Genomic DNA, 57,671 nt, shown 5'->3' on the forward strand with positions numbered 1-57,671 from the left:
TGAACAATCTAGGTTAGAAGCTTCTATTCCGACTTGGGGTGATGCTATTGTTTGGAGTGATTTGCATAATTATGATCGCCTATTTACCAATCTCTGGGACTAAAATAGCAACACTTTTTGTCCTATAACCCTGATATAATCGCACTTGGAGATAGTATTTTAACTATACTCTAGTCTACTGTTAATTCATGATTTTCAGCGTATGGCATAATATATCAGGTGCTATATTTACAAGTATACGTAGAAAAAATCTTTCAGAATAAATATATAATGGCAATATAATAAACAGCCCCATAAAAATTATAATTAATTTTTGTGGGGCTGTTATATAGTATCATTTTTTATATTCTGTCTCGAACAAGACCAATTACGAGACCTTCAATATGACAATCATCTACAATAATCGGACTAAAATCATCATTCTCAGGTTGTAAACGAATATGACCATTTTCTTTATAAAATCGTTTTACAGTCGCTTCATCATCAATACGAGCAACAACTACATCACCATTATTAGCAGTATTTTGATGACGTACAATAAGCATATCACCTTCATACATACCAATATTAATCATAGATTCGCCTTGAACACGTAACATAAAACAATCAGAATCTCCTGTTAGTTGAACAGGTAGTGTCAATGTTGTCTCTAAATTTTCAACAGCTGTAATCGGTGTACCGGCTTGAACAGTACCAATAAGAGGCACTTGTTTTAAGCCAGTACCCAAAAACTCAAAATTTTCGGAGCTCGTAGTTTCGTGACTATCACTAGATACGGAAACACTAGGTTTAGCATCATCTAAAATAGTAATAGCACGATTTTTATTAGGATCACGTTTAATATAACCAAATTTTTCTAATGTATTTAGATGAGATTGAACAGTGGATGTAGAACTTAAACCTACATAAGCACAAATTTCTCGAACAGTAGGGCAACGATATTCATTATGCAAAGAATCTCTAATAAACTCTAAAATACGACGTTGTTTTGTATTAATATCAGTAGCTGGGCGTCTCACAAAAAACCTCCAAATATATATAATGGTAAAATATATAAACGTATAAATAATATATAATACTCTAATAATTTACTTTCTATGCTTATTATATAGATATTTTATTACATTTGCAAACATTTGTTCTAAAACACTTGACCGAACATCCGTTTGTATGCTATTATTTCATTGTAGACAAACAAATGTTCTGAATTTTATGTTCGATATATAAAAGAGGTAATGTAGTATGAAACATATTATGATTATGCTTAGCATATGTTTTGCAATGGTAATAGGTTATCAACAAACAACTCCAGCAATGGAATCTCATAATGTACAAGAGGTAACTGTAAGAGCAGGTGATACCTTATGGGATATAGCATCCCGAACAACGGGTTCTAATATGGATGTACGTGAAGTAGTTCATACAGTAAAAGAACTAAACAATATTTCTAGTTCTGGAACATTAACACCAGGAACAAAAATAAAAGTTCCTGTATATAAAACTGATAGTCCAACAAGAGCTATGGACTATATGGCTCAAAATTAAATATATAGGAAAATAGCTAGTATAGATTACCTTTAAACTGAAGATAATCAATACTAGCTATTTTCCTATTATAAAGCCTTATTTAAAACGCTTTGCAAAAATTGTAGAAATAGGGTTGTCTACGAATTTATTTGCTTCATTAATATAACGTCGTACCATATTAACACTATGATGACGTGTCTGACGCATTATATTACGTTCTTCTACTCCATATGCTGCTGCTGTTGTGGCAAAACCATGACGTAAACTATGAGCTCCATACATGGTAGGATCCAGTCCTATAAGAGAAATATATTTTTTTACTATTTCTGCAATTGATTTATCAGAAATAGCTGTTTTTCTTAATGACATTGATTTAGTAAATCCTCTAAATACAGGTCCAGAAGTAATACCACTAATAACAAGCCATTTTTTTAAAGCACGTACAGCATCCAATGGTGAGTCTTGTAAGGCAGGAATCGCTACAATAGCACCTTGACCTTCTTGGTCTGCCTTAGATGAGGCAATAAATATTTCAAGACCTTGTGGAGAAAACTTTAAATTTTCCACTGTTAATGCTGCAATTTCACTACGTCGAAAAGCTCCCATAAAACCAATAAGCAAAATAGCTTTGTCTCTGATTTTTTGAATATTAGGAATATCAATAGAATCCATACACTCTAAAATATCTTCTATATCATCAAGCAATATGGGCGTTTTTCCCTGTTGAAAAGTTCCTTTTAAGCGTCGTATACCGCGTAAAGCTTGTTTTACAATGGGAGCCATACATGGATTTTCTCGAGCTCCAGAGGCATTATAATTTTCTGAAATAGCACTGATACGACGAGCAATTGTATTCGCCTTTGCATAATCAGCTAGATCATTTACATAATTAACAATGGTTTCTGGTGTTGCCGGAAAATAAGATATCTTTTGATAATTGCACCAATCAACAAAGTCATCCCAATCTGATTCATAAGCATTTACTGTATTTTCAGCCTTGGAAAGTAAAATACTTTGTTTAGCTTTCATAGATAATTTTTTACTATTCATTAATGCATCATTATGACGCAAATAAAAATGTTTTTTATCTTCTTTAGACTGTGACATATATAATCCTTTTACTAACACTATGCTATTATTGTATCACATAGAAACATGGAATTATGCTATAATTAGATGATTTTGAACAAAATTTCTTGAATTTTATTTGAAAGATATAATGATGAACTTAAAACAATTATTATGTAGTGTATTAATCGGTTCTTGTCTATTTACTAGTGGTTGCACATTAAATCCGACGGATGGCACAATTACATCTGGCCTGTATTATGAAGATCAAGATATCTCTGGATATTCTAGAGATGCTGTTAGCTCCTTAATTCATACAGAGGCTAGTAATAATAAGACAATTACTATAACAATTCCAAATCAAGGTACACAACAAGTAAAAGTAAAAGATTTAGGAATTACGCTTGATACAGATAGCACAGAATCTAGTATTTTTACCTACGGTTATGAAGATGATTTAAAAACACTCATCTTGCATAGGATCACTGCTTTTATTTATAAAGTACATATAAATCCTGTATATAAACTTGATGAGGTAACAGCTAAAGCTTATTTTACAGAATTAGCGAAGCAAATCGATGTATCTGGTCATGATGCGTTATTAACGGTTGAAAATGGTCAAGTCAAGATGACGCCTTCAAAAGAAGGAACACGTGTTGATATCGATGAGACAATTAAACAATTAAAAACTAAACTGGACGAAAATGATTTTGACAATATTTCTATAGAATTTACCTCTAAAGATACAGTGCGTGTTACAAACGATGATGTAAAACCATTAACAGCCGTTCTTGGTAGTTATACTACCAATTTTGATGCATCTAACACCAATAGAACACATAATATTGAACTAGCCTCAACTAAAATTAGCGGTACATTAGTGAAACCAGGCGCGGTTTTTTCCTTTAATGACGTTGTCGGTGAACGCACTGCAGAAGCTGGCTATGATGATGCACCGGTTATTGTTGATGGTAAACTAGTGCCAGGTATTGGTGGTGGTATTTGCCAGGTTAGCTCTACATTATTTAATGCTGCATTACTATCTGGCATGAATATTATCGAACGGACGCCTCATTTTGAACCGGTCAGCTATATTCCTGCCGGACGTGATGCAACCGTTGCTTACGGCTATTTAGACTTTCAATTTAAAAATCCTTATGCACATGATATTTATGTATTAAGCATTATGAATAATGGTCAATTAACTATATATATTATAGGAGTTCCAGAAGATATGCCAAAATCTGTATCCATCAGTGTTGGCGATCGCACCGACATTCCAAATCAAACAATTACTAAATTTGACAATTCCTTAAATGAAGAGGTTATTGAATACGGACATATTGGATTTAGAATTAACACATACCGCACAATTACCTACAGTAATTGGGTAACTACCACGGATATATACGAATCTACATATGATCCTGTCGATACAGTTATTATAAAAAATACTCAGGCATCATCAGAGTCTAATACTAAAAATTCATCGAAAAGTAAACCTAAAAGATAGACTTTAAATATTAACATTCTATTAAATATAGCCTAATCTATTGACCTAATGCATAGATTAGGCTATTATTTTAATTTGTAGTAAGGTGTTTATACCTAAAAACGCTAAAATTACACATTTCATTCTCAATAATTATCAATTAAAATCATAAGTTGAGGTTCACTATGGATACAATTTTACAATTCGACCATACAGTCATATTTTATATACAACAACATTTTATCAGTTCCTATTTAACACCAATCATGTACTGGTTATCCAAAATAACAAGTGCAGGTGCTTTATGGATCTTAATTTCTATTATATTAATGATTCAAAAGAAATATCGCGTTATCGGCCTTGGAATGTTCATTTCCTTAGTATTGGTATTTATCATAGGCGACCAAGGTTTAAAACCTCATGTAGCGCGTTTAAGACCATTTGTAGATTTCCCTAATGTACCATTAGTAGCACCGCCACCAGCAGCAACAACATATTCATTTCCATCAGGGCATAGTTTTGGCTCATTTGCGGCTGCAACAGCATTATACTTAGGATTGAGTAATATCTATCCAACAAAGAGATTCTGGGGCGTTATAGCGTTAATTGGTGCATGTGTAGTAGCATTTGCACGAGTATACTTATTTGTACATTATCCAACAGATGTATTAACTGGATTAGTATTAGGTATCATCGTAGGTTGCATTGCATGGAAAATTGCAAAAGCGTTATGGTCTTGGTGGATTGGTCGTAAAAACGAAGTGGAATATGAACCATATACATTTAAACGTAAAAACTAAAAACCTTGAAAGTATTGACTGGGCCTAGCTTAGGCCCAGTTTTTATACCTTTAATTACTTCCGATAAATTATCGTTATCGGAAGTAATATAAATTATTATATCACTTATTTAAATATATATATTGAAATAAATCAAATAAAGATGTAAAATAGTCATATAAGTTATGTAAATTTATCATATTATCTCTCAAGGGAGGACATCATATGTGCTGGTGTGATATTGTAAGTAAAGCTAAAATTGGCAGTTTAAAAAACCTTGGAAATGGCATGGAACATTCACTAGGATTTCTTGCAGAAATGGTTGTTGGTTTGAGTTGTTTACGTGTTATTATTAACTGGGTTTTTGGCATCTAACAATTATATAATACGAATATACTAAAGGCGCCTAGCATATTGCTAGGTGCCTTATTTTATATTTATAGAATCATATTCTTATTAAATCCGTTTTAATCATTTGGGCTACAGCTGATATATTCTATAATAATTTGGCATATATCACCTACTTCGTCAAACGCCCAATATACAGGATATAATCCATCACCAAATCCAGATTGTATCATCGGTACATATAAATCGGTATTTGGTATTTTAAAGTTAATCCAATCGCCACCAGGTCGTTGAAATTTAGGATAAGCTATAGCATTCAATTTAAATAACTCATCAAAATAGTCATCGTATATATTGCCATTTGGGTATTGTTCATACCATTGACGATCAAATTCTTTATATACATGTATTGTAGATTCATCAACAATAGTAGCTAATCCTGAATCTACAGGAAAACCAATATAGCTTTCCCCATCTTCTAATTCACTCAAATCCTCATGACCTTTAAGGGCTAATTCATACTGTACAGGAATTGTATTCTTAAATAAAACTCTCGTTAACACATAACGATAATAATCTGTATCTAGTTCAGCAACCTTTGTTTCAATTGGATATGTACCTGGTTCTACAGTACGTATATACATTTTATTATCAACAGCAGATAAATGTGTTAAAGGATCACAAACAACAATATGTCCTGTAGGCAATGTTATATGTCCCATTGGTAAAGTATATATTTTTTTGCCAAATAACTCATTCATATTAAATATGTCATGATAATTTACAGGAGCATTTAGTTTACCTTCACTACCTAAATGATTAAATGTATCTATCCATTCTTTGGATATATCCTGAGTATTCATTAGAAAAACTCCTATCTATGTAATTCTGCCTCATGTTTGTTACGTATATATTGTTGTTCCAACGCTTCATAAGCAGCTGTTTTCTGGATTATTTGTTTAACTACAGTATCTAAATCAGATCCATCTGTATAATCAGCCGCTGCGTAATAACGAATACGATGATGTTGCATCATTTTATAAACTTTGTCTTTATTCTTATTATCTGGATCGTAGACACCGATTGAATGGCCCCCATTAACATTAACAAGACTCATACAAGGAATATCTGTATCACTATCACCTATATAAATCATGTTGCGAAATGGCACTCGTTGTTCCTCAGGTCGGATATAATCGTTTACACCGGCATCATTTATATCTAATACGCCTTTTTGTATGCGGAACAAGAACTGAGTTTTATTTGTATAATTAATCGCTTGTGCAGGCCAAACAGCTACACCCTTATCATCAAACATAAATGCACTGGCATAGATTTTTTTGAAAGCTCCATTTTTTGCCATTTCAGTGCCTTCAATCATCTCTTTTAAGCCAGAAGATATGATGTAATGTTCAATGCGTACACCGTGTTCTAAACCATATTCACGAATACGTTCAAACCAAGTGCGAACACCTTCATATAGTTCCACTTGATTGCCATATTCCATAAGCTTTTCTCGAGTTACATAAAAACGGCCTATTGCTTCTTGAATCATCTTGTACATATAAGCCAAGTTATTATCCATATCATTTTTCTTAGCCAGTTGATTAGATTCTTGCCAGAACTGTTTGATTTGCTCTTCATCATAGCCAACAGATTGGATAAAGCCTTGTGCCTGCATATCATCAGGTGTTAAGGTCTTATCGAAATCATAACAAATTGCTAATACGGGTAAATCAGATTCTGCAGATGATTGGTTTTTATAGGTAATTATAAGACACCTCCTTTTACTAAACAGTTCTCTACTTATATACATTCTAGAAAAGCTTCGTTAACAAGAAAATTTGATAGCAACAATATAATAATATGTTTACCACTGTTATACATCAAAAAGACTGTTTTGGACAGGAATATTATATTTAGAAGCAGTACTAATTTTTATAGTATCTTTAGGATGTATATGTCCAATCAATAATGAAGATTGAGGATCGTGATTTATTCTATTTCTGCGAACTGCGCTCTGATTAGTATTCGCATAACAATAACGACAAAAATGACTGCATGTATCATACGCACCTATATCGCCATGTAAATAACAATTACATTCAGTTCGCGCAGGTCTTTTTTTAGGTACCTTTAATTTTACATTCCATGCCCGTTCATAGCAATTTACTGTGAGGCAGCCGCTCGTATCAGCACCAATATGTTTGAAAGTATTCCCTTCACCACATGTTTTTAAGGTCATTCCAAATTGATTAGCAATATCCACCAAGGTCTTCATTAAACTTATTTGCCTATCTTTAGGTGGTCGTTTTCCTTCTGGAAAATTTCGTAAAACCTTATCATATATATCTAAAAAGCTTGCTACTACAGTATCCGTATACCCTTCTAGTGATTTGGACATTTTATAAAAACTTTCACAATGAAAATCAATAGAATACTTGTGATTGATAATAATTGGATCGTAACGCCATACCATTGATTGAGGGTTAAGGCTGTTACTAATCATTGTAAACCCTTTTATAACCTGTTCATAATTTGGCACATAAGGCTCTATATCAGTACCATAAGGCGTAATAGTCATATGCCAATATTGATGGTAGTCAGCAATATACGACAAATACTGTATAAATGGTAGAGGATTTTTAGTACAAAAAGCAATACCATCAACTGTATTATGATTAATCATATATCGTGTAATCTGATTAGGATGATAAGGATTACGTACATCTACAAAACCAGCTTTTATACGATTGATAAACCACTGTCCATAAAAGGCAGGGATATCAGTTCTTTGCCCTGTCTGTAAAATCATAGCAATTCCCTTTCTCTGTATAATTTTATTCTATTATATCTAAAACTGCCAATTTGTTAAATATTTCATAGGAATAGCACTATGGATATGATACTATTCAAATAGTAAAAAATAAGGAGCTATTATGAACGATTCATTTAATCATATTATTCATCCTAAAGAAGATGATAAAACATTTATTACATCCTATTGGACTGAGCGTGCAGCGGATTTCCGCAAATTGCGTGAAAAAGAATTGCAAAGCCCTAAGCTTTTATTATGGCGTGATGAACTATTAAATCATATAAAGGTGTCTGATTCATTAAATATATTAGATATAGGTTGTGGTGCTGGTTTTTTCAGCATTATTCTATCTCAACTAGAACATACAGTGACAGGTATTGATATAACGCCTAACATGATCGAAGAATCTAAACTATTAGCTCAATCTGTTGGTAGTACAGCCCAATTTGCTGTTATGGATGCCGAAAATCTAGATTTTGATGACAATACCTTTGATATTATTGTGGCTCGCAATGTAACATGGAATTTACCACATCCAGATATGGCGTATAAGGAATGGTTACGTGTTCTTAAATCTGGTGGCATGATTCTAAATTACGATGCAGAACACGCTAAAAATCATCACCATCTACCCCAATCTGTTCACAATGCGCATGAACATATCAAATCTGAATTATTAGAAAAATGTCACACCATTTATCATATGTTATCTATCAGCGGTACAGATCGTCCTGAATGGGATAAACAGCTTCTAGAATCTTATGAGGCTACTGTAACGATAGATTCAACTGTAGGACCTCGCATCTATGCAGAAGAGGATGAATTTTATATCCCAGTGCCTATGTTTTTGGTGAAAGCTATTAAATAGAATTCGTATTACGCTAGACAACACAAAACCCACTCTATGAAATATATCATGAGTGGGTTTTCATTATATGAGGTATATAATCTTAGTTTTTAAAATACTCTTGAGCCTTACCGATTTCGTTACGCAGTTTTTCTTCATCAATAGTCAATAGTTCTTTATTTTTCATAAGAACCTTACCGGCTACAATAACTGTATTCGCATCAGAGCTATTAGCTGAATATACAAGTGCAGCTACATCGTTGTAACGAGGCATCCAATGCATACCTGATACATCATATAATACGATATCTGCACGTTGACCAACAGCAATCTTGCCGAGATCATTATAGCCAAGAGCTTTGGCCCCTTCTACAGTCCCCATGTTCCAAGCCGCTTGTGCAGGAATAGACTTAGGATCATATAGACGAGCCTTATGTAATGTTGCTGCTAGACGTACCTCTTCAAGCATATCCGCATTATTGTTAGATGCCGAACCATCTGTACCAAGACCTACAGTAATGCCTTTTTCTATCATTTCAGGAATAGGCGCAATACCACTAGCTAATTTCAAATTAGATTGTGGATTATGAGCTACGGCTACATTATTTTCAGCCATAATAGCCATATCTTCTTCTGTTACATGTACGCAGTGAGCTGCCAATGTAGTATTCCAGAATAAACCTAAGTCATGCATATGAGCAATTGGTGTCTTACTAGTCGCTTTCATAACATTCTCTACTTCCCCTTTAGTTTCGGATAAGTGCATATGAATCCCACAATTAAGCTCATGAGATAAAGCAATGACCTTTTCCATGTACGCATCTGGACAAGTATATGGCGCATGAGGTCCTAATAGAACCTTGATGCGATCGTTATCATAACCATGATAGGTACGGAACAAATCTGCATTTTCCACAAGTGCTTGATCAGCTGTAGGAGAAACACCTGCAAGACCACGGGACAATACAGCACGAATACCGGTTTCTTTCACTACATCAGCTGTTGTATTCATAAAGAAATACATGTCACTAAAAGTGGTTGTACCAGAACGTAGCATTTCTGCAATGCCTAGTTGTGTGCCCCATTTAACCAAATCATCATTTAACTTAGCTTCTGTTGGCCAAATGGCAGTTTCAAGCCAATCCATAAGCTCTAAATCATCCGCATAATTACGGAATAAACCCATTGCAATATGCGTATGTGTATTAACAAGTCCTGGTGCAGCCAACTGCCCTTTTCCATCTAATGTTTCTTTTGATTCTACAGATTTTGCTTCTTCTGCAGTTAATATAGCAGTAATATAACCATTTTCAATTTCAACGGCATGATTTTTTAATGTTCCGTTGTCGGTAAGAACATCTACATTGGTAATTAATAAATCTGACATAATGCCTCCTTGCATAGGTAAAACCGAGTCAAAATAGACTCGGTTAAATTCACGTTCAAGCTAACGATTATATTAGTTTACCTTTGTTAAATAATCAATTTGATCTTGTGTTAATGCATCTAAATCATATCCCATGGAGTGTAACTTAATTTTTGCCACTTCTTCATCAAGTTCATGAGGCAATACATATACTTTAGGCTCCATGTTTTTACCATTATGTAATACATGTTCTGCAGCCAATGCTTGCATAGCAAAAGATAAGTCCATAATTTCAGCTGGATGACCATCACCTGCTGCTAAGTTTACAAGACGACCTTCTGCCAATACATAAATTTTACGACCATCAGACATTGTATAGCCTTCGATATTTTGACGAACACGTTCATGACTTACGGCTACTTTTTCTAAATCATGTACATTTACTTCACAGTCAAAATGGCCAGCATTACAAAGAACGGCTTTGTCCTTCATTACTTCATAATGTTCTTTTACAATAACATCTTTACAACCTGTTACAGTACAGAAAATGTCGCCGATTTTAGCAGCTTCTATCATAGGCAATACAGTAAAGCCATCGAAAACTGCTTCAATAGCTTTAATAGGATCAACTTCTGTAACAAATACGTGAGCGCCTAAACCTTTCGCACGCATAGCAACGCCTTTACCACACCAGCCATAACCAGCAACAACAACATTTTTACCTGCTACTGTAAGGTTTGTAGTACGCATAATACCATCCCATACAGATTGGCCTGTACCATAGCGATTATCGAATAAGTATTTGCAGTTAGAATCATTTACAGCAATCATAGGGAATGTCAATTGTTTAGCATGTTCCAATGCATATAATCGATGAACACCAGTTGTCGTTTCTTCACTACCACCTAACAAACGTTCTTTTGCATCAGTACGTGTAGTATGTAATAGGTTAACAAGGTCCCCACCATCATCAATGATAATATGAGGTTTATGATCCAACGCTTTGTTAAGGAACATAAAATATTCTTCATCAGTACAATTATACCAAGCATATACAGTAAGGCCCATATCTACAAGACCAGCCGCTACATCATCTTGTGTAGAAAGAGGGTTTGAGCCTGTAACAATAACATCAGCGCCACCGCGTTTTAAAACAGTTGCAAGGTATGCAGTTTTAGCTTCCAAGTGAACAGAAACAACAATCGTTTGACCTTTGAAAGTTTGTTCTTTTTCAAAACGATCGCCTAATGTATTTAGTGTAGGCATAAAATTAGAAACCCAGTCGATTTTTTTACGGCCTTCAGCTGCGAGATTAATATCTTTAATTAATGATTGCATATATACTCCTTCATTCTTTAGTTAATAAATTATATACATGTTGTTGAAAAAACTTACTTTTAATAATTATACTATATATTTAAACCCATCATGAAAACTATTTCGTTCTCACAATCGATTGTAAACGAGTAATGGACTCTTGATAATCAGGTGTTAATACACCTTCCTCAGTAATAATGGCAGTAACCAAATCATGAGGAGTTACATCAAAAGCAGGATTTAATACATGAATACCTGTAGGCGCAGATGGCACCCCTTGAAAGTTTAACACTTCATCATCAGCACGCATTTCAATAGGAATATCCTTACCATCTTTGAGTGTAAAATCAAATGTACTATATGGAGCTGCCACATAAAATGGAATATTATGGAATTTTGCAAGTACTGCTAATCCGTAGGTACCAATTTTATTGGCTACATCACCTTCCGTTGTAATCCGATCGGCACCGACGATAATAGCGTCGATTAGTCCTTGTTGCATTGCATAGGCCGCCATATTGTCTGTCTCTAATGTAACAGGAATGCCATCTTCATGGAGTTCAAAAGCCGTTAAACGGGCTCCTTGCAATAATGGACGTGTTTCATCGGCGTACACCATTTTCAATTGGCCCTGTTCATGTAGTTTACGAATCACACCAAGTGCAGTACCTAAACCACCTGTCGCTAAAGCACCAGCATTACAATGCGTTAAGATTCGTAAATTCTGTTTTTCTTTAAATAAGGTGGCCCCATTAATAGCCATATGTGTGTTGAGTTTTACATCCTCTTCATGGATAACAATAGCCTCTTTTATGATGCGGTCTATAATTTCATGCATAGACGCAAAGGGACCGGCTTTTACAATCGCTATAACACGATTAACCGCCCACGCTAAATTAATCGCTGTCGGTCGAGTTTCCTTTAATTCTTCACTCCACTCATAAAAAGTTGATAGTTGTTCAGAAAAAGGAACCTCTAAACGATTCGCCTCCACAGCTGCTAAAATAAGACCATAACCAGCAGCGACGCCGATAGCAGGAGCTCCACGGACACGAAGCATCTTTATTGCCTCTGCCACTTGTCGCCAGTCGGTACAATGTATATATTCCACATGAGTTGGCAATTTTGTTTGATCTAATAAAATGAGCGTACCATCACGCCATTCAATATTTTTCATGAGACCTCCCTCCACATTGTCATATCAAAATGGATACAATCTCTTATAATTTAAATCCGCCATATTCGGCCATACGATGATGAGCTGCATAGTCTGCATTTATATCAATAACCTCAATCGTTCCTAAAATAAGGGCTTTCAATTGAGATGCCATTTCCCCCATCATTTCAACTACTTCACTGTGAGTTAGAGCATTTTCAGAAATACCAGCTGCGTAGTTCGTAATCATAGAAATTGTAGTATACGCCATTTCCGCTTCGTTTGCTAAATTAACCTCTGGTACATTCGTCATGCCTACGGTATCGCCACCAAGCATGTGGAACATCTTAATCTCCGCAGGTGTTTCAAAACGTGGCCCTTCTGTACATACATAAGTTCCACCATTATGAATAGATAGATTTTGATCTTTACCTACGGTTTCAATAATTTGACGAAGTTCAGGGCAATATGGATTGGTTACATCCAAATGTGCTACTGGACGATCGCCACCTTCATAAAATGTGGTAACACGATTTTTTGTAAAATCAAGAAATTGATCTGTTAATACAAAATGGCCAGGTTCAAAATTTTTATTTAATGACCCTACAGCTGTTGTGGAAATAATAAATTTAACGCCTAGCTTTTTTAACCCCCAAATATTAGCGCGATAATTAATTTTATGTGGAGGAATCGTATGGTCTTTACCATGACGGGCCACAAAAATTACAATTTTTCCTTTATATGTACCTTGTACATAATCAATTTCACCATAAGGAGTCATCAAAGATTCTTCATGAATATTTTCAAATATAGACGGATCATAAACACCTGTTCCGCCAATAACACCGATTGCACTCATAGTTGCCTCCTATTAAAAATACTCTATTAATCTATTTTCGCACATAATAATAAAACAGGCTATAGAAAAATACTATAACCTGTATATTTTATGAATAATTTACTAATTATAGTCAGTTCAATACTAATCATTTATACGACTATACCAATTATTGAATAGGTCCTTTAGGTGTAAACATATCTTCCAATTCTTTTCGAGGGAAATGATACTTTTCATTACAATAATGACAGACTAACTCTGTAATTTCATCTTCTAACAATGAATTTTTATCATTTTCTCTCAAAGTCATAAGAACACTCGCAAAACGATCACGACTACAACGACACTTAAAAGATACTGGCTGATTATAAACTTCATTAACAGTGAGACCATCTAGTACTTTTTCTACAAGGCCTTGACCATCTGGATGCTCTTTTAAATATTCTGTTACAGGTCCTAATTCATTGATATTTTTTTCTACCATTGCTAATGCGGCATCAGTAGCATCTGGTAACGCTTGTACAATAAAACCACCAGCTACAATCGTGTGATAATCTGGATCTACTAAAACTCCCAAACTGATAGTGGATGGGACCTGTTCAGATGTATATAAATAATATGCTAAATCCTCTGCAATTTCACCACTTTGAATAGGACTCGTAGAAGTATAATCCTGAGCTAGTTTCGTAAATCTTGTAACTTGTACCTCTCCATGATGACCAACAGCAGCACCTACATCTAACTTTCCAGCATGTTTTAATGGTACATCTACATGTGGTTCATCCACATATCCACGAACTGTATTATCAGAAAATGCATCTACATGTACAACCCCTAACGGACCATCACCTTTAATTCTAAGACTAACATTTTCATGATTTTTAAAATCACCTGCCAGTAAGATGGCTCCCGTCATAGTACGTCCTAAAGCAGCCGTTGCTACAGGCCACAAATCGTGACGTACACGAGCAGTTTCTACCGTATCCGTAGTAACTGCTAATGACATACGTACCCCTTCACGGGTAGTAAAACGTTTAATATAATCCATTCTATTTTTCCTTATACTAGATTTGATTGATAAGATTAACCATTTCGATAGCACCCATAGCGCAATCGTAACCTTTATTACCCGCTTTTGTACCAGCACGTTCAATAGCTTGTTCAATATTTTCAGTTGTTACGACACCGAACATAACAGGGATACCTGTTTCTAAAGAAACGTGAGCAATACCTTTTGCAACTTCATTACAAACATAGTCATAATGTGTAGTGGCTCCACGAATAACGGCACCTACACAAATAATAGCATCATAACGACCAGATACAGCTGCTTTTTTTGCAATCAACGGAATTTCATAAGCACCAGGAACCCAAATGACTGTAATATCTTCTTGTTTAACATCATGACGCAATAAACAGTCTTCAGCACCACCAATTAATTTAGATGTAATAAACTCATTAAAACGAGAACCGATAATAGCAAATTTCTTACCAGTACCAACCAAATTACCTTCTTGAACCATCATGTTATAGCCTCCTATAAATTTAGCTTAAATGTCTATATAACGAAAGAAATATTAGTCTTCTAACATATGTCCCATTTTTTCTTCTTTTGTTTTTAAATAGCCTGCATTAAATTTGTTTGCAGGAATAATGAGAGGTACACGTTTGTGTACATCGATTCCCCAATGTTCTAATCCATGGCGTTTTTCAGGGTTATTCGTCAATAAACGGATACTCTTAATACCTAGGAATCGAATAATTTGAGCCGCTAAGGAATATTCACGCATATCTGCAGGAAAACCTAATTGTTCATTCGCTTCTACCGTATCAAAGCCTTGTTCTTGTAATGCATAAGCCTTAATTTTATTTGTTAAGCCAATACCACGGCCTTCTTGACGCATATACACGACAACGCCTTTTCCTTCTTTTTCGATAGAGCGTAATGCATTTTCTAATTGTTCACCACAGTCGCAGCGTTTAGAACCAAACACATCACCTGTTAAACATTCAGAGTGAATACGTACTAGCACATCTTCACAATCTTGTACATCGCCCTTAACGATTGCAAGATGTTCTTTATGATCCAAATCATTTTTAAATACAAAAATATTAAAATCACCAAATTTTGTTGGCAATTGGGAGCAAGCGCCCAATTCAATCATATCTTCATGTTGTTTACGATATTCAATGAGTTCTGCTACGGATGCAATTTTTAAATCATGTTCCTTAGCAAATTCTATTAAATCTGGCAAACGTGCCATATCTCCATCATCTTTAGTGATTTCACAGATAACAGCAGCCTCTTGTAAACCAGCAAGACGGCAAAGATCTACAGATGCTTCTGTATGACCTTGGCGTACGAGAACACCACCTTCTTTATATACCAATGGAAATACGTGGCCAGGTCGACGGAAATCAGCAGGTTTTGCATTTGGATCTAATAATTTTTGAATCGTATATGCCCGTTCTGCTGGTGATACACCCGTTGTCGTATCTACATGATCTACGGTAACAGTAAAGGCTGTTTCATGATTATCCGTATTTTTCGTAACCATAGCCGAAATACCGAGACGTTCTAACGCTTCTCGTCTCATTGGTGTACATACGATGCCACGTGCATATTTAACAAAGAAGTTTATGTTTTCTTGAGTAGCAAACTCGGCAGCGATGATTAAATCTCCTTCATTTTCCCTACTTTCATCATCAACGATAATAACAGGTTTACCAACTTTCATATCTTGAAGAACTTCTTCAATTGTATTCAATGTATAATTCATGGAGACAACTCCTCCTTTTACATAAATCCATTCTCTACTAATAAAGATTCTATGGATTTTTGTGACTTACTTGTATGTATAGGCTCATCTAATGTCATAAAATGACGAATATAACGGCCTGTAATATCTGTTTCTAAATTTACCTCTGTACCAATTGACGCATGTCCTAGTACAGTTTCGCTTAATGTATGGGGAATAATAGATACAGAAAAGGTTGATTCTGTTCTCTCCATAATCGTTAAGCTAATGCCATCGATTGTAATGGATCCTTTATAAATAACGTAATCCATAATCGATTTTGGTGCTGAAATTGTAAAAATAACAGCGTTATCTGTGCGTTTCATATTAACAATACGACCTGTACCATCCACATGACCAGCCACAATATGACCACCAAATCTTCCATTAGCCGCCATCGCTCGTTCAAGATTTACGGGTTGGTTTACCTTTAAATTGGTAAACGTCGTCATACTAATCGACTCAGGCATTACATCTGCTGTAAACTGATGATTACTAATTGATGTAGCAGTTAAACATACGCCATTAACCGCTACAGAATCGCCGATTTTTAAATCATCAAAAATTATCTTGCCACCAATCGTCAATAATAAGGATTGGGCACCTTTTTTAACGCTTACTATTTTACCAACCTCTTCAACGATGCCTGTAAACATAGGAGCCCTCCCTTCCTAAACGATAGGATTCTATACGAATATTATTATCTAGTACTCGAGAACTAGCAAATTCAAGTGTAGGTGCATCATGTAATGTAGGAAAACCAGTGCCACCAACTGCTGAGGTGCTATTCGTTCCGCCAATGACAAGATTGCCTATATAGGTAACAATTTTATCAAAGGCCAACAATTCGACAAAAGAACTGATAATGGTGGAACCACCTTCAACAAGCACTGATGTGTATCCTTGTTTCCCAAGATGTTCCAAACACGCTTGAATATCTATCTTCTTAATATCGATAGCTACATCAGTGGTACGTCCTTGACGCGCAGATTTTGTTGGGAGTTCCTCTACAATCGCTCCAGCATTAGTTAAATCAATCCTACGCTGTTTTGAACACCCCTTCGCTACATAAACGATAACCTTTCGATTGGGTATCGTAAATACCTTTGCATCCGTTGGCGTACGCCCTTGACTATCCAAAATAATAATATCTGGCTGATGCACCTCTAATGTATTATCTAAGGGCTCATCATACATGTCGATAATCGATTTATATAATTCATCTTTAGTTAGTCTACAATTTAGCAATGGATCATCAGATAATATAGTGCCAATACCAACAAGCATTGCATCATGAGATGCGCGTAGCACATGACCATCCTTACGGGAACTTTCATTCGTTATCCATTGAGACTCACCTGTGAATGTAGCTATTTTACCATCAAGAGACATCGCACTTTTAAGAGTAACAAATGGTTTATGAGTTTGAATAAACGTAAAAAAATGTTCATTCATCTTAATACATTCATCCGCACATATACCTGTAGTTACAGAAATACCAGCCGCTTCAAGTATTTGAATTCCCTTACCAGCTACTAAAGGATTAGGATCAGTACTACCAATCACGACACGAGTAATACCTGATTCTACAACACGTTTTGCACAAGGCGGTGTCTTTCCATAGTGCGCACAGGGCTCAAGAGTTACATATAAGGTAGCCCCTTTAGCTTGTTCACCGGCTACATCTAGGGCATGTACTTCGGCATGGGCTTCGCCGGCCTTATGATGATATCCTTCACCAACTATTGTATTATCTTTTACTACGACGGCACCAACCAAAGGATTTGGCGATGTATGTCCTGTTGCCATTTTTGCAAGACGAATGGCACGTTTCATATATAATTCGTCGTTCATCATAATACCTCAATAAAAAAAGGACTATACACATAGTCCTTGGAGCATCAAACATACACATGAAATCATGTAGTATCGTCTTTTCTCATCCAGACTTTACTGTCGGTATCGGAATTACACCGATTCATGCCAAAAGGCTCGCGGACTATAACCGCCGGTAAGGAATTTCACCTATCCCCAAAGACTTATCATATTAATTTATGTACTAATAGTATCACTTTTATAATATTTTCGCAAGATTATACAGTAATTAATGAGAAGAATTATTAAAACTTATGATAATAAATTAAATTGTTTGATATAATATTATTTTAAGTGATTCATATATAAATTTGTGATATTTATCACATAATAAGAAATTATGAAGTACTAGAATTTATTTGTAAGTTAAAAATAAATATTAATTAATTTTCATTATTACTAAGGAGTGATAGTATGTCAAAAAAACGTATTTCAGACGTTATAATAGAAATATTAGCCAACGCAGGTATTGATAAAATTTATGGTATCACTGGTGATAGTCTAAACTCGGTAAATGATAGTTTAAGACGTAATGGAAAAATTAAATTTGAACATGTGCGCCATGAGGAGTCTGCTGCTTTTGCAGCTGGTGCCGAAGCTTTACTAACAGGTAAGTTAACCGTTTGTGCTGGTAGCTCAGGACCTGGTAACCTCCATTTAATCAACGGCTTATTTGATTGTCATAGAAACCGTGTACCAGTACTTGCTATTGCCTCTCATATCCCACAGTCAGAAGTAGGTCTCAACTATTTTCAGGAAACTCATCCAGAAAATCTATTTAAAGAATGCTCTTGTTTCTGTGAACTCGTTTCTAATCCAAAACAAATGCCTGAAATTTTATTCCGAGCAATGAATGCTGCTGTTGGCAATCGAGATGTAGCTGTAATTGTTCTACCAGGTGATGTAGCCGTTATGGAAACAGAGGTTGATGAACTACCTACCTGGCATGCACCTAAACTACCACGCGTAATTCCTCAAGCAGAAGATATTTTAGAGATGGTTCAACACATTAACAATGGCAAACGTATTACACTTTTCTGCGGAGCTGGTTGTGCCGGTGCACATGACGAAGTAGTTGAACTTGCATCTAAATTACATGCCCCTGTAGTGCATGCTTTCAGAGGCAAAGAATGGGTTGAATGGGATAATCCTTATGATGTAGGCATGACAGGATTACTCGGTTATACATCTGGATATCGTGCTATCGAACAATGTGATACACTCATTATGCTAGGCACCGATTTCCCATACCGTCCGTTCTACCCTGAAAAGGCTAACGTAATTCAAGTAGACATCAATCCATCAGCACTTGGTGCACGTGTTCCATTAACTCAAGGCATTTTTGGTTCTGTGAAAGATACATTACAGGAATTACTACCTCACCTTACGCAACGAAATGATACAGAATTTATCGATACGATTCGCAAGGCCTATACTAAATTTCGCAATGATTTAGATGGCTATGCCGTTGCCGAACAAGATGGCGTAGCAATTCACCCTCAATATTTTGTAAATCGCCTTAATAAATTAGCTGCTGATGATGCTATCTTTACCTTCGATGTAGGCACTCCAGTTATCTGGACAGCACGCCATATCCAAACAAATGGCAAACGTCGTATCATCGGTTCATACAACCATGGTTCTATGGCTAATGCAATGATGCATGCAATAGGTGCTCAAAATGCATGTCCTAACCGCCAAGTTATTTCCCTTTCCGGTGACGGTGGATTTACAATGATGATGGGCGAAATGCTTTCATTGAAACAATTAAATCTTCCTGTAAAAGTATTCGTATTCAACAATGAAGAACTTAGCTTCATTGCCATGGAAATGAAAGCATCTGGTTACCTAGATTATGCTACGGACTTTGTAAACCCTGACTTTGGTAAACTTGCTAAAGCAGCTGGCATCAAAGGCATTAGCATTACAAATTCTAGTGAAGTTGATGAAAAAATCAAAGAAGCTTTAAATTATAATGAAGGCCCTGTCATTATCAATGTCCGTGTAGATAAGCAAGAACTTGCTATGCCTCCTAAAATTGCCTACCAACAAGCAAAAGGTTTTAGTAAATACTTGATTAATGCAATTCTTGATGGCCGTGGTACAGAACTCAAGGAAATGGCAAAGACGAATTGGATGAAATATAAATCCTTATACTAAAAGTTACCAAAACTACAAAAATAAGTAACAAAATATTCAAAAAAGAGGTGTCATCAAATGATGACACCTTTTTTCTACGCATATGTAATCACTTATAGTTATAACTATTACAATTTAACCAAACAAAGACATCTGTTCATCTTCTGGTAAATCACCACAGCATTTAAGCTCTTTCATCGTTTCGATGATGGTAGCAGAAACCTTACAACGACGCTGCAAATCTTTTAAGGATGTAAACGGTTTTGTCTCCCGTTCTTCTACAATTGCATCAGCAACGGTTTCACCAAGCGAATCGATAGCCAAGAATGGTGGTAATAGAGCTCCATCTTTAATGCTAAAGCGACGAGCACCAGAATGTTGAATATCTACATTGATAAATCGATAGCCTCGTTGATACATTTCCATAGATACCTCTAAAGCGGACATCAAATCCTTTTCCTTAGGACTGGCACTACGGTCGAGAGCTTTGATACGATTAAATTCTTTCAATTGTGTATTTAAATCACCTGTCATGATCCGTAAATCAAAGGCTTTTGCACGTATGGAAAAATACGCAGCATAGAAAGCCAACGGATGATATACCTTAAACCACGCAATACGGAAAGCCATCATAACATAAGCAACCGCATGGGCACGCGGGAATAGATAAGAAATCTTTTTACAAGACTCAATAAACCATTCAGGAATATTATTTTCTCGCATTTCTTTTTCAAATTCCGTAGTTGCTTGCCCTTGTTTATTTCTCTTTTCAATGCCCTTCCCTTTACGAACATTTTCCATGACAAAGAAACTATTTTTCTTATTCATACCACGATGAATTAAAAAATTCATTACGTCATCACGGGTAGAAATAGCTTCATTCAATTTACAAGTGCCATTTTTAATAAGTTCCTGTGCATTGTCGAGCCATACATTCGTACCATGGGAGAACCCAGAAATACGAACAAGGTCAGAGAAGGTTTGCGGCCGTGAATCTTCCAGCATGCCCCGTACAAATTTTGTACCACATTCCGGTACGGCAAGACTAGCCACTTGGTCCCCTTGTAACTGTTCTGGGGTCAATCCAATCCCCTCTGTAGAAGAGAATAGGCTTAGCGTTCTAGGATCATCAAAAGGAATCGTTTTTGCATCAATACCGGTCAAATCCTCTAACATACGAATAATCGTCGGATCATCATGCCCCAGAATATCGAGTTTTGTCATACGACCTTCTATAGAGTGATAATCAAAGTGAGTCGTTAATACGCCACTCTCTTTTTTATTTGCCGGATGTTGAATCGGTGTAAAATGATGCACATCCATATCACGAGGACAAACCATAATACCACCTGGATGTTGTCCTGTCGTATTTTTTACATTTGTAAAGCCTTTTGCGAGGTGTTCAAGGAATCCACTACGAGCCTGAATATTTCTAAGTTCCGCATATTTCTTTACATACCCAAATGCAGTCTTATCTGCAATAGTACCAATAGTCCCCGCCTTAAATACATTATCACGACCGAACAATTCTTCCGTGTATTTATGAGCCTTCGCTTGGTAATCACCAGAGAAGTTCAAATCAATATCTGGAACTTTATCACCTTCGAAACCAAGGAAAATGGCAAATGGAATGTCATGGCCATTCGTTTGTAATGGATGACCGCAATTAGGGCAATCACGGCGTGGTAAATCGAATCCACCGGCGTATTCACCATTTTCATAAAATTCCGACCACTTACATTCAGGGCAAATATAATGAGGTGGCAATGGATTTACTTCCGTAATTTCCGACATTGTCGCTGCAAAGGACGAACCTACAGAACCACGAGAACCTACGAGATATCCATCATCTAGCGATTTTTTTACCAGCTTATGTGCGATATAGTATAGAACACCATAACCATTGCTGATGATACAATCGAGTTCATAATCTAGTCGTTCCTGTACAACACGAGGTAATGGATCACCATAAATCTTCTTCGCATTTACATAACACATTTCTGTGAAAGCTTCATCAGCCCCTTCGATTTTAGGGGAATATGTACCATCTGGCACTGGTTTAATATCTTCAATACTATCGTTGATAGCCCGTGTATTTGCAACAACGACCTCATACGCCTTTTCTTCACTCAAATATGGAAATGAAGCTAACATTTCATCAGTAGTACGTAAATGTAAATCAGGTTGCTCATCCGCATCGGGGAACCCACAAGCTGTTAACATAATCTCACGATATATTTTTTCCTCTGGCGTTAAATAATGAACGTCACACGTAGCACATACACGCTTATTAAGAGCATCTCCTAATTCAATAACAGTCTTATTCATATCAATAAGAGCTTGTTCATCTGGTACAATACCCTTACGAATCAAGAATGTATTATTTGTATGTGGTTGAATTTCAAGATAATCATAGAATGACGCAATTGTTAATAGCTCTTCTTTAGAGGCCCCTTTAACGATAGCCTGCATTAATTCACCAGCTTCACAGGCAGACCCTATGAGAATACCTTCACGATGCTCTTCAATGATAGAACGAGGTAAACGAGGTCTCCGTTTATAATATTCCAAATGGGATATGGAAATCATTTTATACAGATTACGTAAGCCTACCATATTTTGAGCTAACAAAATAATATGATAACGAGGCGCCTCATCTTTTCGTTTTACAACATCTAAGGATAATTCCTTTTCTAAATCCGCATCATCTACAAGATAACCTTCAACGCCATAAATAACCTTAACCCCTAACTCTTTCCCCAGTGCTTGTGCCTCTGGAAAGGCTTGTACAACACCATGGTCCGTAATGGCAACCGCAGGATGTCCCCATTTTTTGACGGTTTTAAATAAATCCTTAATCGATACGAGTGCATCCTTATCACTCATCTTCGTATGTAAATGGAGTTCAACACGAGAATCTGGCCTATTTTCTGTCCGTTCATTTGTATTGTCTTCTTCAATAGCTTCGATACTACGTATAGATAAAATGTAGTCCTTATCAAATCGATCATCAAAGTTGACACTACCTTGAACACGCACCTTTTGCAATTTCTTTAATTGCTTTAATAAGGCATCCCCTTCTTCCGGACTATTTGTAAATTTGATAAACTTCATACTGTTCGTATCATCTACAATACTGCCATTGACGATACTTTTACCAGTCCTAGTATCGCGTTTATCAAGACCAACGAACACACCTTCAAAGATGACACTTTGTGTTTCTACGGTTCCCATAATACTAGAAGCTGTGCCTTCAATACGTGGACCTAAAATCATACCCTCATCAGTAGGCGCATCCTTAGGAGCACGTTGAGGATATTTCTTACCACCTTTGTGTTGTGATTTTCCATTAGATAAAGACGTAGATGATGAGCTGCTAGATATAGATGGATTTCTTGTAGTTACAGACTCATACGATGTGGAATCTGGATTAAAATAGTCCAATTCCACCGCATCCATAAATGGCACAAACTCATCTGCATAATCAATTTCATCATCATTATTACCAGCGAAGGACTTGCCTCTCTCTGGCATGTTTTCTTCCTCTAATTTTTGTCGATGCGCTTCAACGTCTTCAATAAATTCACCTACACCACAACCACCTGCATAGTAGTACGGTGCAAATTCTTCATCCTCGTCATCTACCTTCCACGCAAAGCAGCAAGACGTAGTTGCATTGGTAGGAATTGTATCAAAGGAAATATTTTTTTCTTTGTACCAAGCAGCTAATCGTTCTTGTAATGACACCAATGTTTTAAACGCTGAATCTGCTGCTTGAATGGTTACCTGTTTATCATCACAATTCACATAGAAAGCAGGTTTACTATTCTGTTTTGGTACTACTCGATAACGTACTTTCATTTTTATCCCTTATACCCACAATAGGTCAAACATAAATCCCTAAATCGCCACATATCCCCTTTACTTGTGCGACTATCTAATATCACCTCATATAATCCTTTTAAGAGTGCTTTTAAAGCCTTTATAGAAATACGAGAACTTGCTTCATAGGCTAGTTTTATGGGGTACGGTTTATAAGAGGCCCCATTTTCTTTACAAAAATTTTCTACCTGTTTAGCTGTCATACCTGCGGCACGACATTCGCTTACTAATAATTGAAGCCGCAACTGTCCTTCAATATAGCCCATAGCTCGATCAATTTCTTTATAGCTAAACATAAACGGAAATAATTCTAATAAAGTATTCACATCTTGTTTTAATAATGCCTCTTTAAAGGTAAAAATATTTTTAGCCCCATAATTACTACTATGTTCCATTAAAAAGGACCTATCGATTTTCTTGTGATTACCTAATAACAAAAAATATCTATCAAACTCAGTACGCATAAACGCAACTGGCACATCTTGCCATAATTCCAATAGATGAGATACATAATCGTATCCATCAGGCGTCAGCGTATATCCATTAGATGTGCAATACTGACGAATCCACATCAATAAATCATCGCCTTCTAATCGTTTACATTCCTTATTAGGAATAGATTCTAATATCTTTTTATTTTGTTTTAATCGTTTGTCCACCATATCGTGATAGATAATAAGTACTGGATTATCACCGGTATAATTCATCAGTAACTCGGCCAGTGCATCCCATTCTTGACTCTCTTTTTGGCCTGCTTTTTTCAAGATAGGTAGATTGATAAGACAAAATACCTTGGCATCGCCAAATAAAGAATCCTCCATCAATTGTTCTGATATTTTGGAAGGACCTGCTTCATCATACAATACGCGCACATCTAGATTTTTATGAGATAAGAAAAACTTTTGTTTCTCTTCTTCTATGAGTTGTGGTTCATTACCATAGATTAGATATACTTGATTCATCGCTAGTCCTCCTTTCATAATCGATAATCTGGAATATATTCATAGCCCCACAAATGAACATATTCTGCATCTGGATCAATATCTCGCAACGCTCCTCTAGGCATACTCACAAGCACAGGGCGATTCGAATGTAACGCTAACATTTGATTTACCATATACGACTGAGAGGTAATCAAAATAGCGTTCCTCATATTATTTAATTGTAGTTTTTTTTCACCATTTTGTCTATTATAGACCATCACAGACGATATATCATTTTTGTATAAAGTAGTATTTTTGCCAGTGGATTGAAATCGCTGAACATGCGCATTTTTTAATGGAATACCAAAACTTTGAAGTCCATTTCTTATGCGAATTTCACTCGCTTTCATCGGTATATTATCAGGTGTATCAATATATACAGTTGCTACCTTTTCATAAGGCCTCACAATGAGCATTGTATTGGATTGTTTCATGGGTATAATATGCATAATCGTTTCATTTTTATATAAGATGCCACTATAAGCTATAGCAATTATGCCGATTCCCATAAGTACAATTCCTGTTGTTAAAGCTCTAAACCTAAGCTTTAACGATACTAGATTAATATATAGTAATTCTATACATCCATAATATAACATCCCTAATGTGGTAGAAATGGTACCTATCCACCATAAACAAATAGAACTATTAGCGAGATGCGCATTTACATATAAACTGATAGTTAATACCCAGTCGATTACTTTCCACACCATACCTATTGGTATAAGTAAAGATATTACGGTACAGACAAATAACATAACAATGGCTATATCGAGTAAAGGTGTAATAATAATAGCTGCAAAGAGACTTGCTAAACTCAGATAGTGAAAATAATAAAGCTGAAATGGTATCAATAAAAGCTGTGCACTGATACATAGTACTAGTGGCGCTTTCACAATCGGTGGCAATACTGTCATCCAGCGATATAAAGGCATACCAAACAATAAGAGTCCATAGGTAGCACCAAATGATAGTTGGAAACTTACATCCAAAATTAGTAATGGATCATAGAGTAAAAATAGGATGGCTGTTACTGCTAATCCTTGTTTTGCAGTATATATACGCCCTTTTAGATAAGCTAAGGCTAGCCATACTCCCATAATAGTGGAACGCACAACAGGAGCACTGAAACCAACTACCATACAATAAAAGATTGATAAAATAATACCACCTATCATGGCATATCGTTTCTTGATACGACATAATCTACATATGCCATATACAATAGAGAATAATAAGGCAATATGAGAACCCGATATAGATAAAATATGAATAATGCCAGTATAGCCAAATTGACGTAGCACATCTTGGCCTAATTCACCATAATGACCACCTAAAACTAGAGAGATTCCTAACCATTTCGTTGTATCAGATAAATATTGCTGCATCAATGCTTCAATAACATTACGCATAGAACCAATTATATAAAGCCAACGTTGGTAGTAACCAATATATGGGTCTAACTTGTACTGCTTAAGTGAATCTAAATCTACTATGGTATAGGTACCACCAAATATGATCCCTCTATCATCATTACGAATGGCTTTATTCCTTTTATCGATAGTTCCTCTTTCCTCTGTAAGATATAGCGATTTAGGTGTGCCATGAACGATAATTGAATCTCCTAAGCGAAGATGTGTTGAATTTTCTTGTATTGTTACCTTTATATGACCATCAGCCTTTATATGTACACCTTTAGCAGTGTCTTTATACGGTTCTAAGCCCAGCAATACAGCATTAAACGTTTTATACACTTTGTTATCGATGACGGTCATATCTACAGGAGTATCAATTAGTAAAGCATAATCTCCTTCTTGTGATACAAAAAATTTTGTATGACCTACATACTGGTTGATTTGATGATTAACATGTACATATGATAGAGTACCTAACACAAGGGAGATGATAATAGTGACTATCATATATTTATAAGACAAAGAAGGGTTTACTTTATATCGAACCATAGATTTGCATAATGTATATAATACGTAAACTATAGCTCCCCCAATACAATACCAAGATGTATCAAGCAATATATAATGATTACTATATGCATATAAACTACCCAATATGATGCCACAAAGTATATAATGGGCCATTTCCGAATAAGTAATAAGCATATTCATCGTCAGGTAAGTTGCAATATTAGATCGTAATTTTATCACGTAATTTTTTAAATACCCCATCACTGATACCCTTTACATGTTTAATATCTTCTATGGATGTAAAAGCTCCCTTGCTTTGACGATACTCATCAATTCGTTTTGCCATAGTAGGACCAATACCTGGTAGTGAATCAAGTTCTTTGATGGTAGCCGTATTAATATTAACTTTTTGATTTCGTAATAGTGATTCAGGATTTCCATGAAAATTAAATCTAATATGAATATGTTGGCCACTTTGAACATTTTCTGCTAAATTAATAGATTCAACATCTCCATAAGGTAATGCACCACCAGCCTCTTTTATGACATCTCCAATAGTAGACCTTGATGGCACCTTATAAAGACCTGGAGATTGAATAGCACCTGTCACATATACAATAACTGTATTTTCCTCATCATTCGGTACTGCATCATTATTAGTGGAAATAGAATTACTATCTTGATTAGCTGTACTATTCACTTTTGATGTATCGGCTGCTAACACAGATGAATCTGGCATGATGGTGCTTCCTTCTGTTATAATAGGCCATAGGAAATAAATTCCTACTAAAATACACAGGATTATTACAATCCACTTATGTGACAAAATTATTTGTTTCATATGGTCACCTCCTATTGTAAAGGTTTCCATATATAACAAATAACTCCTACCTGTGATTCTATTAGTCACACAAGCAGGAGTTATATAAATCATGTCGAATTAAAGGAATATACTTTCACAGTATAGCCCATTACTATGTAAAGGAGCCTATAATGAATCAAGAATTATTACGTAAATACGCTCGTACCTTATTACAATCTGGCATTAATTTACAACAAAAACAAACACTCATCGTATCAGTTGATGTAGACAATAAAGATTTTGCAGTCATCGTTACAGAAGAAGCCTATCAATTGGGTGCCAAAGAGGTTATTATCAATTGGCGCCATACCCCAATTACACGCCAACGCTTATTACATGCTGATGCTTCAGTCCTTGAGTCACCGGCTAAATGGATTCCTGTATATTACCAACAATATGTAGAGGAAAAAGCTGCCTTTTTATCACTTATCAGTGCCAATCCAAAGGCATTAGCAGGCATTCCTACAGAGCGCATTAGCCTAAACTCACGCAATCTTAACAAAGTTCTGTCATTCTACCATACAGCCATCATGAACTCGTCTGTAACATGGTGTGTAGCCTCTGTGCCAACAGTACTCTGGGCAGAACTTCTTGGATACGAAGGTTCTGATGAAGAAAAAATTGACCAACTATGGCATACATTACTAAAATTATGCCGTCTCAATGACGTGGAACCAAAAGAAACTTATGCGCATCACATGGCTAAGCTACGTCATCGTCGTGAAGCATTAAACGCTCTTGATTTAAAAGCATTGCGATACACATGTAAAAATGGCACAGATTTACTTCTTGAATTACCGGAAGACCATATTTGGCAAGGTGGCGAAGAGCTCTCCAAAGAGGGGATTACATTCAATGCTAATATTCCTACAGAAGAAGTATTCTGTGCCCCTCAATGGAATGGTGTAAATGGTACAGTAGTTAGTACAAAACCACTGATTTACCAAGGTAATCCAATTTCTAACTTCTCCTTTATCTTTGAAAACGGTAAAATTATTGATTACACAGCTGAAGAAGGGTTAGATATTCTTAAAGAACTCATCGAAACAGACGAAGGATCTCACTATCTAGGTGAAGTAGCCCTTGTGGATCACTATAGTCCTATTAGTCAGTCCAATAGAATTTACTATGAAACATTATTTGATGAAAATGCATCCTGCCATTTAGCAATCGGTGCGGCCTATCCAACTTGTCTAAAAAATAGCGACGGTTTATCTGAAGATGAACTCAAAGAACGTGGTCTGAACCACTCTCTTGCTCATGTTGATTTTATGATTGGTCACGAAAACATGAATATTAAAGGCATTACAAAAGACGGCCAACAAGTAGATATCATGATCGACGGCCGCTTATTGGTATAACAAACATCATATAAAAGGGATGGTACATCCTCCGTAAGCTCCACCGGCCAGGCCTGACTCCGGCCTTCGGCCTCCGCAGGGCCAAAGTCGCTTTCGAAGGATACACCATCCCTTTTTACTCTATTATAATGTTATTTCCAATATGCGACCCGTCGATTGATATTCAATAATATCTACGCCGGCCGTCTTTAGCATACGTTTTGAAGCCTTCACCTCTTTAGTATCCTTGTATAAATCATCACGATAGATAACGGCCTTTATACCGCTTTGAATGATAGCCTTTGCACATTCATTACAAGGAAACAATGTTACATAAATCTTAGACCCTTCTAAAGAACCACCGCGATAGTTTAGAATCGCATTTAATTCACTATGAACGGTATAGAAATATTTATTATCATCCGCCGTATCCCGTTCCCACGTAAAATCATCATCACTACAATTTAAGGGCATGCCATTATAACCGATGGATAAGATCTTATTATCATTGCTGACGATACAGGCCCCCACTTGTGTATTAGGATCTTTGGATCGTTGCGCAGCCAAAATAGCAACGCCCATAAAGTATTCATCCCAAGAAATATAATCGCTACGTTTTGCCATAATAACCTCTCTAGATAATAAAGCCCCCTTCTACCTATGTAGTTGGGGGCTTTCATTATATTAACAAATCATATATAGAAATATTATTTTACAACGATATTCACAAGTTTACCTGGTACGTAGATAACCTTAACGATTTGTTTACCTTCTGTAAATTCTTGAACACGGCTAGATTCTTTAGCCAATGCTTCCAATTCTTCTTTCGTAATATTCACAGAAACAGTTAATTTATCGCGAACCTTACCATTAACTTGAAGAACCACTTCTACTTCGTCTACTTTAAGAGCAGATTCTTCGTATGTTGGCCAGTTCATCATATGAACAGATTCAGTTTCGCCAAGTTCATGCCACAATTCTTCTGTAATATGTGGCACGAATGGAGCTAATAACAACACGAGATTATGTGTTAACTCATTAGCAAGATCAGCATTTACGGATTCTGCTTTGTCCTTGTGTGCATACATAGCATTAACAAGTTCCATAATCGCACTAATTGCCGTATTAAAGTTGAAGTTATTATCTAAATCTTCTGTAACCTTTTTGATAACACGGTGTAATTCGCGGCGTAATGCCACTTCGTCTTTTGTAAGGTCACCCGTATGATTTTCTTTTGCTGCTTGGTCATACGCATCAACAATACGCCATACACGACCTAAGAAACGATAAGAACCTTCAACACCTTGGTCACTCCAATCAAGATCGCGGTCAACTGGTGCTGCAAACAAGATGAATAAGCGCGCTGTATCAGCACCGTACTTATTGATAATTTCTTCTGGAGAAACCACATTGCCTTTAGATTTAGACATCTTACTGCCTTCTTTAAGTACCATACCTTGTGTCAAAAGACCACGGAATGGTTCGTTAGCTTCAATGAGGCCTAAATCATGGATAACTTTCACAAAGAAACGAGAGTATAACAAGTGCAAGATAGCATGTTCAATACCACCAATGTATTGGTCAACGTTCATCCAGTAATTAGCAATTTTGGAATCGAATGGTGCTTTATCGTTCAATGCGTCAGTGTAACGCAAGAAGTACCAAGATGAATCGATGAATGTATCCATAGTATCTGTTTCACGACGCGCAGGACCACCACATTTAGGACATTTAGCGTTCATGAAAGCTTCGGATGTTGCCAATGGGGATACAGCACCGGATTCAAATTTAACATCTTCAGGAAGACGTACAGGCAAGTCTTCTTCTGGTACAAGTTGTTCACCACATTTGTCGCAATATACAACAGGGATTGGCACGCCCCAGTAACGTTGACGAGAGATAAGCCAATCGCGAAGTCTGAAATTTGTCTTGCCTTCACCGATACCACGTTCATGAAGTGCAGCCGTAATATTTTTACGAGCCTCTTCAGATGTTTGACCATCAAAATCACCAGAATTAATCAACACACCATCTTCGTGGTCAGATTCTTCCCATGTATCGAAATTGTAGTTTTCACCATTGTGAGAAACAACAGGTTTAATAGGCAAATCGTATTTATGAGCAAATTCCCAGTCGCGTTCGTCATGAGCAGGAGAACCCATAACGGCACCAGTACCATAATCTACGAGAACATAGTTAGCAATCCAAATAGGCACTTGTTCACCAGACATAGGATTTACCGCATAGGAACCGGTAAACATACCTTCCTTAGGTGCTTCTGTAGATGTACGATCGATGTCGCTCATGTTGCGCATACGCGTGATAAAAACATCTAAATCAGCTTTGTTAGGTGCTTTTTCAATTAAACGTTCTACATATGGATGTTCAGGAGCCAATACAACGTAACTTACACCGTAGATTGTATCTACACGAGTCGTATATACGGAAATACGTTCCTTAATGGATGGCACATCAAAAGAAAATTCTGTACCTTCAGAGCGACCAATCCAGTTCTTTTGCATCAATTTAACGCGTTGAGGCCAACCATCAAGTGTATCGAGATCATCTAACAAGCGATCTGCATATTCAGTGATACGGAGGAACCATTGAGATAAATCTTTTTTCTCTACAGGATTATCACAACGCCAGCAAAGACCATCAATAACTTGTTCGTTAGCTAATACAGTGTGGCATGTTTCACACCAGTTAACTTTTGCTTCTTTTTTATAAGCTAAGCCTTTTTTATAGAATTGTTCAAAGAACCATTGTGTCCATTTATAGTAATCTTCTTTACATGTAGCAACTTCACGATCCCAATCATAAGAAAGGCCCAATGCTTTTTGTTGCTTTTTCATGTTCTCAATATTATCAAGAGTCCATGTTTTAGGTGCAATACCATGTTTAATAGCTGCATTTTCTGCAGGCATACCAAAGGAATCCCATCCCATTGGATGCAATACGTTAAAGCCATTCATTTTCTTAAAACGCGCTACTACGTCACCGATGGAATAGTTGCGCACATGGCCCATATGCAAATTACCAGATGGATATGGAAACATTTCTAATGCATAGTACTTCTCTTTAGTTTCGTCATATTCAGTTTTAAAAGTATGGTTCTCATCCCAATACTTTTGCCACTTTTTCTCAATATCTTGGGCTACATATTTTTCGTTCATGTAGGTGCCTCCTCAAATCTGTGTATGATTCTAATCAATAGTATTATTGTACTACTTCGCACTATAAACCGTCAATTTATCTACTTTTTTACTACTTGAACAGCAGGAACAATGGATGCTATATCATTATCAGCTTTTTGCTTTTCATTCACCGCCTTTGCATCTGCTTTTTCATGTTCTTTAGATGCTTTAGCTTCGGCTTTCGCCTTTTCTTTTGCAGCTTTAGCTTCTGCTTTTGCTTTTTCCTTAGCCGCTTTAGCTTCTGCTTTTGCTTTTTCTTTCGCTGCTTTTTCAAGAGCCTTACGTTCTGCCTTAGTTAATGGTTTTTCTACAACAGGTTTAGGTATTTCTACAACTGGCGTTGCATTTGGTACCCCTTTACCTAAATCTACACCTTGTATCATTGTAATAGTATTATCGTCTTCAAAGCCCTTACGCCATGCCGCAAAACCGGCTAATTGCATTTCTTTCACAAGATTCAATTTATAACCTAAAGATTTATTATCTTCAAACCAAATTTTATCAACACCATTTGATGTCGGAATTGCTGCATAGTATGATTTTAATGTATCATTCCAAGTGATATTTGATGCATAATTAGAAAAATAAATTGCTTCATTTTTTATCGCTAGTGTTTCACCATGTGCAACTCCGCCAGATTCATGCCATATACGAGTATAGAATGGTATCCCCAATACAAGTTTTTGACTTGGCACCTCTTGTATCATTTTTTCAGTATGGTTTCTAACCCAAGGATAACTTGCTACAGGTCCTGCATTACTACTTTTTGCCCATGTTTCATCATAGGCCATCAAAACAACATAATCTACACTATTAGCAAAAGATTTACGGTCATAAACAAGAGACCAATTCGGGCTATTAGAATACCCCGTTACATCTATGGAAGACTGAATATTATACTTATGTAATTCATCAGCTAAATAAGCTACAAACTTAGTTAATTTGTCACGATCTGAATAGTCTATATTTTCAAAATCAAAATTATAACCATCAAAACCATAAATATATGCGTATTGAACAAGATTTTGAGCATATTTTTTCCATACTGCTTCATCTGCTAAAATGCCACTTGTAAAATCTGGGTCAAAACGATTTGTAATCAGAGGCCATACATGATATCCATTAGATTTGTAAGATTTCACATAATCAATATTAATATTAGGACTAGATTCCAAACCTAAACTGTGTAATTTAAACCAACTAGGGGAAATAATATTATCACCACTACTATTTAGTTTTTTTGCATAAGGAGCACCTTGATTAGGCCATGGATCAAAAGCCCAGGACAATGGGCCTTGGACAGGCTTATTTTGTAGAACCTGCATTGTTTCTGGAGCAGCCATAAGTTGAATATGATCCCCATCCTTCGTGTAGGTGACCCCAATCAATGGCGTTGTACCTTCTATATCAACATACTCAGCACCATCACGTTTTGTAATTGGTAATTTCACAGGTTCCCCAACAGCTTTAGGATTCATTGTAATAGTCGAACCATTAAGCTCTAGTTGTGGTACATAAATAGTATAAGATGTTTTATACTGGTTAGCCTCATAATTACGATTAGTAGTATTTAGGTATTGTTGTAATGGCACCAAAACCTCAGCTTGCACTGTATTACCAGAAATACTAGTTAATACAGCAGCTGCTAATGTAGTGATCATAGTAATTTTACGTAACATATATATCTCCTGTTATTGACTCTTAATAGTTCCTGTTTACATAACAATTCTTATATTATATCATACATATATTGACACTTATAATTTCTATACTTGTAAAAGCATGAACGATTATTCATAAAGGAGTTTTTATGCATCAATATTTATTTTTTATAGGAGGTTTTCCTATAAGAGCATATGGTACCATGTTAGCACTTGCTATCATTTGTGGTGGTTCTGTTGCCTATTTCTTACTAAAAAAAGATGGTCGTGGCTGGCACCAACACATTATTGACTTTTCTATTACAGTTGCTATTGCAGGACTTATTGGTGCCCGATTATGGGACGTCTTTTTTTTCGATTGGCAATATTATGGCAATCATTTACTAGAGATTCCATTTGTATGGCAAGGTGGCATGGCCATTCAAGGCGGTGTTGTTCTTGGTACCTTAGCAGGTTATTGGTACCTTCGAAAACATAACATCGATTTTTGGGCTTTTGCTGATATATTTGCACCGGCTCTCATTTTGGCACAATCAGTCGGGCGTATGGCAAATCTATTTAATGGCGATGCCTTTGGACATCCTACAGGTGGAAATTTCGGTATTCTCTACCCTGAAAGCACACTCGCTTATCACACATATGGTAATCAACCATTATGGCCAGCTGAAATTTGGGAAGGACAAATTGACATACTAATCTTTGTCGCTTTAATACTATTTAGCTCCTTCAAACATGCTAAAGGTCAAGTCTTTGTACTATACGCTATTTTATACTCAGCAGCGCGATTCTGTCTAGAGTTCTTACGCGGTGATTATGTAAATCTTACAATGGGACTTAAATCCGCACAGATGACGAGCCTCATTGTTATGATTGTAGGTATCTGTTTATTTATCTACTTTGGTTATCTAGATAAAAAGCAACAAACCGTAGCAGAATCAGCACCAGAAGCACCACAAAAACAAAAGAAACGTAAATAATAAAATCCTTCATTCACGGATACACAACATTCATGAATGAAGGATTTTTTATATCTATTCAATTCTTCTAAATGATTGACCATAAGCGACAAGCATCATTTACAGTTGTTCTTGTGCCTTTAATGCGTCAAGTTCTTCTAACGCACGATTGGCAATGAGAGCATTTTTTTCTTTTTTCTTCCGAATTCGTTGAGGCCATGATTCCATAATGCCAAAGTTAACATTCATAGGCTGAAAATTAGATCCTTCGTACGAAGATATATAATGGCTTAATGACCCAATAGCCGTTGTCTTAGGGAAGTTAATAAATGCTTTATCATCTAGGTAGCGTTTCACCTGTAATCCTACCATAAGCCCTGATGCGGCCGATTCAAGATACCCTTCTACACCAGTCATTTGACCAGCAAAAAATAGTCGATGATCAGACTTTAATTGGAAGGCATGATTGAGTAATTCTGGCGAATTTATATATGTATTGCGATGCATCACACCGTACCGTATAAATTCCGCATTTTCAAGACCAGGAATTAAACCAAATACACGCTTTTGCTCCCCCCATTTTAAATGTGTTTGAAAACCTACGAGATTAAACATGGTCCCTTCTTTGTTTTCTTTACGCAGTTGAACAACTGCATAAGATTCTTCATTAGTGCGTTTATCTACTAACCCTACTGGTTTTAATGGACCATAGCGCAAAGTATCCTCACCGCGAGATGCCATAATTTCTACAGGCATACAGCCCTCAAAATAGATTTCCTTTTCAAAATCCTTTGGCTGTACAGCCTCAGCATGAGTCAATTCATGCAAAAAGTGTTTATACTCATCTTCATTCATAGGGCAATTAAGATAGTCTGCATCACCTTTATCGTAGCGGGACGCAGCGAATACCTTATCATAGTTAAGAGACTCCGACGTCACAATAGGAGCCGCTGCATCATAGAAATAAAATCCCGTATTACCTGTTAATTCTCTAATTGCAGAACCGAGTATTTCAGATGTTAATGGTCCAGAAGCAAAGATAACTGTTCCTTCTGTAGGGATTGATGTTACCTCTTCATGATGCACAGTAATATTAGGATGACTTTTAATTTTATCTGTTACCATAGCACTGAATAGATGCCGGTCAACTGCTAAGGCACCACCAGCAGGTACAGCCGTAGCATCCGCACACTCCATAATAAGAGAACCCAATCGACGCATCTCTTCTTTTAGTAATCCTACAGCATTTTCTATATTACCAGCACGCAAGGAATTACTACAAACCAATTCAGCAAATTGATCTGTTTGATGGGCAGGAGAACTCTTTACAGGGCGCATTTCATATAGATCAACAATAACACCTTGATTAGCAAGTTGCCATGCCGCTTCCGATCCAGCTAATCCAGCTCCAATAACAATAACTTTATTTTCACTCACTCTTGGTATCCTCTTCTTTCTTCACTGAATCATCAGTTTTTTTCTTTCTCGTTTTCTTCGGCGGTCTAGTTGGACATGTTTCATTTGAGCAAAATTTTTTCGTCGTACCATTTTTATACGTTTTTTCAACGATAATACTGCCACATGTATTGCAGAACTCATGAGTTGGCTTATCCCATAACGTAAAATCACATTGTGGATATCGATTACAACCATAGAACACACGGCCTCGTTTAGATTTTCGTTCTACAATTTCTCCTTCACCACATTTAGGGCAAACAACATCGGTACCAACAGTAATAGGTTTCGTGTTCTTGCACTCTGGGAAGTTAGAGCAAGCTAAAAATTTACCATAACGACCAAATTTATAGACCATTGGATGCCCACATAGTTCACAAGTTTCATCACTTTCCATAGAAGCAATTTGAATCTTGTCTACATCACTAGCATCGTCTAATTCTTGTTTGAATATATCATAGAAATTAGATAATACTTTCACATACGTATCTTTACCATTAGCGATAGCATCCAATTCCTCTTCTAATTCAGCAGTAAATCCAGTATTAATGATTTTTTCGAAATAGTTTACTAAAAAGTCCACCACTACAAAACCTAACTCTGTAGGGATAAATTGCTTATTATTCGTCTCTACATAGTTACGACTCACTATAGTATCTAAAATTGGCGCATACGTACTTGGCCGTCCAATACCTAATTCTTCCAATGTTTTGATAAGACTGGCCTCAGAATACCTTGCTGGTGGTTGTGTGAAGTGTTGTTCTGGGTCAATGAGCACAGTTTCCACTTCATCAGATTTCTTCAATGCCGGTAATTGTGGTGTATCTTCTTTTTTACTATCTTCGTAGACTGCACTAAATCCAGGGAATAATACACGTGAACCAGTCGCCTTAAATGTATAGATACCATCAATATCAAGTTCAATGGTGGTAGACTCATTTTGTTGAGGGGCCATTTGACTAGCCATAAAACGATTCCAAATCAAAGTATATAACTTTAGTTCGTCACGATTTACAAATGGTTCTACCATTTTAGGTGTCAATTCAAGAGATGTAGGGCGAATGGCTTCATGTGCATCTTGAGCAGATTCTTTTTTGCCATATACATTAGGCTTGGATGGACAATAGTCATCACCATAAGTTCTCTTAATATAATTACGAGCCTGTTCCTGCATATCCTTAGAGATACGTGTAGAATCAGTACGCATATAAGTGATTAAACCTACATGTCCATATGAACCAATCTCTAAACCTTCATACAAATGTTGGGCAATCATCATGGTTCGTTTAGCTCCAAAATTGAGTTTACGAACACCATCTTGTTGCAATGTAGATGTAGTAAAAGGAGGTGCTGGTTTCCGGCTTCGTTTACTTTTCTTAACCGATGTAACTGTAGCTGTATGATCTGCAATAGACTTCTGAATAGCTAATGCATCAGCTTCACAATGAATATCCAGTTTATCACCATTGATATGAGTCAGTTCAGCGATAAACTTTTCATTTGATTTAGTTTTAAATTGTCCTTCAATTGACCAATATTCTTGAGGAACAAAGGCTTGTATTTCACGTTCTCGTTCACAGATAAGACGCACAGCTACCGATTGAACACGACCAGCGCTTAAACCTTTACATACCTTCTTCCATAATAATGGGCTTAATTTATACCCTACAATACGGTCTAACACACGGCGAGCTTGTTGTGCGTCGACCATATTCATATCTACAGTACGTGGGTGTTCTAAAGCCTCTGCAACAGCGGTTTTCGTGATTTCATTAAATGTAATCCGACAGTTAGTCTTAGTATCTACATTGAGGATATAGGCTAAATGCCAAGAAATAGCTTCTCCTTCGCGGTCCGGGTCAGTTGCGAGCAACACAGCGCTACTTTCATCAGCATGAGCTACCAACTCATCAATCACCTTTTTACGTGCTACAAGATTGCTATATCGTGGGGTAAATTCATGATCAATATCGATACCCATTTGAGACTTTGGCAAATCCCGAAGATGCCCCATACTTGCTTTTACAATATAATTAGGCCCTAAAAATTTTTCTATTGTTTTAGATTTAGCCGGTGATTCCACTATAACAAGTACTTTACCATCAGGATTATATACCCGCGGTTGCCTTTGTTCTGGCGGCATCGATGTAGCCATGATAGATTTATCATGTACAATACCAACTGGGGTTAATGCCTCTTTAGGCCCTTTTTTCTTAGCCGTAGCCTTTTTCTTTTTTGTTTCTTCTTTTGAATCTTTGGGTTCCCCAATAACGATAGATCGTTTAATGGACAAGTATATCACTCCCGATTATATTAATATAGCCCTTAGAATGAACCTTTTCAATCATACGTTTCATTTCTAAGTCTAATAGAATGCTTTGTAGTCGTTGTAATGGAATATGTGTATATTTGATTAAATCCGCTACACTAATACAATGATCTGTAGGAATATGATTCAATACCACCTTCCATTCCATATTAAAGCTTAACATATCGGACCCTTGCGTATCAACTACACGAGGTGTTAGGTCATAATCATCAATCAAATCTTGTGCTTTAGTCAATACATTGGCACCTTGACGTATAAGCCAATGATTTCCTTCCGCGACATTACTCAAAATACTTCCAGGGACAACATAAATTTCTCTGCCCTCATTGGCGGCCATATCTGCCGTTATTAAAGATCCACTACTAGCTTTCGCTTCTATCACGATAATAACTGATGAAAGACCACTAATGATACGGTTTCTTGCAGGAAAATGTACGCTTGAAGGTGGTGTACCCGGCGGATACTCTGATAACAACAAACCATTATTTGCAAGTACTCTATCAAATAGCCTTTTATTTTCCGGAGGATATACAATATCTAACCCACAGCCCATGACAACAATTACTTGCCCTTTACCAGCTAAAGTACCTTCGTGGCTGTGACTATCAATACCTCTTGCGCCTCCACTGACTATTGCCACATTATAAGCCGCTAATTCTTTACCTAAACGCAATGCTACATTACGTCCATAATCTGAACATTTACGAGCCCCTACCATGGCAATTTTCATTGTCTCGTCCTCTAATAGAGATATATTACCTCGTACAAATATAACCGCTGGAGGATTATATATTTCTTGCAATCGTCCTGGGAATAAAACATCAAGGTATGTAATATATTGTATATGACAATTTTGAAGAGCTTTATAAAGATTTTGTAACCGCTCATTTGTTGCTTCTTTTTCAATCTGCTTATATTTAGTAGAAGGAATTCCCAGTATAGATTTTAAATTTTTTCGTGTTTGTAATGCACACCAAGCCTCATAGGGACCTCCAAAATTATCTACTAAATCACGTATAGTAGCTGCGCCTAGTGAGGTAATACTTTGCATAGCCGCTATATAAAAATTACTTTCATACTGTTGCTCCATCATAATCTCCTATTCTCGACATATGAAATGGCGTATATCGATATAACATAGCTTCTGAAATATGTTCTTTTTCTACATAAAATGAACCCTCCATATCTGCTATGGTTCTACTAACCTTAAGCAATCTATCAAAGGTACGGCCTGTAAAATAAAATCTTTCATATACATCACTCAGTAAACTCCAACATTCATCACGTATATTACAAAGCTCACGAATAGCACGATGTGGCATAGCTCCATTTGTTTTAAATGAACATTCTTTAAAACGTTCTAATTGCACAGTGCGCCCCAATTCAACTAATACTTTCATATCAGCACTACTTAAAGACTCCGAATGTATGTATAACATATCATCAAAACTAGGCCGCTCCACAGAAATGAATAAATCAATACGATCTAATATGGGGCCAGATATTTTATTCTGGTATTTCATTAATTCTGTCGATGAGCACACACACTCTTTATTCATATCACCATAATAACCACATGGACATGGATTAGCAGCCAATACACATATAAAATTAGCAGGATACTCGTAACTATTTTGCAATCGATTTACAGTTATCATATGAGATTCTAAAGGTTGTCTTAAGGCATCCAGTACGAAACGTGGAAATTCAGGGGCTTCATCCATGAATAGTACACCATTGTGAGCTAATGTAATTTCTCCAGGTTTTGCATTACTTCCACCACCAATTATGCTAGATAAAGTAGCCGTATGATGCGGACATCTAACAGGTCGTTGATGAATAAGCGTATTTTTCTCTAATAGACCAGCTACATCATGAATACGTGTCGTCTCAAGCTGTTCTTCCCAACTCATGTCAGGCAAAATAGTAGGTAATCGCTCTGCTAACATAGTTTTACCTGCTCCCGGAGAACCTGTCATCATTACATGATGGACACCAGTTGCAGCTATAATCATAGCTCTCTTAGCTAATTCTTGACCTTGTACATCTTTATAATCCATACTAGGATATATTTGATTATCTTTTTGACATTCATTTGTAGAATTAGTACCTTCTTCAGGCTGTATCACTGTTCTAACAATTTCCGTTAACGTTTTAGCTCCATGAGATGTAATATTTCTCATATGATGAAGTAACGATGTATTATCTAAACTAGTAAAAATAGTTTGAATCTTTTCATCACAAGCTTTTATTGCCATACTAAGAATGCCTTGCGTTTTTTTTAGATTACCATCTAAAGATAATTCACCTATAAATAAAGATGATTGTAATACTGTGGCTAGTTTTGCTTTTCGTAACTTGATTTGACCAGATGCGGCTAAGACACCTATTGCTATGGGTAAATCTAAACCAGAGCTACTTTTTCGTACCTCTGCAGGCCCCAAATTAACAACAATACGTCGCATAGGAAAATCGAAACCGCTATTTTTTATAGCCGCTCGTACACGCTCACGAGATTCTTTAACCGCTTGATTTGGCAATCCAACAATATCAAAAACAGGTAATCCCTGTGAGATATCTACTTCTACAGTTACTACGACGCCATCTAAACCATCTATAGTAGCACCAAACACTTTTGCATACATAATCGTGCCTCCTACATAAAGCATTGGGGCATATAGTGTATTGTAGCTTTAAGATCTTCATGCACATATACCTCCACTACATCAAAAGACAATTCTCTCCATTTACGATTCTGGGAACGTAAATCACGAATAAAATACATAGCAGCTTGTTTAATATGCTTTTGTTTACGTTTTGATACAGCTTCACGAGGTAATCCATGGGTGATACCACGACGTGCCTTTATTTCAATAAAATGATAGGTCAGCCCATGTTTGGCAATAATATCTATTTCACCTACCTTTGTTTTATAATTAGTGGTAATAATCTTTAAACCTTGTTGCTCAATGTAATGGCGAGCAATATTTTCTCCCCAATCTCCTAAGGCTTTTGCATCTAATAGATTACACGGATGTGTTTGATTACTTGTATTCATAGTGACCTCCTTATGTATATAGATACTTTCGAATACTTATATATACAACATAAGACGGTCACACCTTTACTGTAAATAGAAAAGAGGTTCCTAATAGTCACCTAGGTGACCAATAGGAACCTCTTTTCCTTTAATTTTTCATCTTTATTTCACAGTATAAAAACCCATGTATTTACTTGTCTTCTCGATGCCATCCAACAATTGACTTAACGGGTTCAAAACTCTTTCTGTGCAAAGGTGTAACACCTTGCTGCTCAACAGCCTCTTTGTGGAGTTCTGTATAATATCCCTTATGTATGCCAAAACCATAACCAGGATATTCTTCATCCAGGCTTTTCATATATCGATCCCGTGTAACTTTCGCAATAATAGATGCCGCTGCAATATTAGCACTTTTACTATCACCTTTGATAATAGATTCAACAGGTATCGTTAAATCAGGTAATTTCATGGCATCAACTACAACCGCCTCTGCAGGTACATCCAGAGTGCGAATAGCCTCATACATCGCTTGTCGTGTAGCCTCATAAATATTAAGCTCATCGATTTTTTCCGGACCATAGGAGATACAGCTGACCGCTACTGCTTCATCCATGATGATATCATACAATGCTTCACGTTTCTCTTCAGTTAACTTTTTAGAATCATTAAGGCCTGGAATTAATGTCATAGGCGGTAAAATAACGGCAGCCACCGTAACTGGACCTGCAATAGGACCTCGCCCTACCTCATCGACACCAGCCACATGATATAGCCCTTCATCGTAGAATATACCTTCATAATCGTACATGCTCATCAAGCGTTGTTGTTCTTTTAGCTCTTTTTCTTGACGTTTAATATAAGAAGCCGCTAATTTCTGAACGGAACTACGAGTATCATCTTGTGCTAATGGTAGAATTTCCAAAGCTTGTTCTGTTTCAAAAAGTGCCTTAATATCGGCTACCTTTAACTTAGTGAATGTTTCCTTATCCATTATGTGCATCCTCACCATCTTCAGGATAATAAGGCTCTTCATTAACTTGGTCTAGCGTAATTGTACCAAGCTTTGTATTGCGATAGTCTTGCAAAATAATGCGACGTGCCTTATCAAGATCGACAACACCACCGCTGACAAGACAGCCACGACGACGACCAATGCTTTCAAGAATTGTATCCACATCGGCCATCTCTTCTTCTTTTAATTTGTAGCGTTCAATCAAGATATTAGGTGTATTCGTCAATAGATGGTTTAACAATTGCTTAATTACGTGCTCTAAATCATATACATCATCAGAAATGGCACCTGTCATAGCAAGACGTGCAGCAGCCCGTTGGTCCTCTAATTTAGGCCATAATACGCCTGGCGTATCAAGCAATTCCATATTCTTACCAATTTTAACCCATTGCTGACCACGGGTGTGACCTGCCTTGTTAGCCGTACGGGTTGCTGCAGAACCAGCCAATGAATTAATCAATGTAGATTTCCCTACATTAGGAATACCTAAGATGATGGTACGTATGGATCGGCTACGAATCCCCTTTGCTACCCAACGGTCAATGATAGGTTTGCTGAGACGTTCTACGGTAGATACTAATTTTTTATTACCCTTCCCAGATTTGGAATCGATGGCTAATACGGTAATCCCTTGTTGCGTAAAGAATTCAGTCCATTCCTTCGTTGCTTTTGAATCTGCTAAATCAACCTTATTTAACAATACAATATGCGGTTTTTGACCAACTAACTCAAGGATAACCGGATTCGCACTCGAACGGGGAATACGTGCATCTAATAACTCGATAACAACGTCTACCTTTTTGATATACTCCGTTATCATGCGCGTAGCTTTCGCCATATGCCCAGGGAACCAATGTACAATAGGTGAATCTGCCATATAATATCCTTTCCACATACGTTCTATCCTTTCAGATAGCAATGTATGTATCTATATTTCATTCGATTATTTATTTGCCTATCTATATTGTAACAAAAATAAAAGGCTGCCAACGGCAGCCTTTTATGAACATTAGCGTTTTTCGCGAATACGAGCAGCTTTACCTGTAAGGTTACGTAAGTAGTACAATTTAGCACGACGAACAACACCATGACGCATAACTTCAATTTTAGCTAAGCGTGGGCTGTGAAGTGGGAATGTACGTTCTACACCTACACCAGATGCAATACGACGAACTGTGAAAGTTTCACGTACGCCACCGTTTTGACGTTTAATTACCAAGCCTTCGAATACTTGGATACGTTCACGGCTACCTTCCACTACTTTTACGTGTACACGTACTGTGTCACCAGCGCGGAATGTAGGGATGTCTGTACGAAGTTGTTCTTGTTCGAGTACGTTAATAATGTTCATTGTTTCCTCCTGTTTGCAGACATTCAATACCTACACCTTATAGGCAGCGGACTGTCTCAAATTAACAGTAATATATTATCATAAGTCAATGTACAATGCAAGAACTTAAACACTATGTTTATATAGATTTATATATTTAATGTACTGTAACTCTATACACAAAATATGTCTTAATCAATGCGACAAATTAAATCATAAAGATCTTGTCTATCTTCAACAGATAAATGTCTAAAACGATGAGCCAATTGCTTATCTCTATTCTCCACTAATTTCTGTGCCTCAGCTTTTCCAATATCAGTTAATGTCACAACGGTGGTCCGCTTATCCATTGTATCTATAGTTTTTTTTACAAATCCCAAATGTATAAGTACATCAAGCTGTTCCGATACAGTAGCAGGTCGAATCTGTAAACTATCCACTAATACACGTTGACTCGTTCCCGTACCAATCGTATATAATTCCATAAGTAATCTATATCGTGAACCTTCACGTTTAGCCGTCACATTACGGATGGCATTAAACAATTCAACATCTGTAATCATAATGACATCTCCTTACAACTTTGTATACTTTTATGTATTCGACATGGATGTCAAAAATCCTGCATAAAGAAAAGGCAACCGTAGTTGCCCTTCCTCAGTTTCACATAATTAAGACAAATATAACTTCCTAATTATATAAAATATATATTATTTTAATGCACTAATATCGCCAATAATAGCCATTACGCTATATGCCAACCGAACAAGTTGTAAACGGTTAGCTTTAATAGCTTCGTCTTTGTCCATGACCATAACATCTTCAAAGAATTTGTTGATTACAGGCACCAATGTAGCAGGTACTGCTACAACAGCGTCATAGTCGTTGTTATCCCATGCATCGATACTTGCTTCGGATGCTTTCGTAGCCGCTTCATACAAGGCGCGTTCTGCATCTTCTTTTAATAGACTTTCATCAACACCGGTATATGTTACATCTTTCACAAGATTATACATACGTGTGAAAGCTTGCACTAATTCAACATTTTCATCAATGCGGTTAGCCAAGAGAGCTTTCACAAGGCCTTCAGCATCAGCAACGGACAATTCATTGTTAGATAACAATAAATCGATTACATGATGAGGCACTTCACGGTCAAGGAAGATATTTTTTAAACGCAATGTAATGAACTCTTCTACTTGGCCAAGCAATTCATCTTGTTTATCTGCAGGCACATTAAGAAGATTCATGGATTCCACGATGATTGGGCGCAAGGAAATATTCCATTCGCTGTTGAGCAAGATGTTCAAGATACCAATTGTTTGGCGACGCAATGCATATGGATCTTGAGAACCTGTCGGAATCAAGCCACGGCTAAATGTAGCAACAATGTTATCGATTTTGTCGATAATGGACAACACCTTACCAGCTTCTGTTTGAGGCAATACATCACCTGCAAAACGTGGCAAGTATTGTTCAAAAATAGCTTCCGCCACTTCTGGGGATTCACCGTCAAGTAATGCGTATTCTTTACCCATTACACCTTGTAATTCGGTAAATTCTGTAACCATACCTGTAGTGAGGTCAGTTTTGGCAAGTTCAGTAGCACGTTCCAATACGAAGCGCGCATCTTCGTGTAATTCACATTCTTCACTAAATACACGGCCTAATGTTAACAAACGTTCTGTTTTGTCAGCCAAGTTGCCAAGACCTTCTTGGAACACGATTTTTGTCAAACCATCTTGACGGTCGATAAGAGCTTTCTTACGGTCTTCATTAAAGAAGAATTTAGCATCATCAAGACGAGCACGCAATACGCGTTCATTACCAGCTTGCACTACTTCGATGGAATGGTCGGAGCCGTTACGAACTGTCAAGAACATTGGCAACAATTTACCGTCTTGATTAACCAATGGGAAATAACGTTGATGGTCTTTCATAGGTGTAATGATAGCAGCATCTGAAAGTGCCAAGTAAGATTCTTCAAAGCCACCACACAATGCTGTAGGCCATTCAACAAGATAGTTGATTTCTTCTAACAAATCATCATCCCAAACGATGGATGCCTTTTTAGAAGCTGCAATATCATGTAATTGTTTAGAAATCAATTCACGACGTGCGTCTTGATCAACCATAACAAAGTTTTCTTTTAATGTGTCTACATAGGATGCTGAATTTTTGATAGTAATTTCATCAGCACCTAAGAAACGATGACCACGTGTTACATTACCAGATTTAACGGTAGCAAATTCTACAGGAATGACTTCTTCATCAAGTAATGCTACAAGCCAACGTACAGGACGTACGAACTTAGCATCTAAATTGCCCCAATGCATGGATTTAGGGAAGTTAAGACCTGTAATCAATTGTGGCAACATATCAGTTACAATATCTTTTGCAGGTACGCCTGCCGTTTTAGTTTCAGCGTAAATATAGCCGTCTTCTACAACGAGATCAGCTACATCTAGACCTTTACCACGAGCAAAACCGATAGCTGCTTTTGTAGGATTGCCATCAGCATCATATGCAATAGACGCGGAAGGACCTTTGTGACGTTCGCTGATTTCAGCAGATGTGTCAGCAAGACCTTTCACGATAAGAGCCAACCGACGTGGTGTGCCGTATGTTGCGATGCTTTCAAAAGGAAGATGGGCATCATTTAATTTTGTTTCAGCCAATTGTTTCAATTGACCTAAGATATTTGGCATAAAGCCGGCAGGAATTTCTTCTGCACCGATTTCAAATAATAAATCCTTTGCCATCTTATTTATCTCCTTTCAAAAGTGGGAATCCTAATTCTTCACGTTTAGCGAGGTATTGTTGTGCACAAATACGAGCTAGTGCACGTACGCGGCCGATGAAAGCAGTACGTTCGCTAATGGAAATAGCGCCACGGGAATCAAGCAAGTTGAATGTGTGGGAACATTTCAAAACATAGTCATAGGCTGGTAGTACATAACCGGCACCGCAAACGCGTTTTGCTTCTGCTTCGTACATATCAAACAATTTGAAAAGCATATCTGTATCAGCTAATTCAAAATTGTAAACGGATTGTTCAACTTCATTAGCATGCCAAACGTCACCATATGTAACGTTTTCATTCCATTTAAGGTCATATACGTTTTCTACGCCTTGAATGTACATAGCCAAACGTTCTAAACCGTATGTAATTTCTACGGAAACTGGTTTACAGTCGATGGAGCCAACTTGTTGGAAATATGTGAACTGCGTTACTTCCATACCGTCGAGCCATACTTCCCAGCCAAGGCCCCAAGCGCCCAATGTTGGAGATTCCCAGTTATCCTCTACGAAACGGATATCGTGATCTTCAGCGTGAATACCAAGTGTTGCCAAGGATTGTAAGTATAATTCTTGAATGTTATCTGGTGATGGTTTTACGATAACTTGGAATTGATGATGTTGGAACAAACGGTTAGGATTATCACCATAACGACCATCTGCTGGACGACGAGAAGGTTCTACATAACATACAGCCCATGGTTCAGGACCAATTGCATGCAAGAATGTAGCAGGATTCATTGTACCTGCACCCTTTTCGATGTCATATGGATTTTGAACGATACAACCTTGTTCACTCCAAAACTTTTGTAGATTTAGTATAATCTCTTGAAATGTCATTGCTGCCTCCACTTTACACAACCGACATAAAATCAACCATTTCGTTACAAACAAAAAAAGTCCCTGTAACGAAAAACGTTACAGGGACGAGTATACCCGCGGTTCCACCCTATTTGGCTTGCGCCCTCTTTTTTCTATGTTGGCCTTTACTAACAGATTTCTGCGTTCCTGCCAATGCTCTACAGCGCCTTCAACCAAATGTGAGCTTACACCATCCTCACTCGCTAGAGAGGTTTACTACTCTGCTTCATCGCATATATTATACACAATATTGTAGCAATACAGAGGGATGAATGTCAATATAGATATAAATTAATGGGTACCAGTAATGCGGTTACTTTACATATAAGGATTTAAGAATCCAAAGAATTATAGAGCCTCCAGCAATCAATCGTTCCCAATTATTCATATCAGCATATAATACAACCCAGAGGAGTAATATAATATAGATAGCCAACCAAATGTAATCATAAAATGTATAAGAATTAAAAGAAAATCTGAATAAAGTATATTTCCTATTATCTATTTTTATAATTCTGTCAATCCATCCAATCACAAACCATATCCAAAAGGAAATTAGAGAGTTTCCTTCACGTATATACCTTCGATAAATAAGTTTAAGAAGTTTTCTGCGACGAATAATTGGCCATCCAATAATCAAATTAGTAATAGATGAGACTACAAATCCGCCCCATAAAGCATATAATCCATCCACCGGCAATGCTTTTAGTACACTTGAACCCCAACATAATGTGGATATTATAATACCCAACAATCGAAATCTAACTAATCTTAAAAGATTATACTTTATTTTATATACATTCATTTATTTATCCTATCCGTAATAGGTATTTCTTTTCTATAAAAGTATCTTAAATCTAAATCTTTATTTATCCAAAATTTAGATATCTGACTTCTAATAAGCCAAAAATCTTCCTTACAAATTATACCTTTATCAATCAAGCTTAAATTGCCTTGAATGGCATCCCAAGCAATAATATAGTAATCATGACCAGAAATATTAATTCTTATTGCTATATCAATACTATTTATTTCATCTGAATAAAATGTAGTAAATTCATCATTAACAATACTAATCTGTTCTATGGTTCCATTAATATCATTTGGTACTATTTGATGGTAATCTGTATCTTCATTCATTTTAATACAACGTTTTATTTCAAAATTAGGATATTCATCATACTCTTCAGTTTCTATATAATCATTAACAATCTCAATGTATGAATCCTTAATTTGTAAATATATCACTACATCATTATTTTCATCTAATTTTTTTTGCCTCCTATCTGGAGAAAATCCAAATAATTTTTGAGAAAAAATATTATCTACATGTTGATTCATTATACCTGCAAGTATATCTAAACTCTTTTTATTTATATGATTGATCATAATTTCTACTCTACTTCTTGATGATATTTGACTCTTTAATATCGTTTTTTTAATCAACTTTCCTTATGATTCTGCGTCCTGAACATTTTATTTAACCTATTATTTACTATTCCTTATTCGCTTATGTCACATTTAACCATATAATACAATCAAAATTGTACATTTCTATATCATCATTTTGTACATTCTTTGAGCATCATTTCCATATTCATAAGATACCAACATATATGAATGATCTTATCTCCCAATTTTATTAATATGAAATTACACATAGTATAAGATTGCCATTAAAAATAACAATATAGTAAACAGAGAAAATAGGTAATAAATCCATTTATTATCACTATTTTTAAATATTAGTGAAAACAGGTAATTACTAGCTGAATATCTTTATGCTTTACTCTTAGCAAATATCATATAAAGATGAGCACCAATAATTAGATACGATACATCATCAATATAGTTAGAAACTATTCCCACAACAATAAGAAAAATTGGATAACTCCATGCCGGTAAAGTTGAAATAGATTGGATGCGCCTCATCCCTGCTAAAAAATACCAGGATATACAAAGCATACCTAGTAAACATATCAAAATATAATATATCAAATAAGATCCATAACTGATGTTCTCTATAGTATCAAGTCTACTAAATAAGAAGATATCAAAATAAAGTCCTATTATAGACATAAAACTATACGCAAAAAAATTTCCACCACTCAATCGAATTGAATAGTCAAATCCTTTTATATGAAACTTACATCCTAATATAATACCAAAAAAAGAAAATACTGGTATAATCCACCAAGTATAACTTACTAAAAAATCATGCACCACTATCTTCCTCCTTTTTATATTGCTCATGCCTAATATAGAGTGTAACAAATAGGCTAATAATGAGTACAGGAAAAATAACAAGACTCATTGTTTTTGTATGATGATCTGTTAGAATTAAAATAATTTTTAATAATGAGGATACTATAAGTAGAATTGGGCTCAACACAAATAAGAATTTATTTCGAATTATTTGTCTTCCTAATAATGTTTGTACTGCGACCACACAAAAGAAACCTAGATAAATTAATTTGCTCATTTTCCTCACACATATAATATTAATTAGACTTACAAACAAATTTAGCTTATATTCCTTAAACTATTTATATCCCAACTACTTTTCATAAATATCCTATATATAATAAAAATATTTAAATACGGAACCAATAATAATATGACCCAAAGCCCACTATATAAACTATCGTGTAATCTACGAATACATAATGTCAAAATTGATAAAATAGTATAAAAATATAAGACATAAAATATACCTATTGATATAGGTGTAAGTATTTCTATTCCTGTCTCGTCTTTAATCATAAAAAGTATTGAGATAAAATTTACGATTAAGCTAATAATCATACCAAATGATCCTATACCAAAAAGAGCCTCTACTCTTTTAGCTCTGCCTTTAAGAGAGAATGACTGATGTATATAAATATCCCTCATATACTCTAGTAATCCATTTTTATTCTCTAAAGTTATCTTGTTATTTAAATAACCAACAGATTTTGTTGGTGAAATCAATTGAACACTACTATTTCCATATTGATTATTGCCATGATTACATGGGAGTAGGCATAAAAATATTGTTGGTATAAAAATAACACCTAATTCGATGAGCAAAATTTTCTCAAAAAATGCTATATTTAATCCATTAACTACAAATAGATCATACATATAATATCCATATATACTACAACTTGTTATTAACCATGAATATATCCATTTTCCTGATAATCCAAAATCATGTAATCTACGTCTGCTTAACTCTATAACTAAACATACACCCATTAGTTTAAAGATATAACGTAAATAATACATCTCTATTAATTGGATAGACAAAGTGTTTATAATTGCATTACTAACAAAATAGGTAAAGAATAAACCTATTGATATAAATAGATATGCCTTCTTATTTAGCCTCGTATTATTGAGCAAATCATATATATTTTGTTTTAGAAGTTGAATCTCTTCACGTATCATCTAATTTATCTTACGTTCCTCTCATGCACATAGTAGTTATTCTCCTTCATATTCTCATTAGAAAATCTTAGTACAAAATACACTTAATATATCTTTATAATGCGATCATATTACAAATTATTTAATCGATCGTGTATAGAGATTTCTTTTCTATAAAAATACTTAAAGTCAGGAGATTTACCAATCCAAAAATTACTAATTCTATCACGAAGTTTGTAATAATTTTCGGAAGTTATATTACTACCATCAATCCAACTTATTGTATCAGGAATTGAATCCCACAAAATTAGATAATAAATAGCACCAGAAATATTAAACTTCAAAGCTATATCTACACAAATAATATCATTATCCCACCACGACGAAAATTCATCATTTACAATCTTAATATCATTTATAATTCCAGTTATATTTAACGCATATAATGAAAATTCACTCAACAAATAATTATCATTTAAATTCTCATATTCCTCAAAACCTAAATTAGGATAATCATCTAAATCAGGGCCTAAAATTGACTTATTTATAAATTTAATAATTTGATTCTCAAATTGTAAATATATACAGCCATCCGATATATATTCTATTTCACTTTCATCAAAAGAATTATCTCTAAGTACAAATACATTATTTACATTTTTACCTATACAATTATATATATTCTTTAGATATTCGACATTAATCAAACTCTTCATAAACTAATATCTCCTATATTTACATTCCTCTTTTTAATTCATCTCAACACCTATAATTGATGGCTTAAAAAGAATTAAATATAAAACATATATGTTTATATAAGGAATCCATAATCCCAATATCCATAACGCACTTGCTCCAGAGTCATGTAATCTTCTAATGATCATACATACGTTAGCCAATAGTAACCAATAATAAAAAATATATGCTATATAATCGTGCCACATATGAGATATAAATTGACTTTGAATCATAGAACTTATAATTTGATTTAATAGAGCAATAGTTATAATAAATATAATATTACACCATATAATCTGTGCTCTACTTTGTCTACCTTTGATATTCAACATATCGATAATAAATGTTTTTTTCATCACCTTTAAAATGTGATTTAATCCGATGTATTCAACGATTGATTCATCTGATTTTCTATATTCAATAAGATCATGATATATAATCTTATGATTGCCTACTAAAGCACTATAACTAGCTGAACCATATTTTAAGTCCCTTGGAATATGCTTAAGTAAAATAAACAAAAAAGCAAGTAACATGATTCGTATTGACATCCAAAAATAAAGAGAAAATTCAAATGTAACCGAATTTAAACCTGTACAAAAAACACGATGAATATATATTCCACCAAAGAATATTAAAGCAAAAGCAAAGCAATAACTAACAAGTTTCCCGCCTGTATGTAAATCACTATCATTAAAACGATACTGTATTAGTCTTAACATTCCTATAGAACAAATAAGCAACTGTAAAATTGCTAATATAATATAGTCAGATTCAGTAATCCTTAAATCACTTATTATAAACAAATCAAAACTTTGAAACTCTAATCTAATTATTCCTTCGCTTAAGGCCGCTAATAGATAGCCCATTATATATAATGTATAAAATATTAATAATAATAAAGCCATAGTATATTCAATTTTATTTAAACGAATATTATGCTTAAGCATTATCAAATTTTGCTTTAAAATATAATACTCATCCTGTATATAGCTCATATTCCCTCGCTCTTAAGCTAGTAAAATTGTAATATATTAATCTTATATTTATATCACATTATATAAGAATATTAATAAATTTTAAACCACCTATCAAAGATTACCAGTCATCTTTAATAGGTGGTTCATTAAATTACCCTGAGAAATACGATCTAAGAGTTCAATATGTTATTGTAAATTACGCTTTCACCACAACAGATACGCCATCAGGAATAACTGTAATGCTTGCATCTTTACCTTTTAATTCCAAGGCTTTGTTCAATGCTTCATCAAATGTGCTAGCATGTTGTAAATGCATGTCGGTAAGCATCTTAGGGTCGCATTGATCTGTTACAATGATAACTGTAAATTGATCTAAAATACGAGCCAAGATTTGCATTTCCCATTGGTCTGGAATTGTTTCATTACGAGTCACCTTAGCAATGCGATCTAATAATTCACGAGGTGTTTTGGCATTTTTAAGGTTTTCGTATAGTGATTCCCCACCATGACCATCATTACAAGCGGCAATCATGATGATAACGCCATCTTTTTTACAAGATGCTTCGGCAGCGGTCATACCTTTTACAGCTTGATATACGTTTTGGTCTAATGGATACCCACCATTTGTAGTGATAACGATGTCTGCTGGTACAGCTTTCACACTGGCTAGTTCAGACACAAAAGCACAGCCTGTTTCATGAGCTTGTTCCATATCACCCGCAAAAGCATTGATAATATGTTTTTCCGCATCGATAACAACATTTAAAATAAATGCTAATTTCGCAGTACGACCCGCATATACCATATCCTTATGAATTGGATTGTTCTCGATAATACCTGTACGAGCATATGGGCTATTGATAAATTCAGCACAGTGATTTGCCATTACAGTTACTTCAGAAGCAATGCCTGGCAATACGCTTTTTCTACCTCCAGAGAAACCAGCAAAGAAATGTGGTTCAATAAATCCTTCAGAAATTAATAGCTCAGTTTCCACAGCTAGTTTATTGATAATGCAGTCCCCACCGGATGGCAACACGCCGATTTTAGTCATTTGGCTAGCATCACCAGAGATATGGTTTACAATCTTTTCATTGGCTACAATTTCAGGACCGAATTTATCTACCATTTCTTCATGCGTAGTAGGACGATGGAAACCAGTTGCTAATAAAATGGTAATATCGATGGATGGATTAGCTTCACGAATACGGCGAAGTAAAATTGGCATCGTAATTTTACTAGGTACTGGACGCGTATGGTCACTTGTGATGATGACCATGTTGGATTTACCCTTTACCAATTCTTCCAAGCGTTGGCTACCGATAGGATTATCTAACGCATGTTCTACCAATGCTTCTTGTGAAAGCTCTGCCTTATAAGAATGGGCTTTAGATTCTAATACACCTGCCACATTTTGATCAGGAATATTGATATCTACAAATCCTTTTGCATAGGGTACATTAAATGTTTTCATAGGAATCACTCCTTAACTTAACACTAACAAACTATAAATAACCCGCTACGACAAATCAATCCTCCTTCTTACGCAATTGTCGTTTAAGGTCTAACAAACTCATATCATTTTGCTTAGCAATGGCAGCTAGTGAATCATATTCATATTTATGTCTCTTTACACCAAATCCACTACTTGTTTTGAAAGCAATTCTGTTACCTTCCCAGTCTATGTCTCCTGCAGACCGGTTCAAAATATATCGTTCACAACGATGGTAACGAACACCAAGGCTTGTAGTGTGTTTGAATATTAAATCTCGCAGATTCTCGATATCGTCTACCTTACAAAGAACTGTCAACATCGTACCAGGTCGTTGTTTTTTCATCATAATCGGTGTGGTAAATACATCTAAGGCTGGTGAAAGTAATAACTGTTCTACTGCATAGCCGATTTCTTCTGGTGTCATATCGTCGAGATTACAGGACATTTCAATGATTATATCTTCTAAATCATTGTTTATTTCAAGAAAGGCGCGAATACAATTCGGTCTTTCAAATTGTTTCGTGCCAAAGCCATAAGATACCTTTGTTGGTGTCATAACTGGCATATGGCTAAAAGCTGTACCAAAATATTGGGCTAACGCTGCACCGGTAGGCGTACATAGCTCACCATTAATTTGATAGTCTGCGTACATTGGTATACCGGCTAATAATTCCATCGTTGCTGGTGCTGGTACAGGTAGTTCTCCATGAGCGCAGTGAACAGTGCCAGTTCCTACATGTATAGGTGAGATAATAATCTCATCAAACTTCAATGCCTCTAAGAGTACACAAACGGCCACAATATCTGCAATAGCATCAAGCATGCCCAGCTCGTGGAAATGAATTTGTGTTACTGTTGATTTATGAACCTTGGCCTCCGCTTCAGCTACCAGATTATATACGTTTATAGCATTCTGTTTACACGTATTGGAAATAGATAAGCTATTAATTATATCCGTTACACCTTGTAAGCCTCGGCCCTGCACATGATGTTCGCTATGTACATGGTAATCTGAATGGTCTTCATACGTATCTGTCTCACCATGTTCAGATTCTTCTATACCATTAATAGTTACTGCTACCCGATAGCCTTCCAATCCTTTATCTTCTTTTGGTATTAGTGCATAGGTGACATTAGGTATCCCTATTTGATTAAGCCGTTCTATCCATGTTTCAGGATTATCTACTAAACCGAGTAATGTAGCGGTTAGCATATCGCCGGCAATACCCATTTGGCAATCTAAAAATAGTCGTTTCATTTACTTTCACCTATCTGATTAATCATGTTCGCCGTATAAGCAGCACCAAACCCATTGTCTATATTAACAACGGTAACACCACTGGCACAAGAGTTGAGCATAGATAAAAGCGCCGTAACACCACCAAATGCGGTTCCATAACCAACACTAGTTGGTACGGCGATAACAGGTACATCCACAAGGCCACCAACAACACTTGCTAAAGCCCCTTCCATACCGGCAATGACAACGATAACCTTAGCAGACATAATAGTATCTAAATGTTGTAACAAACGATGAATACCCGCCACACCTACGTCAAAAATTCGATTGACCGTATTACCATAAAATTCAGCTGTAATAGCACATTCTTCAGCCACTTTATAATCACTTGTACCGCCGGTAACAATAGCTATACTTGACTCTGTTTTCTTCGTAGGCATATCACCAGTGTAGCCGATATGAGCATCCTTGATATATGTCAAGGAATGGTGTTCTTGAACCTCTGCAGCCACATCAGGTGCTAAGCGTGTAATCAATATATGACCTTGCCCATTAGACTGCATGGAGGAGATAATACCCACGATTTGTTCACTAGTTTTACCGGCGCCATATATAACCTCCGGAACACCTTGTCGTAATTGACGATGTAAATCAACGTTGGCATACCCTAAATCCTCTATCGGTTTCATTTTTAGCTTTAATAAGGCTGCATCCACATCTACCTGTCCATTTTTTACTTTCTCCAAAAGGGATCTTATAGTATCGCTCATGAACGCACCTCTAAATCTAATACAACATCATCAAACATAGATTTAAAAAATATGAGAATCTCAATCCTATTCTTAATAACAATAGCAATTTGATTCTCTGGGACTTGAATTTTAGCAGTATTTCCTATCAGACGAACACGAAAATCTGATAGACCTAAGGAAAACAAATACCCTTCCGCTCGTTCAATGTGTTCTAAATCATGACCTGTTATACGTTGTCCCGCTTGAAATCTTGTAGCTAAACAAGCATAGGATGGTTTATTCCACGTAAACAAATTGGCTTGATGAGCTAAATCACGAATCATAGATTTTGTTAGATTACATTCTCGTAATGGCGACTTAACAGATAGCTCCGCTATTGCTTTCATACCTGGTCGATCTTCCACATCATCACTCGCATTGGTTCCATCACATAAAACCGTAAAACCATCACGTTTAGCATGTTCACTTATCGTTGTGAATACATGATGTTTACAGTAATAACAACGGTCACTTGGATTGCTCATTACATCATCATGTACAAGCACATTAATATCTATAATTTCTAGAGGAATACCAATAAACTCGGCAATTTTCTTTGCATCTTCTAATTCAAACTGTGGCACAAACTGAGATTTTACAGTATACGCTTTGCAAGGAATACCTGATTTTTTTGCGGCATATGCTAAATAAGATGAGTCTACCCCGCCAGATAAAGCTACTGCAACATTATCAAAGCTATTTATATAATCTATTAATTTCATAATATGCAATCCTTTAATAGGTTTCTATACTCTTTAATTTATAAAAATAAAATAGAGTTACCCTAATAAGAACTCTATTACTACTATTACATTAAATTAAACAATTACTATTATATTTAGTATAAATTGTTTTATAGATATTTTCTAACTCATAAAAAAGATAAATATTTATGTATTAAATTACATTTTTTCTATATAAGAAAACCACTTATCATAAATAGGTTTATCTCCCCTATTAAAAATAAGTGGTTTATAATTCATAAAAATTTATGATAAGCAATCATATAAATAATGTCC

Annotated in this window: 49 protein-coding genes and 1 riboswitch; of the genes, 8 read left to right on the forward strand and 41 right to left on the reverse strand. The window is 35.9% G+C overall.

Annotated features, from left to right (window positions below; genetic code table 11):
• Positions 1 to 341 precede the first annotated feature (341 nt).
• Positions 342 to 1,019, reverse strand: coding sequence for a transcriptional repressor LexA (gene lexA, locus Q0E20_RS02380; RefSeq protein WP_295995736.1), 678 nt, complete (start codon positions 1,017 to 1,019; stop codon positions 342 to 344).
• Positions 1,020 to 1,242: 223 nt separating this feature from the next.
• Between lexA and Q0E20_RS02385 the strand changes: the two genes are divergently transcribed.
• Positions 1,243 to 1,545, forward strand: coding sequence for a LysM peptidoglycan-binding domain-containing protein (locus Q0E20_RS02385; RefSeq protein WP_295995738.1), 303 nt, complete (start codon positions 1,243 to 1,245; stop codon positions 1,543 to 1,545).
• 78 nt (positions 1,546 to 1,623) lie between these two features.
• On the opposite strand, the gene Q0E20_RS02390 is transcribed toward Q0E20_RS02385, so the two are convergent.
• A complete protein-coding gene (locus Q0E20_RS02390; protein ID WP_295995741.1) occupies positions 1,624 to 2,634 on the reverse strand; it encodes a site-specific integrase in 1,011 nt (336 codons plus the stop codon).
• Positions 2,635 to 2,746: 112 nt separating this feature from the next.
• On the opposite strand from Q0E20_RS02390, the gene Q0E20_RS02395 reads away from it, so the two are divergent.
• From Q0E20_RS02395 to Q0E20_RS02405, 3 genes are all read left to right on the forward strand, one after another.
• Positions 2,747 to 4,108 carry a VanW family protein gene (locus Q0E20_RS02395; RefSeq protein WP_295995743.1) on the forward strand — a complete coding sequence of 454 codons (1,362 nt, stop codon included), beginning with the start codon at positions 2,747 to 2,749 and terminating at the stop codon, positions 4,106 to 4,108.
• A gap of 164 nt (positions 4,109 to 4,272) precedes the next feature.
• Positions 4,273 to 4,887 (forward strand): phosphatase PAP2 family protein, encoded by a 615-nt coding sequence (locus Q0E20_RS02400; protein WP_295995746.1) that lies wholly within the window; start codon positions 4,273 to 4,275, stop codon positions 4,885 to 4,887.
• Between the two features lie 204 nt (positions 4,888 to 5,091).
• A complete protein-coding gene (locus Q0E20_RS02405; protein ID WP_295995749.1) occupies positions 5,092 to 5,241 on the forward strand; it encodes a hypothetical protein in 150 nt (49 codons plus the stop codon).
• Between the two features lie 92 nt (positions 5,242 to 5,333).
• On the opposite strand, the gene Q0E20_RS02410 is transcribed toward Q0E20_RS02405, so the two are convergent.
• From Q0E20_RS02410 to Q0E20_RS02420, 3 genes are all read right to left on the reverse strand, one after another.
• Positions 5,334 to 6,077, reverse strand: coding sequence for a DUF4241 domain-containing protein (locus tag Q0E20_RS02410; protein WP_295995753.1), 744 nt, complete (start codon positions 6,075 to 6,077; stop codon positions 5,334 to 5,336).
• An 11-nt stretch (positions 6,078 to 6,088) separates the two neighbouring features.
• On the reverse strand, positions 6,089 to 6,988 hold the full coding sequence (locus Q0E20_RS02415) for an HAD family hydrolase (RefSeq protein WP_295995951.1): 900 nt from the start codon (positions 6,986 to 6,988) through the stop codon (positions 6,089 to 6,091).
• A gap of 105 nt (positions 6,989 to 7,093) precedes the next feature.
• Positions 7,094 to 8,029 (reverse strand): DUF1848 domain-containing protein, encoded by a 936-nt coding sequence (locus Q0E20_RS02420; protein ID WP_295995756.1) that lies wholly within the window; start codon positions 8,027 to 8,029, stop codon positions 7,094 to 7,096.
• 124 nt (positions 8,030 to 8,153) lie between these two features.
• On the opposite strand from Q0E20_RS02420, the gene Q0E20_RS02425 reads away from it, so the two are divergent.
• Positions 8,154 to 8,900, forward strand: coding sequence for a class I SAM-dependent methyltransferase (locus Q0E20_RS02425; RefSeq protein WP_295995759.1), 747 nt, complete (start codon positions 8,154 to 8,156; stop codon positions 8,898 to 8,900).
• 82 nt (positions 8,901 to 8,982) lie between these two features.
• On the opposite strand, the gene Q0E20_RS02430 is transcribed toward Q0E20_RS02425, so the two are convergent.
• The 9 genes from Q0E20_RS02430 to ribD all read right to left on the reverse strand — a co-directional run bounded on the left by Q0E20_RS02430 (position 8,983) and on the right by ribD (position 18,211).
• On the reverse strand, positions 8,983 to 10,266 hold the full coding sequence (locus Q0E20_RS02430; RefSeq protein WP_295995762.1) for an amidohydrolase: 1,284 nt from the start codon (positions 10,264 to 10,266) through the stop codon (positions 8,983 to 8,985).
• Between the two features lie 72 nt (positions 10,267 to 10,338).
• Positions 10,339 to 11,583, reverse strand: a complete 1,245-nt coding sequence (locus Q0E20_RS02435; protein WP_295995765.1) for an adenosylhomocysteinase — start codon at positions 11,581 to 11,583, stop codon at positions 10,339 to 10,341.
• 97 nt (positions 11,584 to 11,680) lie between these two features.
• Positions 11,681 to 12,739, reverse strand: a complete 1,059-nt coding sequence (gene mtnA, locus Q0E20_RS02440; protein WP_295995767.1) for an S-methyl-5-thioribose-1-phosphate isomerase — start codon at positions 12,737 to 12,739, stop codon at positions 11,681 to 11,683.
• 43 nt (positions 12,740 to 12,782) lie between these two features.
• Entirely contained in the window at positions 12,783 to 13,577 is a 795-nt protein-coding gene (gene mtnP, locus Q0E20_RS02445; RefSeq protein ID WP_295995771.1) for an S-methyl-5'-thioadenosine phosphorylase, read from the reverse strand.
• A 148-nt stretch (positions 13,578 to 13,725) separates the two neighbouring features.
• Positions 13,726 to 14,604 carry an Hsp33 family molecular chaperone HslO gene (gene hslO, locus Q0E20_RS02450; protein WP_295995774.1) on the reverse strand — a complete coding sequence of 293 codons (879 nt, stop codon included), beginning with the start codon at positions 14,602 to 14,604 and terminating at the stop codon, positions 13,726 to 13,728.
• Between the two features lie 16 nt (positions 14,605 to 14,620).
• Positions 14,621 to 15,082, reverse strand: a complete 462-nt coding sequence (ribE, locus tag Q0E20_RS02455) for a 6,7-dimethyl-8-ribityllumazine synthase (protein ID WP_295995777.1) — start codon at positions 15,080 to 15,082, stop codon at positions 14,621 to 14,623.
• 51 nt (positions 15,083 to 15,133) lie between these two features.
• The gene (locus tag Q0E20_RS02460; RefSeq protein ID WP_295995780.1) at positions 15,134 to 16,336 is read right to left on the reverse strand and encodes a bifunctional 3,4-dihydroxy-2-butanone-4-phosphate synthase/GTP cyclohydrolase II; all 1,203 of its coding nucleotides are present in this window, start codon (positions 16,334 to 16,336) and stop codon (positions 15,134 to 15,136) included.
• Positions 16,337 to 16,353: 17 nt separating this feature from the next.
• Positions 16,354 to 17,010 (reverse strand): riboflavin synthase, encoded by a 657-nt coding sequence (locus tag Q0E20_RS02465; RefSeq protein ID WP_295995783.1) that lies wholly within the window; start codon positions 17,008 to 17,010, stop codon positions 16,354 to 16,356.
• The gene (gene ribD / locus Q0E20_RS02470) at positions 16,991 to 18,211 is read right to left on the reverse strand and encodes a bifunctional diaminohydroxyphosphoribosylaminopyrimidine deaminase/5-amino-6-(5-phosphoribosylamino)uracil reductase RibD (RefSeq protein WP_295995786.1); all 1,221 of its coding nucleotides are present in this window, start codon (positions 18,209 to 18,211) and stop codon (positions 16,991 to 16,993) included. Before ribD ends, Q0E20_RS02465 begins: the two co-directional genes overlap by 20 nt.
• 70 nt (positions 18,212 to 18,281) lie before the next feature.
• Positions 18,282 to 18,397: riboswitch (FMN riboswitch) on the reverse strand.
• Between the two features lie 246 nt (positions 18,398 to 18,643).
• On the opposite strand from ribD, the gene poxB reads away from it, so the two are divergent.
• Positions 18,644 to 20,389 carry a ubiquinone-dependent pyruvate dehydrogenase gene (gene poxB / locus Q0E20_RS02475; RefSeq protein ID WP_295995788.1) on the forward strand — a complete coding sequence of 582 codons (1,746 nt, stop codon included), beginning with the start codon at positions 18,644 to 18,646 and terminating at the stop codon, positions 20,387 to 20,389.
• A 114-nt stretch (positions 20,390 to 20,503) separates the two neighbouring features.
• Here poxB and Q0E20_RS02480 read toward each other — a convergent pair whose 3' ends face one another.
• From Q0E20_RS02480 to Q0E20_RS02495, 4 genes are all read right to left on the reverse strand, one after another.
• Complete coding sequence (locus Q0E20_RS02480; RefSeq protein WP_295995791.1) at positions 20,504 to 24,229, reverse strand: PolC-type DNA polymerase III; 3,726 nt, start codon at positions 24,227 to 24,229, stop codon at positions 20,504 to 20,506.
• A 2-nt stretch (positions 24,230 to 24,231) separates the two neighbouring features.
• Complete coding sequence (gene holA, locus Q0E20_RS02485) at positions 24,232 to 25,212, reverse strand: DNA polymerase III subunit delta (protein WP_295995793.1); 981 nt, start codon at positions 25,210 to 25,212, stop codon at positions 24,232 to 24,234.
• Positions 25,213 to 25,226: 14 nt separating this feature from the next.
• Positions 25,227 to 27,155, reverse strand: a complete 1,929-nt coding sequence (locus Q0E20_RS02490) for a ComEC/Rec2 family competence protein (RefSeq protein WP_295995796.1) — start codon at positions 27,153 to 27,155, stop codon at positions 25,227 to 25,229.
• A gap of 223 nt (positions 27,156 to 27,378) precedes the next feature.
• A complete protein-coding gene (locus Q0E20_RS02495) occupies positions 27,379 to 27,999 on the reverse strand; it encodes a ComEA family DNA-binding protein (RefSeq protein ID WP_295995798.1) in 621 nt (206 codons plus the stop codon).
• 152 nt (positions 28,000 to 28,151) lie between these two features.
• Between Q0E20_RS02495 and Q0E20_RS02500 the strand changes: the two genes are divergently transcribed.
• A complete protein-coding gene (locus tag Q0E20_RS02500; protein ID WP_295995800.1) occupies positions 28,152 to 29,381 on the forward strand; it encodes an aminopeptidase in 1,230 nt (409 codons plus the stop codon).
• Positions 29,382 to 29,504: 123 nt separating this feature from the next.
• Here the strand turns inward: Q0E20_RS02500 and Q0E20_RS02505 are convergent, their stop codons facing one another.
• The 3 genes from Q0E20_RS02505 to Q0E20_RS02515 form a co-directional block, all read right to left on the reverse strand.
• The gene (locus tag Q0E20_RS02505) at positions 29,505 to 29,984 is read right to left on the reverse strand and encodes a dCMP deaminase family protein (RefSeq protein WP_295995803.1); all 480 of its coding nucleotides are present in this window, start codon (positions 29,982 to 29,984) and stop codon (positions 29,505 to 29,507) included.
• 83 nt (positions 29,985 to 30,067) lie between these two features.
• Entirely contained in the window at positions 30,068 to 32,536 is a 2,469-nt protein-coding gene (gene leuS, locus Q0E20_RS02510) for a leucine--tRNA ligase (RefSeq protein ID WP_295995807.1), read from the reverse strand.
• A gap of 80 nt (positions 32,537 to 32,616) precedes the next feature.
• Positions 32,617 to 34,236 (reverse strand): glycosyl hydrolase family 18 protein, encoded by a 1,620-nt coding sequence (locus Q0E20_RS02515; RefSeq protein WP_295995810.1) that lies wholly within the window; start codon positions 34,234 to 34,236, stop codon positions 32,617 to 32,619.
• Positions 34,237 to 34,367: 131 nt separating this feature from the next.
• On the opposite strand from Q0E20_RS02515, the gene lgt reads away from it, so the two are divergent.
• A complete protein-coding gene (gene lgt / locus Q0E20_RS02520) occupies positions 34,368 to 35,195 on the forward strand; it encodes a prolipoprotein diacylglyceryl transferase (protein ID WP_295995815.1) in 828 nt (275 codons plus the stop codon).
• Between the two features lie 99 nt (positions 35,196 to 35,294).
• Here the strand turns inward: lgt and trmFO are convergent, their stop codons facing one another.
• The 20 genes from trmFO to larE all read right to left on the reverse strand — a co-directional run bounded on the left by trmFO (position 35,295) and on the right by larE (position 57,374).
• Complete coding sequence (trmFO, locus tag Q0E20_RS02525) at positions 35,295 to 36,611, reverse strand: methylenetetrahydrofolate--tRNA-(uracil(54)-C(5))-methyltransferase (FADH(2)-oxidizing) TrmFO (protein ID WP_295995818.1); 1,317 nt, start codon at positions 36,609 to 36,611, stop codon at positions 35,295 to 35,297.
• Positions 36,604 to 38,922, reverse strand: coding sequence for a type I DNA topoisomerase (topA, locus tag Q0E20_RS02530; RefSeq protein WP_295995820.1), 2,319 nt, complete (start codon positions 38,920 to 38,922; stop codon positions 36,604 to 36,606). Before topA ends, trmFO begins: the two co-directional genes overlap by 8 nt.
• Positions 38,912 to 40,048 carry a DNA-processing protein DprA gene (gene dprA / locus Q0E20_RS02535; RefSeq protein ID WP_366509629.1) on the reverse strand — a complete coding sequence of 379 codons (1,137 nt, stop codon included), beginning with the start codon at positions 40,046 to 40,048 and terminating at the stop codon, positions 38,912 to 38,914. The genes topA and dprA overlap by 11 nt, the downstream gene beginning before the upstream one ends.
• On the reverse strand, positions 40,032 to 41,603 hold the full coding sequence (locus Q0E20_RS02540) for a YifB family Mg chelatase-like AAA ATPase (protein WP_295995826.1): 1,572 nt from the start codon (positions 41,601 to 41,603) through the stop codon (positions 40,032 to 40,034). The genes dprA and Q0E20_RS02540 overlap by 17 nt, the downstream gene beginning before the upstream one ends.
• An 11-nt stretch (positions 41,604 to 41,614) precedes the next feature.
• Positions 41,615 to 42,016 carry a YraN family protein gene (locus tag Q0E20_RS02545; RefSeq protein ID WP_295995828.1) on the reverse strand — a complete coding sequence of 134 codons (402 nt, stop codon included), beginning with the start codon at positions 42,014 to 42,016 and terminating at the stop codon, positions 41,615 to 41,617.
• A gap of 172 nt (positions 42,017 to 42,188) precedes the next feature.
• Positions 42,189 to 42,989 (reverse strand): ribonuclease HII, encoded by an 801-nt coding sequence (locus Q0E20_RS02550; RefSeq protein WP_295995831.1) that lies wholly within the window; start codon positions 42,987 to 42,989, stop codon positions 42,189 to 42,191.
• Positions 42,982 to 43,887, reverse strand: a complete 906-nt coding sequence (gene ylqF, locus Q0E20_RS02555) for a ribosome biogenesis GTPase YlqF (RefSeq protein WP_295995835.1) — start codon at positions 43,885 to 43,887, stop codon at positions 42,982 to 42,984. The genes Q0E20_RS02550 and ylqF overlap by 8 nt, the downstream gene beginning before the upstream one ends.
• 132 nt (positions 43,888 to 44,019) lie before the next feature.
• On the reverse strand, positions 44,020 to 44,361 hold the full coding sequence (gene rplS / locus Q0E20_RS02560; RefSeq protein ID WP_295995838.1) for a 50S ribosomal protein L19: 342 nt from the start codon (positions 44,359 to 44,361) through the stop codon (positions 44,020 to 44,022).
• A gap of 170 nt (positions 44,362 to 44,531) precedes the next feature.
• Entirely contained in the window at positions 44,532 to 44,903 is a 372-nt protein-coding gene (locus Q0E20_RS02565) for a MarR family winged helix-turn-helix transcriptional regulator (protein WP_295995840.1), read from the reverse strand.
• 147 nt (positions 44,904 to 45,050) lie between these two features.
• A complete protein-coding gene (glyS, locus tag Q0E20_RS02570) occupies positions 45,051 to 47,102 on the reverse strand; it encodes a glycine--tRNA ligase subunit beta (protein ID WP_295995842.1) in 2,052 nt (683 codons plus the stop codon).
• A 1-nt stretch (position 47,103) separates the two neighbouring features.
• Positions 47,104 to 47,979 (reverse strand): glycine--tRNA ligase subunit alpha, encoded by an 876-nt coding sequence (gene glyQ, locus Q0E20_RS02575; protein WP_005377537.1) that lies wholly within the window; start codon positions 47,977 to 47,979, stop codon positions 47,104 to 47,106.
• A gap of 822 nt (positions 47,980 to 48,801) precedes the next feature.
• Positions 48,802 to 49,341, reverse strand: a complete 540-nt coding sequence (locus Q0E20_RS02580) for a hypothetical protein (protein WP_295995846.1) — start codon at positions 49,339 to 49,341, stop codon at positions 48,802 to 48,804.
• 438 nt (positions 49,342 to 49,779) lie between these two features.
• A complete protein-coding gene (locus tag Q0E20_RS02585) occupies positions 49,780 to 50,223 on the reverse strand; it encodes a hypothetical protein (RefSeq protein WP_295995849.1) in 444 nt (147 codons plus the stop codon).
• A 300-nt stretch (positions 50,224 to 50,523) separates the two neighbouring features.
• Positions 50,524 to 51,429 (reverse strand): DUF805 domain-containing protein, encoded by a 906-nt coding sequence (locus tag Q0E20_RS02590; protein WP_295995851.1) that lies wholly within the window; start codon positions 51,427 to 51,429, stop codon positions 50,524 to 50,526.
• 110 nt (positions 51,430 to 51,539) lie between these two features.
• On the reverse strand, positions 51,540 to 52,124 hold the full coding sequence (locus tag Q0E20_RS02595) for a hypothetical protein (protein ID WP_295995853.1): 585 nt from the start codon (positions 52,122 to 52,124) through the stop codon (positions 51,540 to 51,542).
• A 33-nt stretch (positions 52,125 to 52,157) separates the two neighbouring features.
• On the reverse strand, positions 52,158 to 53,144 hold the full coding sequence (locus tag Q0E20_RS02600; RefSeq protein WP_295995855.1) for a DUF805 domain-containing protein: 987 nt from the start codon (positions 53,142 to 53,144) through the stop codon (positions 52,158 to 52,160).
• 178 nt (positions 53,145 to 53,322) lie between these two features.
• Entirely contained in the window at positions 53,323 to 54,600 is a 1,278-nt protein-coding gene (larA, locus tag Q0E20_RS02605; RefSeq protein ID WP_295995858.1) for a nickel-dependent lactate racemase, read from the reverse strand.
• A 55-nt stretch (positions 54,601 to 54,655) separates the two neighbouring features.
• Positions 54,656 to 55,879 (reverse strand): nickel pincer cofactor biosynthesis protein LarC, encoded by a 1,224-nt coding sequence (gene larC / locus Q0E20_RS02610; RefSeq protein ID WP_295995861.1) that lies wholly within the window; start codon positions 55,877 to 55,879, stop codon positions 54,656 to 54,658.
• A complete protein-coding gene (gene larB, locus Q0E20_RS02615; protein WP_296033177.1) occupies positions 55,876 to 56,631 on the reverse strand; it encodes a nickel pincer cofactor biosynthesis protein LarB in 756 nt (251 codons plus the stop codon). The genes larC and larB overlap by 4 nt, the downstream gene beginning before the upstream one ends.
• Positions 56,628 to 57,374, reverse strand: coding sequence for an ATP-dependent sacrificial sulfur transferase LarE (larE, locus tag Q0E20_RS02620; protein ID WP_295995867.1), 747 nt, complete (start codon positions 57,372 to 57,374; stop codon positions 56,628 to 56,630). Before larE ends, larB begins: the two co-directional genes overlap by 4 nt.
• Positions 57,375 to 57,671 lie beyond the last annotated feature (297 nt).

This window comes from uncultured Veillonella sp. (genome assembly GCF_934230905.1).
GTDB lineage: Bacteria > Bacillota > Negativicutes > Veillonellales > Veillonellaceae > Veillonella.

What these genes read in the sequence shown, in the direction of transcription:
- Q0E20_RS02385 (WP_295995738.1), top strand. Translation starts at nt 1,243, where the DNA reads ATGAAACATATTATGATTATGCTTAGCATATGTTTTGCAATGGTAATA.
- Q0E20_RS02390 (WP_295995741.1), bottom strand. Translation starts at nt 2,634, where the DNA reads ATGTCACAGTCTAAAGAAGATAAAAAACATTTTTATTTGCGTCATAAT.
- Q0E20_RS02395 (WP_295995743.1), top strand. Translation starts at nt 2,747, where the DNA reads ATGATGAACTTAAAACAATTATTATGTAGTGTATTAATCGGTTCTTGT.
- Q0E20_RS02400 (WP_295995746.1), top strand. Translation starts at nt 4,273, where the DNA reads ATGGATACAATTTTACAATTCGACCATACAGTCATATTTTATATACAA.
- Q0E20_RS02405 (WP_295995749.1), top strand. Translation starts at nt 5,092, where the DNA reads ATGTGCTGGTGTGATATTGTAAGTAAAGCTAAAATTGGCAGTTTAAAA.
- Q0E20_RS02410 (WP_295995753.1), bottom strand. Translation starts at nt 6,077, where the DNA reads ATGAATACTCAGGATATATCCAAAGAATGGATAGATACATTTAATCAT.
- Q0E20_RS02420 (WP_295995756.1), bottom strand. Translation starts at nt 8,029, where the DNA reads ATGATTTTACAGACAGGGCAAAGAACTGATATCCCTGCCTTTTATGGA.
- Q0E20_RS02425 (WP_295995759.1), top strand. Translation starts at nt 8,154, where the DNA reads ATGAACGATTCATTTAATCATATTATTCATCCTAAAGAAGATGATAAA.
- Q0E20_RS02430 (WP_295995762.1), bottom strand. Translation starts at nt 10,266, where the DNA reads ATGTCAGATTTATTAATTACCAATGTAGATGTTCTTACCGACAACGGA.
- Q0E20_RS02435 (WP_295995765.1), bottom strand. Translation starts at nt 11,583, where the DNA reads ATGCAATCATTAATTAAAGATATTAATCTCGCAGCTGAAGGCCGTAAA.
- mtnA (WP_295995767.1), bottom strand. Translation starts at nt 12,739, where the DNA reads ATGAAAAATATTGAATGGCGTGATGGTACGCTCATTTTATTAGATCAA.
- mtnP (WP_295995771.1), bottom strand. Translation starts at nt 13,577, where the DNA reads ATGAGTGCAATCGGTGTTATTGGCGGAACAGGTGTTTATGATCCGTCT.
- hslO (WP_295995774.1), bottom strand. Translation starts at nt 14,604, where the DNA reads ATGGATTATATTAAACGTTTTACTACCCGTGAAGGGGTACGTATGTCA.
- ribE (WP_295995777.1), bottom strand. Translation starts at nt 15,082, where the DNA reads ATGATGGTTCAAGAAGGTAATTTGGTTGGTACTGGTAAGAAATTTGCT.
- Q0E20_RS02460 (WP_295995780.1), bottom strand. Translation starts at nt 16,336, where the DNA reads ATGAATTATACATTGAATACAATTGAAGAAGTTCTTCAAGATATGAAA.
- Q0E20_RS02465 (WP_295995783.1), bottom strand. Translation starts at nt 17,010, where the DNA reads ATGTTTACAGGCATCGTTGAAGAGGTTGGTAAAATAGTAAGCGTTAAA.
- ribD (WP_295995786.1), bottom strand. Translation starts at nt 18,211, where the DNA reads ATGATGAACGACGAATTATATATGAAACGTGCCATTCGTCTTGCAAAA.
- poxB (WP_295995788.1), top strand. Translation starts at nt 18,644, where the DNA reads ATGTCAAAAAAACGTATTTCAGACGTTATAATAGAAATATTAGCCAAC.
- Q0E20_RS02480 (WP_295995791.1), bottom strand. Translation starts at nt 24,229, where the DNA reads ATGAAAGTACGTTATCGAGTAGTACCAAAACAGAATAGTAAACCTGCT.
- holA (WP_295995793.1), bottom strand. Translation starts at nt 25,212, where the DNA reads ATGAATCAAGTATATCTAATCTATGGTAATGAACCACAACTCATAGAA.
- Q0E20_RS02490 (WP_295995796.1), bottom strand. Translation starts at nt 27,155, where the DNA reads ATGATAGTCACTATTATCATCTCCCTTGTGTTAGGTACTCTATCATAT.
- Q0E20_RS02495 (WP_295995798.1), bottom strand. Translation starts at nt 27,999, where the DNA reads ATGAAACAAATAATTTTGTCACATAAGTGGATTGTAATAATCCTGTGT.
- Q0E20_RS02500 (WP_295995800.1), top strand. Translation starts at nt 28,152, where the DNA reads ATGAATCAAGAATTATTACGTAAATACGCTCGTACCTTATTACAATCT.
- Q0E20_RS02505 (WP_295995803.1), bottom strand. Translation starts at nt 29,984, where the DNA reads ATGGCAAAACGTAGCGATTATATTTCTTGGGATGAATACTTTATGGGC.
- leuS (WP_295995807.1), bottom strand. Translation starts at nt 32,536, where the DNA reads ATGAACGAAAAATATGTAGCCCAAGATATTGAGAAAAAGTGGCAAAAG.
- Q0E20_RS02515 (WP_295995810.1), bottom strand. Translation starts at nt 34,236, where the DNA reads ATGTTACGTAAAATTACTATGATCACTACATTAGCAGCTGCTGTATTA.
- lgt (WP_295995815.1), top strand. Translation starts at nt 34,368, where the DNA reads ATGCATCAATATTTATTTTTTATAGGAGGTTTTCCTATAAGAGCATAT.
- dprA (WP_366509629.1), bottom strand. Translation starts at nt 40,048, where the DNA reads ATGGAGCAACAGTATGAAAGTAATTTTTATATAGCGGCTATGCAAAGT.
- Q0E20_RS02540 (WP_295995826.1), bottom strand. Translation starts at nt 41,603, where the DNA reads ATGTATGCAAAAGTGTTTGGTGCTACTATAGATGGTTTAGATGGCGTC.
- Q0E20_RS02545 (WP_295995828.1), bottom strand. Translation starts at nt 42,016, where the DNA reads ATGAATACAAGTAATCAAACACATCCGTGTAATCTATTAGATGCAAAA.
- Q0E20_RS02550 (WP_295995831.1), bottom strand. Translation starts at nt 42,989, where the DNA reads ATGGATAAGGAAACATTCACTAAGTTAAAGGTAGCCGATATTAAGGCA.
- ylqF (WP_295995835.1), bottom strand. Translation starts at nt 43,887, where the DNA reads ATGGCAGATTCACCTATTGTACATTGGTTCCCTGGGCATATGGCGAAA.
- rplS (WP_295995838.1), bottom strand. Translation starts at nt 44,361, where the DNA reads ATGAACATTATTAACGTACTCGAACAAGAACAACTTCGTACAGACATC.
- Q0E20_RS02565 (WP_295995840.1), bottom strand. Translation starts at nt 44,903, where the DNA reads ATGATTACAGATGTTGAATTGTTTAATGCCATCCGTAATGTGACGGCT.
- glyS (WP_295995842.1), bottom strand. Translation starts at nt 47,102, where the DNA reads ATGGCAAAGGATTTATTATTTGAAATCGGTGCAGAAGAAATTCCTGCC.
- glyQ (WP_005377537.1), bottom strand. Translation starts at nt 47,979, where the DNA reads ATGACATTTCAAGAGATTATACTAAATCTACAAAAGTTTTGGAGTGAA.
- Q0E20_RS02580 (WP_295995846.1), bottom strand. Translation starts at nt 49,341, where the DNA reads ATGAATCAACATGTAGATAATATTTTTTCTCAAAAATTATTTGGATTT.
- Q0E20_RS02590 (WP_295995851.1), bottom strand. Translation starts at nt 51,429, where the DNA reads ATGATACGTGAAGAGATTCAACTTCTAAAACAAAATATATATGATTTG.
- Q0E20_RS02595 (WP_295995853.1), bottom strand. Translation starts at nt 52,124, where the DNA reads ATGAAGAGTTTGATTAATGTCGAATATCTAAAGAATATATATAATTGT.
- Q0E20_RS02600 (WP_295995855.1), bottom strand. Translation starts at nt 53,144, where the DNA reads ATGAGCTATATACAGGATGAGTATTATATTTTAAAGCAAAATTTGATA.
- larA (WP_295995858.1), bottom strand. Translation starts at nt 54,600, where the DNA reads ATGAAAACATTTAATGTACCCTATGCAAAAGGATTTGTAGATATCAAT.
- larC (WP_295995861.1), bottom strand. Translation starts at nt 55,879, where the DNA reads ATGAAACGACTATTTTTAGATTGCCAAATGGGTATTGCCGGCGATATG.
- larB (WP_296033177.1), bottom strand. Translation starts at nt 56,631, where the DNA reads ATGAGCGATACTATAAGATCCCTTTTGGAGAAAGTAAAAAATGGACAG.
- larE (WP_295995867.1), bottom strand. Translation starts at nt 57,374, where the DNA reads ATGAAATTAATAGATTATATAAATAGCTTTGATAATGTTGCAGTAGCT.